General features: G+C 73.7%; 47 protein-coding genes, 1 tRNA gene, 1 pseudogene and 1 riboswitch (1 of these 50 cut by a window edge). Of the genes and pseudogenes, 20 read left to right on the top strand and 29 right to left on the bottom strand.

Features of this window, described 5'->3' with window-relative positions; genetic code table 11:
- The 6 genes from ACPT94_RS36075 to ACPT94_RS36050 all read right to left on the bottom strand — a co-directional run.
- Window positions 1-700 carry the 5' portion of an amino acid ABC transporter ATP-binding protein gene (locus ACPT94_RS36075; RefSeq protein WP_425247786.1) on the bottom strand. It extends 83 nt beyond the left edge of the window, so only the first 700 of its 783 coding nucleotides appear in the window; its start codon is at window positions 698-700; the stop codon falls past the left edge of the window.
- Window positions 697-1,680, bottom strand: coding sequence for an amino acid ABC transporter permease (locus tag ACPT94_RS36070; protein ID WP_425247785.1), 984 nt, complete (start codon window positions 1,678-1,680; stop codon window positions 697-699). The genes ACPT94_RS36075 and ACPT94_RS36070 overlap by 4 nt, the downstream gene beginning before the upstream one ends.
- A 354-nt stretch (window positions 1,681-2,034) precedes the next feature.
- Window positions 2,035-2,143: riboswitch (SAM riboswitch) on the bottom strand.
- 68 nt (window positions 2,144-2,211) lie between these two features.
- Complete coding sequence (locus ACPT94_RS36065; protein WP_425247784.1) at window positions 2,212-3,147, bottom strand: glutathione S-transferase C-terminal domain-containing protein; 936 nt, start codon at window positions 3,145-3,147, stop codon at window positions 2,212-2,214.
- A 140-nt stretch (window positions 3,148-3,287) separates the two neighbouring features.
- A complete protein-coding gene (locus ACPT94_RS36060; protein ID WP_360346532.1) occupies window positions 3,288-3,407 on the bottom strand; it encodes a putative leader peptide in 120 nt (39 codons plus the stop codon).
- A 259-nt stretch (window positions 3,408-3,666) separates the two neighbouring features.
- Window positions 3,667-4,596: a carbohydrate kinase family protein gene (locus tag ACPT94_RS36055; RefSeq protein WP_360346534.1), complete on the bottom strand. Its 930-nt coding sequence runs from the start codon at window positions 4,594-4,596 to the stop codon at window positions 3,667-3,669.
- Complete coding sequence (locus ACPT94_RS36050; RefSeq protein WP_360346536.1) at window positions 4,593-5,279, bottom strand: class II aldolase/adducin family protein; 687 nt, start codon at window positions 5,277-5,279, stop codon at window positions 4,593-4,595. Before ACPT94_RS36050 ends, ACPT94_RS36055 begins: the two co-directional genes overlap by 4 nt.
- Window positions 5,280-5,336: 57 nt before the next feature.
- Between ACPT94_RS36050 and ACPT94_RS36045 the strand changes: the two genes are divergently transcribed.
- The 10 genes from ACPT94_RS36045 (at window position 5,337) to hypA (ending at window position 13,838) form a co-directional block, all read left to right on the top strand.
- Window positions 5,337-5,987 carry a TetR/AcrR family transcriptional regulator gene (locus ACPT94_RS36045; protein WP_360346538.1) on the top strand — a complete coding sequence of 217 codons (651 nt, stop codon included), beginning with the start codon at window positions 5,337-5,339 and terminating at the stop codon, window positions 5,985-5,987.
- Window positions 5,988-6,154: 167 nt separating this feature from the next.
- A complete protein-coding gene (locus ACPT94_RS36040) occupies window positions 6,155-6,664 on the top strand; it encodes a hypothetical protein (protein WP_360346540.1) in 510 nt (169 codons plus the stop codon).
- A 244-nt stretch (window positions 6,665-6,908) separates the two neighbouring features.
- A complete protein-coding gene (locus ACPT94_RS36035; RefSeq protein ID WP_425247783.1) occupies window positions 6,909-8,507 on the top strand; it encodes a hypothetical protein in 1,599 nt (532 codons plus the stop codon).
- 312 nt (window positions 8,508-8,819) lie between these two features.
- Complete coding sequence (locus ACPT94_RS36030) at window positions 8,820-9,908, top strand: NADH-quinone oxidoreductase subunit B family protein (RefSeq protein WP_360346542.1); 1,089 nt, start codon at window positions 8,820-8,822, stop codon at window positions 9,906-9,908.
- Window positions 9,909-10,005: 97 nt separating this feature from the next.
- Window positions 10,006-11,805 (top strand): nickel-dependent hydrogenase large subunit, encoded by a 1,800-nt coding sequence (locus ACPT94_RS36025; RefSeq protein ID WP_425247782.1) that lies wholly within the window; start codon window positions 10,006-10,008, stop codon window positions 11,803-11,805.
- The gene (locus ACPT94_RS36020; RefSeq protein WP_360346546.1) at window positions 11,798-12,409 is read left to right on the top strand and encodes a NifU family protein; all 612 of its coding nucleotides are present in this window, start codon (window positions 11,798-11,800) and stop codon (window positions 12,407-12,409) included. Before ACPT94_RS36025 ends, ACPT94_RS36020 begins: the two co-directional genes overlap by 8 nt.
- Window positions 12,406-13,002, top strand: a complete 597-nt coding sequence (locus tag ACPT94_RS36015) for a DUF5947 family protein (protein ID WP_425247781.1) — start codon at window positions 12,406-12,408, stop codon at window positions 13,000-13,002. The genes ACPT94_RS36020 and ACPT94_RS36015 overlap by 4 nt, the downstream gene beginning before the upstream one ends.
- A 65-nt stretch (window positions 13,003-13,067) precedes the next feature.
- Window positions 13,068-13,274, top strand: a complete 207-nt coding sequence (locus ACPT94_RS36010) for a hypothetical protein (RefSeq protein ID WP_360346553.1) — start codon at window positions 13,068-13,070, stop codon at window positions 13,272-13,274.
- Between the two features lie 50 nt (window positions 13,275-13,324).
- Window positions 13,325-13,489, top strand: coding sequence for a hypothetical protein (locus tag ACPT94_RS36005; RefSeq protein ID WP_360346555.1), 165 nt, complete (start codon window positions 13,325-13,327; stop codon window positions 13,487-13,489).
- Window positions 13,482-13,838: a hydrogenase maturation nickel metallochaperone HypA gene (gene hypA / locus ACPT94_RS36000; protein ID WP_360346557.1), complete on the top strand. Its 357-nt coding sequence runs from the start codon at window positions 13,482-13,484 to the stop codon at window positions 13,836-13,838. The genes ACPT94_RS36005 and hypA overlap by 8 nt, the downstream gene beginning before the upstream one ends.
- Before the next feature lie 78 nt (window positions 13,839-13,916).
- Here the strand turns inward: hypA and hypE are convergent, their stop codons facing one another.
- The 8 genes from hypE to ACPT94_RS35960 form a co-directional block, all read right to left on the bottom strand.
- Window positions 13,917-14,906 (bottom strand): hydrogenase expression/formation protein HypE, encoded by a 990-nt coding sequence (hypE, locus tag ACPT94_RS35995; protein ID WP_425247798.1) that lies wholly within the window; start codon window positions 14,904-14,906, stop codon window positions 13,917-13,919.
- A 79-nt stretch (window positions 14,907-14,985) separates the two neighbouring features.
- On the bottom strand, window positions 14,986-16,128 hold the full coding sequence (hypD, locus tag ACPT94_RS35990) for a hydrogenase formation protein HypD (RefSeq protein WP_360346561.1): 1,143 nt from the start codon (window positions 16,126-16,128) through the stop codon (window positions 14,986-14,988).
- A complete protein-coding gene (locus tag ACPT94_RS35985) occupies window positions 16,125-16,460 on the bottom strand; it encodes a HypC/HybG/HupF family hydrogenase formation chaperone (RefSeq protein ID WP_360346562.1) in 336 nt (111 codons plus the stop codon). Before ACPT94_RS35985 ends, hypD begins: the two co-directional genes overlap by 4 nt.
- 3 nt (window positions 16,461-16,463) lie before the next feature.
- Window positions 16,464-18,845: a carbamoyltransferase HypF gene (gene hypF, locus ACPT94_RS35980; protein WP_360346564.1), complete on the bottom strand. Its 2,382-nt coding sequence runs from the start codon at window positions 18,843-18,845 to the stop codon at window positions 16,464-16,466.
- The gene (gene hypB, locus ACPT94_RS35975) at window positions 18,842-19,597 is read right to left on the bottom strand and encodes a hydrogenase nickel incorporation protein HypB (protein ID WP_425247780.1); all 756 of its coding nucleotides are present in this window, start codon (window positions 19,595-19,597) and stop codon (window positions 18,842-18,844) included. Before hypB ends, hypF begins: the two co-directional genes overlap by 4 nt.
- Before the next feature lie 123 nt (window positions 19,598-19,720).
- Entirely contained in the window at window positions 19,721-20,314 is a 594-nt protein-coding gene (locus ACPT94_RS35970; RefSeq protein WP_425247779.1) for a hydrogenase maturation protease, read from the bottom strand.
- Complete coding sequence (locus ACPT94_RS35965) at window positions 20,311-22,107, bottom strand: enoyl-CoA hydratase-related protein (RefSeq protein ID WP_425247778.1); 1,797 nt, start codon at window positions 22,105-22,107, stop codon at window positions 20,311-20,313. The genes ACPT94_RS35970 and ACPT94_RS35965 overlap by 4 nt, the downstream gene beginning before the upstream one ends.
- Before the next feature lie 173 nt (window positions 22,108-22,280).
- Window positions 22,281-22,354: transfer RNA gene (locus ACPT94_RS35960), tRNA-Pro, on the bottom strand.
- 608 nt (window positions 22,355-22,962) lie between these two features.
- Between ACPT94_RS35960 and ACPT94_RS35955 the strand changes: the two genes are divergently transcribed.
- The 6 genes from ACPT94_RS35955 to ACPT94_RS35930 all read left to right on the top strand — a co-directional run bounded on the left by ACPT94_RS35955 (window position 22,963) and on the right by ACPT94_RS35930 (window position 38,100).
- Window positions 22,963-30,000, top strand: a complete 7,038-nt coding sequence (locus ACPT94_RS35955; protein ID WP_425247777.1) for an SDR family oxidoreductase — start codon at window positions 22,963-22,965, stop codon at window positions 29,998-30,000.
- Between the two features lie 79 nt (window positions 30,001-30,079).
- On the top strand, window positions 30,080-34,753 hold the full coding sequence (locus ACPT94_RS35950; RefSeq protein ID WP_425247797.1) for a beta-ketoacyl synthase N-terminal-like domain-containing protein: 4,674 nt from the start codon (window positions 30,080-30,082) through the stop codon (window positions 34,751-34,753).
- Window positions 34,750-35,067 (top strand): acyl carrier protein, encoded by a 318-nt coding sequence (locus tag ACPT94_RS35945; RefSeq protein ID WP_360346576.1) that lies wholly within the window; start codon window positions 34,750-34,752, stop codon window positions 35,065-35,067. Before ACPT94_RS35950 ends, ACPT94_RS35945 begins: the two co-directional genes overlap by 4 nt.
- Before the next feature lie 2 nt (window positions 35,068-35,069).
- On the top strand, window positions 35,070-35,882 hold the full coding sequence (locus ACPT94_RS35940; protein ID WP_360346578.1) for an alpha/beta fold hydrolase: 813 nt from the start codon (window positions 35,070-35,072) through the stop codon (window positions 35,880-35,882).
- Window positions 35,879-37,033 carry a glycosyltransferase gene (locus ACPT94_RS35935; RefSeq protein ID WP_360346580.1) on the top strand — a complete coding sequence of 385 codons (1,155 nt, stop codon included), beginning with the start codon at window positions 35,879-35,881 and terminating at the stop codon, window positions 37,031-37,033. Before ACPT94_RS35940 ends, ACPT94_RS35935 begins: the two co-directional genes overlap by 4 nt.
- Window positions 37,033-38,100 (top strand): class I SAM-dependent methyltransferase, encoded by a 1,068-nt coding sequence (locus ACPT94_RS35930; RefSeq protein ID WP_360346582.1) that lies wholly within the window; start codon window positions 37,033-37,035, stop codon window positions 38,098-38,100. Before ACPT94_RS35935 ends, ACPT94_RS35930 begins: the two co-directional genes overlap by 1 nt.
- A gap of 441 nt (window positions 38,101-38,541) precedes the next feature.
- Here ACPT94_RS35930 and ACPT94_RS35925 read toward each other — a convergent pair whose 3' ends face one another.
- The 8 genes from ACPT94_RS35925 to ACPT94_RS35890 form a co-directional block, all read right to left on the bottom strand.
- A complete protein-coding gene (locus ACPT94_RS35925) occupies window positions 38,542-39,870 on the bottom strand; it encodes an MFS transporter (RefSeq protein WP_360346584.1) in 1,329 nt (442 codons plus the stop codon).
- A gap of 133 nt (window positions 39,871-40,003) precedes the next feature.
- Entirely contained in the window at window positions 40,004-40,954 is a 951-nt protein-coding gene (locus ACPT94_RS35920) for a catechol 2,3-dioxygenase (RefSeq protein ID WP_360346586.1), read from the bottom strand.
- The gene (locus ACPT94_RS35915) at window positions 40,951-42,027 is read right to left on the bottom strand and encodes a 4-oxalomesaconate tautomerase (RefSeq protein ID WP_360346628.1); all 1,077 of its coding nucleotides are present in this window, start codon (window positions 42,025-42,027) and stop codon (window positions 40,951-40,953) included. Before ACPT94_RS35915 ends, ACPT94_RS35920 begins: the two co-directional genes overlap by 4 nt.
- 32 nt (window positions 42,028-42,059) lie before the next feature.
- A complete protein-coding gene (locus ACPT94_RS35910) occupies window positions 42,060-42,773 on the bottom strand; it encodes a 4-carboxy-4-hydroxy-2-oxoadipate aldolase/oxaloacetate decarboxylase (protein ID WP_425247776.1) in 714 nt (237 codons plus the stop codon).
- A gap of 100 nt (window positions 42,774-42,873) precedes the next feature.
- Window positions 42,874-43,623 (bottom strand): PIG-L deacetylase family protein, encoded by a 750-nt coding sequence (locus ACPT94_RS35905; RefSeq protein ID WP_360346590.1) that lies wholly within the window; start codon window positions 43,621-43,623, stop codon window positions 42,874-42,876.
- A gap of 63 nt (window positions 43,624-43,686) precedes the next feature.
- Window positions 43,687-44,337 carry a GntR family transcriptional regulator gene (locus ACPT94_RS35900; protein WP_360346592.1) on the bottom strand — a complete coding sequence of 217 codons (651 nt, stop codon included), beginning with the start codon at window positions 44,335-44,337 and terminating at the stop codon, window positions 43,687-43,689.
- Window positions 44,338-44,512: 175 nt separating this feature from the next.
- The gene (locus ACPT94_RS35895; RefSeq protein ID WP_360346594.1) at window positions 44,513-45,025 is read right to left on the bottom strand and encodes a hypothetical protein; all 513 of its coding nucleotides are present in this window, start codon (window positions 45,023-45,025) and stop codon (window positions 44,513-44,515) included.
- A 102-nt stretch (window positions 45,026-45,127) separates the two neighbouring features.
- On the bottom strand, window positions 45,128-46,171 hold the full coding sequence (locus ACPT94_RS35890; protein WP_360346596.1) for a LacI family DNA-binding transcriptional regulator: 1,044 nt from the start codon (window positions 46,169-46,171) through the stop codon (window positions 45,128-45,130).
- Window positions 46,172-46,298: 127 nt separating this feature from the next.
- Between ACPT94_RS35890 and ACPT94_RS35885 the strand changes: the two genes are divergently transcribed.
- The gene (locus ACPT94_RS35885) at window positions 46,299-47,462 is read left to right on the top strand and encodes a Gfo/Idh/MocA family protein (protein WP_360346598.1); all 1,164 of its coding nucleotides are present in this window, start codon (window positions 46,299-46,301) and stop codon (window positions 47,460-47,462) included.
- Between the two features lie 62 nt (window positions 47,463-47,524).
- On the opposite strand, the gene ACPT94_RS35880 is transcribed toward ACPT94_RS35885, so the two are convergent.
- Window positions 47,525-47,776 (bottom strand): hypothetical protein, encoded by a 252-nt coding sequence (locus ACPT94_RS35880; RefSeq protein ID WP_360346600.1) that lies wholly within the window; start codon window positions 47,774-47,776, stop codon window positions 47,525-47,527.
- Between the two features lie 118 nt (window positions 47,777-47,894).
- On the bottom strand, window positions 47,895-48,929 hold the full coding sequence (locus ACPT94_RS35875) for a LacI family DNA-binding transcriptional regulator (RefSeq protein WP_360346602.1): 1,035 nt from the start codon (window positions 48,927-48,929) through the stop codon (window positions 47,895-47,897).
- A gap of 119 nt (window positions 48,930-49,048) precedes the next feature.
- On the opposite strand from ACPT94_RS35875, the gene ACPT94_RS35870 reads away from it, so the two are divergent.
- From ACPT94_RS35870 to ACPT94_RS35860, 3 genes are all read left to right on the top strand, one after another.
- Entirely contained in the window at window positions 49,049-50,209 is a 1,161-nt protein-coding gene (locus ACPT94_RS35870; RefSeq protein ID WP_360346604.1) for a phytanoyl-CoA dioxygenase family protein, read from the top strand.
- A 38-nt stretch (window positions 50,210-50,247) separates the two neighbouring features.
- Complete coding sequence (locus ACPT94_RS35865) at window positions 50,248-51,024, top strand: SDR family oxidoreductase (protein ID WP_360346606.1); 777 nt, start codon at window positions 50,248-50,250, stop codon at window positions 51,022-51,024.
- A 135-nt stretch (window positions 51,025-51,159) separates the two neighbouring features.
- The gene (locus ACPT94_RS35860; RefSeq protein ID WP_425247775.1) at window positions 51,160-52,164 is read left to right on the top strand and encodes a Gfo/Idh/MocA family protein; all 1,005 of its coding nucleotides are present in this window, start codon (window positions 51,160-51,162) and stop codon (window positions 52,162-52,164) included.
- Between the two features lie 81 nt (window positions 52,165-52,245).
- Here ACPT94_RS35860 and ACPT94_RS35855 read toward each other — a convergent pair.
- The 5 genes and pseudogenes from ACPT94_RS35855 to ACPT94_RS35835 all read right to left on the bottom strand — a co-directional run.
- Window positions 52,246-53,481, bottom strand: a pseudogene (locus ACPT94_RS35855) (serine hydrolase domain-containing protein); the annotation flags it as partial.
- Window positions 53,482-53,805: 324 nt separating this feature from the next.
- The gene (locus ACPT94_RS35850; protein ID WP_360346612.1) at window positions 53,806-54,363 is read right to left on the bottom strand and encodes a GNAT family N-acetyltransferase; all 558 of its coding nucleotides are present in this window, start codon (window positions 54,361-54,363) and stop codon (window positions 53,806-53,808) included.
- 25 nt (window positions 54,364-54,388) lie between these two features.
- Window positions 54,389-55,291 carry a sugar phosphate isomerase/epimerase family protein gene (locus ACPT94_RS35845; RefSeq protein WP_360346614.1) on the bottom strand — a complete coding sequence of 301 codons (903 nt, stop codon included), beginning with the start codon at window positions 55,289-55,291 and terminating at the stop codon, window positions 54,389-54,391.
- A 1-nt stretch (window position 55,292) separates the two neighbouring features.
- Window positions 55,293-56,207, bottom strand: a complete 915-nt coding sequence (locus ACPT94_RS35840) for an ATP-binding cassette domain-containing protein (RefSeq protein ID WP_425247774.1) — start codon at window positions 56,205-56,207, stop codon at window positions 55,293-55,295.
- A gap of 8 nt (window positions 56,208-56,215) precedes the next feature.
- Window positions 56,216-56,887, bottom strand: a 672-nt coding sequence (locus ACPT94_RS35835; protein WP_425247773.1) for an ABC transporter permease, incomplete at its 5' end; no start/stop codon positions are given.

Below are 56,887 nucleotides of genomic sequence, written 5' to 3'. Positions count from 1 at the left end.
TCCGGCCGCCGTCGATGAAGACGACCCGGTCGGCGATCTCACGGGCGAAGCCGATCTCGTGGGTGACGATCACCAGGGTGGTGCCGCTCCTCGCCAGGTCCTTGATGACGGCGAGGACCTCACCGACGAGTTCGGGGTCGAGGGCGGAGGTCGGCTCGTCGAAGAGGATGACCCCGGGGCGCAGCGCCAGGGCGCGGGCGATGGCCACGCGCTGCTGCTGACCGCCCGACAGCTGCCGTGGGTAGGCGGTCGCCTTGTCGCCCAGACCGACCCGGTCCAGGAGTTCGCGGGCGAGTTCCTGGGCCTGCGCCTTGTCGAGCTTCCCGGTGGCCACCGGGGCGGCGGCGACGTTGTCCAGCACGGTCAGGTGCGGGAAGAGGTTGAAGTTCTGGAACACGAAGCCGATGCGGCTGCGCTGGGTCAGGATGATCCGCTCGCTCAGCTCCTTCAGCCGGTCGCCCTGCCGGCGTACGCCGATGAGCTCGCCGTTGACGCTGACGTGGCCGATCTCCGGCTTCTCCAGGTGGTTGACGACCCGCAGCAGGGTGGACTTGCCGGAGCCGGACGGGCCGAGGATCACGGTGACCTCGCCGGGCCGCACCGTCAGGTCGACCCCGTTCAGCACCCGGTGGGTGCCGTACCACTTGTGCACGTCGTGCACCTCGACGGCGGCGGCGTTCTGAGTCGTCTCGGCGGTCATACGGCGGCCTCCCGGCGGATGCGGGCCCGCAGGTCGGTCAGACCGGTCCGCAGCTTCTGCAACGGCGTCGGCGGCAGGGTGCGTGTGGCGCCCCGGGCGTAGTACCGCTCGACGTAGAACTGGATGATCGACACGACGCTGGTGAGGATCAGGTACCAGACGGTGACGACCAGCAGCAGCGGGACGATGTCACCGGGGTAGGTGGAGCCCATCGTCTGCGCGGCCCCGAACAGGTCGAGCAGCGACACGTAGAAGACCAGCGAGGTGCTCTTGACGAGGCCGATGAGCTGGTTGACGTAGTTCGGGGTGATGGAGCGCAGGGCCTGCGGCCAGACGATCCTCCTGAACTGGTAGCCCTTCGGCAGGCCGAGCGCGGCGGCCGCCTCGTGCTGGCCCTGGTCGACGGAGAGGATGCCGCCGCGGACGACCTCGGCCGCGTACGCCGCCTCGTTGAGGCTGAGGCCGACGACGGCGACGACCATGTCGGTGGCGAGCCGGGACTCGTCGAAGGTGAAGAAGGCCGGCCCGAAGGGGACGCCCACGCTGAGTGTCTGGTACAGGGCGCTGAAGTTGTAGAGGAACAGCAGGACCACGATCAGTGGGATCGAGCGGAGCGCCCAGACGTAGGTCCAGCTGACCGCGCGCAGCACCGGGCTCTTCGAGAGCCGGGCCAGGGCGAGCAGGACGCCGCCGAGGAGCCCCAGCACCGCGCTGTAGGCGGCGACTTCGAGGGTGATGAGGAGCCCGTCGAGGATGGTCGGCCGCAGGAACCAGTAGCCGAAACGGTCCCACTGGTAGAAGGGGTTGGTCACCAGGCCATGGACGAACTGGGCGGCCAGGACCAGGACGATCGCGGTGGCGATCCAGCGGCCGGGTCGCCGCAGGGGCAGAACACGCTGTGCTGCAAGAGGCTTTGACGGTGTGTCGGACGGCGGTGGCGCCTCGGCGAGGGACACGGCGGCGCCTGGGGGTTGGCTCATGAGGGGCTCCGGCGGAGTCGGGACGCCCCGGGACACGGCGGACACGCTGTGGCCACGACGGCCGCTCGGCGGCAGGGCGGGACACAGGGAGACGCACGGGCACCGGGGGCTGGGCGGACAAACACACCGCGAGAGCGGTGTTCGTCAGGAACGCGGGACCGCTGTGGGGGACGTCAGCCCCGACAGCGGGCACAGCCCGGTGCGGTACACAGTGCGCTGTTCACACGGAGCAGATCGACTGCCCGGTCGGCGACGAGCAGGTCCGCGGACGGCCGTACGCAGCCCTGGGGGCGGCGCGCGGCCGTCCTGGGAGCTGCGTACATGTCCGTCACCCGTCTCTTCCGGCCCGGTGGGCCCTCGCGCTTACCGAGTCGTCGTCGGTCCGGTCGTCACCTGGGGCACCCCACCGCGGTGCGAGGGTTGCCGGTCAGCAAGCCAGGGCTTGTCGCTGACGCTCATGACCGTTCTGAGCCGTAAGTTAAGACAGCTGCCCGAACGGATGTCAACGTCGGTCCACGAAGTGGACCAGGTTCAGGGGCGGTTGACCTGCGGTCGCGCGCCCGTGTCGGAGGTCGCGTGGGCCGCCCAGTCCAGGATCTGGACGGCGGCTCCCGCGGCCTCCAGGCCCTGGCAGCGGGCGCGGTGGCGGCGGTCGATGCCGTCGAGGTCGAGGTGGGCGCCGAAGGCAGGGTGGGCGGCCAGACGGCGCGCGTAGGCCCACAGGGCGGGGTGGTCGGCGATGCGCTGCACGGCGGCGGCGTCGAGATGGATGCGGTGCACGGTGTCGAGTTGGACGAGAGCGACCCACAACTCGACGTCCGCTGCGGTGACCTGATCCCTGATCAGGTACGTGTGCGTTCCGAGTCCCTGTTCCAGCGCGCCGAGCGTGGCGAGCAGGGTGTCGAGGGCGGCGGCACGCTCCGCCTCCTCGGCGCCGGCCGCTCCGGCGCGCTGCGCGGCCTCCTCGATGCCTCGCGCGCACATCCGCTCGACGGCCTCGATCTCCGACTCGGCGCCGCACGGGTACAGCGTGGCCCGGCCGCCGGCGAACTTCCCCCAGCCTTCGGCCGGGGGGACCCCCAACTCGCTGCGCTCGGCGAGATCGCGGGCGATGTCGGGGCCGTGGGTGGAGACGATCCGCCCGGACCAGTCGTCGCTGAGCACCGGCCCGAGGGCGGGCCCAGTGTAGCGGTGCGCGCTGGCGTCGTAGAGCGGGCGCAGCACGGCATGGCCGCCGTCCGGACAGTCGGGGACCGCGGGCAGGAACGTCATGGGACAGGCCCGGTCGAGGCCGAGGAGGCCATGGGTGACGGCGATGCGCAGCCCGTCGGGATCGGCCGGTGACAGATGGAGGCGGTAGCGGCGCGGCACGGCGTAGTGGCCGCTGCGCGCGTCACGGCCGATCCGGCCCCGGAAGGCGGGGGCGGGGCGGACGGACGGGTGGGCGGCCGACGGTGTGACGGACATGGGTCTCCCCGGGGGCGGGCGCGCGACGGACGCGCGGCGGATGCGACGTCGGACGGGGGCGCGGCTCCGGTCGGCGCGCGCCGGACGGGACGGCGTCCGGGGGACACCGCCGGTGCGGCTCGGCGCGGGGACGGGCCGGTTCAGCCCCGGGGGATCGCGCTGCAGACGCGCAGCAGATCGATGTGGCGGCGGGAGGTGAGAAGGGGCGACGACCATGCCGTGCGGCCTGCTCGGCTGGTGACCGGCTCAAGGCGCCCCATGTTTCCCTACCTGTTCACTAGGATTCCCGGATCCGAGTGTCGATCCGCCTCCGGTCGGCGTCAAGAGGGTGTCCACCAGGTGAATGGGGCCGCTCCCGGGGCGGTGCGTCCGCGACGGACGACGGCCGCACCCGGGCCACCGTCTCGCGCACCGCGTACGGCGGCGGTCGTCGCTCCACGCCGAGTTGCCGCGGCGGCACGAGCGAGCCCCCGCAGTTGTCTGCGGGGGCCTCGTCACGCCCGGAGGTGCGGCCTCACCTCACGGGCGGGTCTTCTGGTGCGCCGCGAACTCGTCGGCGGCGGCCAGGTCGAAGTCCCCGTGGTCGCTGCCGAGCCCCTGCGCGACGAGTGCCGCCGCGGCGCATCCCAGGACGGCCGCGTCCCGCGGCGCGCGCCCCAGGCTCACGCCCCGCAGATAGCCCGCCGAGAAGGCGTCACCGCAGCCGGTGGTGTCGACGACGTCGACCGCGAAGGCGGGCACCGTCTCGCTGCCCTCGCCGGTCGCCACGAGCGCGCCCTCCCCGCCCCGCGTGACCGCGACGACCCCGGCACCGGCGCCGAGCAGCTTCGCGACGCCCGCCGCCAGATCGTCCTCCCCGGAGAAGCCGAGCACCTGGTCCTCGTTGGGCAGCAGATGATCGACGTGGGGCAGCGCGGCCTCGATCTGCTCGAAGCTGCCGAGCACACCGGGGGCGAGCAGGTCCACCGAGGTGACGGCGCCGTGCTCCTTGGCGTACGACAGGATGCGCGTGGCGACGTCGACGCCGATCAGCTCGGGGCCGCCGAGGTGCAGATGGGTGGCCTCGGCGAGGGCGTCCCAGGGCACGTCGTCGAGGCCGTAGGTGATGTTGGCGCCGAGGAGATGCAGCGAGGGCCGGTCTCCGTTGGGGCGGATCGGCAGGACGCTCGCGGAGGTGGGGGTGTCGGCCCGGCGGACGAGGAGCTCCGTGTCGATCCCGGCGCGGCGGAGCAGCTGGACGAGCATGTCGCCGGTCGGGTCGGCGCCGATGGCGCCCGCGCTGCGGACCGACGCGCCGAGCTTGGCGAGGGTGAGGGCGGTGCCGCCGGCCGTCCCGGCGGCGGTCATCCGGATGTCCTCCACCAGCGTCGCGCCCTGCCCCTCGGGTATGGCCTCCACCGGCCGTACCAGCACGTCCAGGACGTGCACGCCCATCGTGACGACCTTCATCGGTTTCCCTCCTGCGCGGGTGGTACGGGGTGGGTGGTGCCGTAGTCGCGGGCGAGCGCGGCCTCGATCACCGCGAGCTGTTGCTGTTCGTCGAGGATCCGGGGCCGTCCCATGGAGGCGGCCCGCTGGTAGACACCGCAGGCCCATTCGAGCAGCAGCGCGTGCTCGACCGCCTTGTCGAGCGTGGACGCGTGGGTCACCGCGCCGTGGTTCGCCATCAGGGCGGCGGCGCGCCCGTCGAGCGCGTCGAGCACCGCCCCGGCGAGCTCCGGGGTGCCGAAGGTGGCGTACGGCGCGACGCGCACGGTGCCGCCCAGGGCGAGCAACTGGTAGTGGATGCAGGGGAGTTCGTCGAGCACACAGGAGACGGCGGTGGCCATCGGGGCGTGGGTGTGGACGACGGCGCCGGCGCCGTACCGGCGGTAGACGCCGAGGTGCAGGTCCAGTTCGGAGGTCGGCCGAAGGGTCCCGGCCACGACCTTCCCGTCGAGGTCGACGACGGTCACCTGGTCCGCGGTCAGTTCGGCGAGGACCGCTCCGGTCGCCGTGATCGCGACCCGCTCCCCCGCCCGCAGGCTGACGTTCCCGGCCGTGCCGATGAGGAGGCCCTCGGCCCCCAGGCGCCGGCAGGCGTCGGCCACGGCGGCCCGCTCCTGACCCAGCGCGGAGCTTGAGTCGGTCATGGGCGCGACGCTAGCGTAAAGGTGAAACAATGTCACGTTCATGTTCGGAGGCCGTCCTTGGGCCAGGCGACCGCTGATCCGGGCCGCACTCCCCTGCGCCGTACGCCCCGTCAGGCGCGCAGCAAGGCGCGGCTCGCGCTCGTGCTGGCGGCCGCCGAGCGCGTACTGGTCGACGAAGGGGTAGAGGCGCTCACGACGACCAGGGTGGCGGCCGAGGCGCAGGTGTCGGTGGGCTCGCTGTACCAGTACCTGCCCGACCGGGACGCCATCATCGACGCCCTCGCGGCGGGCTGCTTCACGCGTCTCGAGGCCGTCATGGACGACCTGGTCCGGGCCGCGTCGGCCGAGCGCTGGGACGACCCCGTGGGCGTACTGATCGATACGTTCGCCGGGATCTACCGCACCGAACACGGTTTCCGCGCCCTGTGGTTCGGCAGCGGGCTCACCGAGCGGACCCGTGCCGCCGACCGCGAGCACAAGCGCCGCATGGCCGACGGCGTCCGCCGCGTCCTGCTCGCGCTGGGCGCCGTCCGGGACGACGAGGAGCTGGCCCGGTCGTGCCATGCGGCGGTCCTGGCGGCGGACGCGCTGGCGCAGGAGGCGTTCCGGCGGGACGCCGGGGGCGACGCGGAGCTGCTCGACGAGGCGAAGGTGATGCTGCGGGGTTACCTGGCCGCCGTCGTGGGGCGCTGTCCGCCCCACCCGTGAAAGCCGACGCCCGACTGCCCGGCCGCCCCGCGTGACGTCGCCGGCGTCGGCCCTCAGGACGCCGCCTCGACGGGTCCCGTAGGGCAAACGGTGCAACTCGGGGCGCAGTCATCGTCACCGCGCTGTTTCCTGTCTGCGGAACCCCCTACAGGAAGGCGAGGACGACCATGACCAAGGAGGACCGGAGGCCGTCCGCCCTTCTCCGGGCCGGCGCCCGCGGGCTGGTGGCCGCCATGGCGATGACAGGGGTGCGCACGGTCACCTCGACCCTGGCGCCGCAGGAGCAGGCCCCGCCGGAGGCGATCGTGGAGAGGCTCGCCCCGACCGCGGTCCTGCGGGCGCGGGAACACCGCCGGGAGGCGGTCACGGAACTGCTCCACTGGACCTACGGCGCCGCCGGCGGCGCCGTGTTCGGGCTGCTGCCGGCCCGTCTGCGGAGCATGCCGATGACCGGGCCCGCCTACGGGCTGCTGGTCTGGCTCGGCTTCGAGCTGGCCCTCGCCCCGGCGCTCGGCGTACGGCGCGCGGAGCAGCGGCGCGTGCTGTGGCGGCTGGTCGTCGCGCTCGATCACATGCTCTACGGCGTCGTGGTGGCCGGACGCCTGGCTCCTGAACCGGCGGTCGCCCTGCGCACGGCCGAGACGGTCGACGCCGAGGACGACGGCGCGCGCCGGTAGACCCGGCGCCCCGGCCGGACCACGACGGGCCCCGCCTCCTCCCCGGCGCTGCGAGGTCGTTTCCAGCACTTGGGTGCCCCGCTCCCCCTGAAGGCCCAATTCCACCTCGCTCACCGGGTGCTCCCACGCAAGGAATGTCACGGTATGGGTGGAACTGCACACATTTACTGATCGGAGGAGCGGAATGCCGCAGGCCGGAGTCGACGATGACGTCACGTCCGCTGTCGCGACAGCGTACGCGGCCATGGCCTCGCGGAGCCCGGAGCGTGACTTCGGCCGGCTGAGCGCCGTCGCCGACGCGGTCCTGTACGAGGGCTATCTGCTCTACCCCTACCGCCGCTCGTCGCCCAAGAACCGGGTGCGCTGGCAGTTCGGCGTGCTGTTCCCCCGTGACTGGGTGGAGCGGGACGGCTCGGTCACCCCGGGGCTCTCCGGCTCCGCCGACTCCTGGTACCAGCAGACCGAGTGCCTGCTGCGGATCCGCCGGCCGCAGGCCGTGGTGCGCGTGCGGGTGCGGTACCTGCAGACGCAGCACAAGCAGGTGGAGGAGACGGGCCGGGACGGAAGACACCGTCCGGTCGAGTCGCTGCGGGCACCCGACGGCACGCTCCACCTCACCTTCGACGAGGCGGTGCCGCGCGAGACGGACCTCGTCGTCCGCCTGGAGGAACTGCTGCGGCGGGAGTCCGTCCTTCCGGTCGGCGCGCCCGCCGGGGAGGAGACCGAAGAGCTCCCCGGGAGCAGCGGGCGGGCGGTACGGCGGCGTGCCGCCGTCCGGGCGAGCACGACCGTCACCGCGGAACGGCTCGGGGACGACGTCTGCAGGCTTCGGATCCGCACCGAGAACACGGGGCCGGCGCCGGACCCGCGGGCCGTCCGCGACGAGGCGCTGCGGGGCGCGCTCATCGCGACGCACACGCTCGTCGGCGGCGACGGCGTGGAGTTCGTCTCGCTGATCGACCCGCCCACGGACCTGCTCGGACACGCCCGAGCGTGCCGCAACGCGTTCACCTTCCCCGTCCTCGGCGGACCGCCGCCCGAGGAGGCCCCCGCCGAGCACGCCGGAGCAGTCCGGGACGGAGCCTGCGGCCCCACCCTCATCTCCTCGCCGATCATCCTGCCCGACCATCCGCAGATCGCCCCGGAGAGCCCGGGAGACCTGCACGACGCCGCGGAGATCGACGAGATCCTGACACTGCGCACGCTGCTGCTGACCGACCAGGAGAAACGCGAGGCGCGCGCCACCGACCCGCGGGCCGCCCGGATCCTGGACCGGGTGGAGTCCATGCCGCCGGAGGTCTTCGCCCGGCTGCACGGCGCCATCCGCTCACTGACCCCGGCCACGCCGCCGGACCGCGCACCGGCCTCGCCGGCCGCCGCGCCCACGCCCTCCCCCGGCCCCGTGTCCGCCCCGCCGGCCGACCGGCCCGCGTGGTGGCAGGAGGGCGCCGACGACGGCCTGTCCCCCACCACCGACACGGTGCCGGTCGACGGCGTACCGGTGGGCGGCGGCAGCCGGGTGCGGCTGCGTCCGCGGAGCCGGGGCGCCGACGCGCAGGACATGTTCCTGGCCGGGCGGACCGCACGGGTCGCCGCCGTCTTCCACGACGTGGACGGCAGCGTCCACCTCGCGGTGACGCCGGACGACGATCCGGCGGCCGAGCTGAACGGCTGGTACGGCCGCTTCCACTACTTCCGGCCCGACGAACTCGAGCCTCTGGAGCCCTCGGTGTCCCGGCTCGCCGCGGTCGAGCCGACCGAGCCGTCCCGGCCGACGCAAGAGCGGCCGCGGCAGCCGGCCCGCGGGCCGGAGGAGGGACGGTCCGATGGACGGGGCCGGTGAGCCGCGACAGGACCGCCTGGCAGTCGGCGTGCCGTGGTGCGGACCGGCCGGGCACGGCCGCCGGTGCGTCGCCGTCGCCGGCTCCGTCGACGTCGCCGACGGTGGCGCGGCGCCCGGCGAGCGGCCGAACAGGGCCCCCGCCGCCTGGCCGCCGCCCGGCGGCGAGGAGCCCGCCCGTGACCGCCGCGGCGCAGGCCGCACCGCAGCGGCCCGGCCGCACCCTCGCGCCCCGGACCGTCCGCCCGCGCTCGCCGGGCCACCGGCCACGGCGCACGACCGACTCGGGGACCGACTGCAGCGGAGGCCCATGCCATGACCATCGACAGCGGCACGCACGACGTCGCCACCGAACCGAGCCGTGCCGAGGCACGCGAAGGCTTCGACGAGATCACCATCCTCTGGATCTCCGAGGGGATGAGCTGCGACGGCGACTCGGTGTCGTTCACCGCGGCCGGCCAGCCCGCGATCGAGGACCTGGTCCTCGGACTCATCCCCGGCCTGCCGAAGGTGAACCTGCACAACAAGGTGCTCTCGCCGAGCCTCGGCGGCGAGGACTTCCTCGCCCCGTACCGCGCGGCGATCCGCGGTGAGATCGCGCCGTTCATCCTGGTCATCGAGGGCTCGATCCCGAACCAGAACATCATCGAGGGCGACGGGTACTGGACGTCGTTCGGCAACGACCCGGAGACCGGTGAACCGCTGACCCTCAACTGGTGGATCGACCGGCTGGCCCCGAAGGCGTGGGCGGTGGTCGCCGCCGGCACCTGCGCCACGTACGGCGGCATCCACGCGATGGCGGGCAACCCCACCGGCTGCATGGGCCTGGCCGACTACCTCGGCTGGGACTTCACCTCGCAGGGCGGCCTGCCGATCGTGAACGTCCCCGGCTGCCCGATCCAGCCGGAGAACTTCATGGAGACCCTGATCTGGGTCCTCTACCACGCGGCCGGGACCGCCCCGCCGCCCCCGCTGGACCGGATGCTGCGTCCGCAGTGGCTGTTCGGGAAGACCGTGCACGAGGGCTGTGACCGCGCGGCGTACTACGAGCAGGCCGACTTCGCCCGGGACTACAACTCCCCCAAGTGCCAGGTGAAGGTGGGCTGCTGGGGCCCCGTCGTCAACTGCAACGTGCCCAAGCGCGGCTGGATGGGCGGCCTCGGCGGCTGCCCGAACGTCGGCGGCATCTGCATCGGCTGCACCATGCCCGGCTTCCCCGACGCGTTCATGCCGTTCATGGACGAGCCGCCCGGCGGCAGCTTCTCCTCCCTCATGGTCAAGCCCTACGGGGCCTTCGTCCGGCGGATGCGCGGCATCACCAACGCCGTCGTCAACCGCGAGCCGAAGTGGCACCACAACAAGCCGGTGCTCACCTCCGGCTACGACCCCCACTGGCGCCCGTGACCCATGGCCCGGCACCACCGTGCCGGGCCGCGTCACCCGCCCCCACCTCTTCTCCCCCCACCATCCGACGCAGCGCGCAGCGAGAACAGGAACGCACATGACCGCAACCGAGGACCGGACCCGGGCCGCCGAGCGGAAACCTCCACAGATCGTGGACATGTCCTGGGACCCGATCACCCGGATCATCGGCAACCTCGGCATCTACACGAAGATCGACTTCGCCAACCAGGAAGTGGTGGAGTGCCACAGCACCTCGTCGCTCTTCCGCGGCTACTCGGTGTTCATGAAGGGCAAGGACCCGCGGGACGCCGGCTTCATCACCTCCCGCATCTGCGGCATCTGCGGCGACAACCACACCACGTGCTCGAACTACGCGCAGCAGATGGCCTACGGCGTGAAGACACCCCCGCTGGCCGAGCACATCGTCAACCTCGGCGAAGCCGCCGAGTACATGTTCGACCACACGATCTTCCAGGACAATCTGGTCTTCGTCGACTTCTGCGAGGCGATGGTCAAGGCCACCAACCCGAGCGTGCTGGCCCGGGCCGAGCGGACCCCGGCGCACCGCGGGGACATCCACGGATACCGGACCATCGCCGACATCATGCGCGCCTTCAACCCCTTCGAGGGCGAGGTGTACCGGGAGGCCCTGAAGGTCAGCCGCATCACCCGCGAGATGTTCTGTCTGATGGAGGGGCGCCACGTCCACCCGTCGACGATGTATCCCGCCGGCGTCGGCACGATGCCGCAGCCGAACACCTTCACCGACTACCTCTCGCGGCTGACGAGGGTCATCGACTTCGTGAAGCAGGCCGTGGCGCTGAACGACGACGTCTTCGACTTCTTCTACGACGCGCTGCCCGGCTACGAGGAGGTGGGCCGCCGCCGGGTCCTGCTCGGCTGCTGGGGCGCCTGGCAGGACCCGGCCGTCGTCGACTACCGCTACGAGAACATGAACGCCTGGGGCAAGGCGATGTACGTCACCCCGGGGGTGATCGTCGACGGCCAACTGGTCACCAACAACCTCGTCGACATCAACCTCGGCCTGCGCGTCCTGCTGGGCAGCTCCTACTACGAGGACTGGGAGCGCCAGGAGCCCTTCGTCACCCACGACCCGCTCGGCAACCTGGTCGACATGCGCCACCCGTGGAACCAGACCACGGTGCCGGTGCCGCAGAAGCGGGACTTCGACGGCAAGTACAGCTGGGTGATGAGCCCCCGCTGGTACCACGCGCAGAGCGACTCCCACCTCGCCCTCGACACCGGCGGCGGCCCGCTCGCCCGGCTGTGGTCCACGGCCCTGAGCGGCCTGGTCGACACCCCGTACGTCAAGGCCACCGGGCACAGCGTGCGGATCTCGCTGCCGAAGAGCGAGAAACTGCCGGAGACGACCCTGGAATGGCACATCCCGAGGTGGAGCAACACCATCGAACGGGACCGGGCCCGCCCCTACTTCGTCGCCTACGCCGCGGCCATGGCCTTCCAGTTCCTGGAGGAGGCGATGCAGATGATGCGCGCCGGCGAGACCAAGGTGTTCCAGGACTTCGAGGTGCCCGACGAGGCCATCGGCGTCGGCTTCCACGAGGCGGTGCGCGGGGTCCTCTCGCACCACCTGGTGATCAAGGACAGGAAGATCGCCAACTACCACCCGTATCCACCGACCCCCTGGAACGCCAGCCCGCGCGACAGCTTCGGCACCCCCGGCCCGTACGAGGACGCCGTCCAGGGCCAGCCCGTCTTCGAGGAGAACGGGCCGGACGACTTCAAGGGCGTCGACATCATGCGCACGGTACGCAGCTTCGACCCCTGTCTGCCCTGCGGTGTGCACATGTACCTGGGCAAGGGCAAGACACTCACCACGCTGCACTCCCCCACCTACGGGGCGTCCCATGGCTGAGCCGGCGCCGGCGGCGGTCGCGCGGCCCCACGACGCCGACGGGCCGGCCTCCCGGCTGGACGACGACGAGGTGGCGGCGCGCATCGCGCGGATCGACGAGCTGCTGGAGAAGGTGCAGATCGCGCCGGGGCCGATGGCGCAGACGGCCCTCGACACGGTCCGCGCGCTCACCGAGGTCTACGGCGAGGCGCTGGCCCGGGTCCTGGACCGCGCGGACGCCGCCCTGGCCGGGCGCCTGGCCGAGGACGAACTCCTCGGCCACCTGCTGGTGCTGCACGACCTGCACCCCGAGCCACCCGAGCGCCGCGCCGCCCGCGCCGTCGAGCGGCTGCGTCCCGCCGTGCGCGAGCGCGGCGGCGACGTGGCGCTGGACGCGGTCGAGGGGCCGGTCGCCCGTGTGCGGCTGCGCACCGGCGGCGGCTGCGGCTCCGGGTGCGGCTCGGCGTCCTCGGGCGTCGAGGAAGCCGTCCGGGAGGCCGTGCTCGCCGCGGCGCCGGAGCTGACGGCAGTCGTCACGGTGCCGGAGACGCAGTCCCGGCCCCCCGCGTTCGTCCCCGTCGAGTCGCTGCTGCGCCGGCCCGCCCGGCCCCAGGGGGCGACATGACCACCGGGGGCGCCCTGGCCGCGCTCATCCGCTCCTCCGCCGGCCGGCGGGCCGGCGGAGGAGCGGAGCGGTGCGAGCTGTGCGCCGCGCCGCTCGCGGACGACCACCGGCACCTGTACGACACCGGGCGCGAGGAGGCGCTGTGCGCCTGCCCGGCGTGCTCGGTGCTGTTCGCGGAGAACGGGGCGGGCGACGGCCAGTACCGGTTGATCCCGCAGCGGCGGCGGAGGCTTCCGCCGGTCGAGACCGGGCCGCTCGGGGTGCCCGTCGGCCTGGCGTTCTTCGTGCCCAGGGCCGAGGGCACGGTGGTCGCGCACTACCCGAGCCCGGCGGGGGCCGCCCGGTGGGAGGTGGACGCCTCGGCGTGGCGGGAGGCGGTGGCACGGTGTCCGGATCTCGGCGGCGTGGTACCCGAGGTGGAGGCGCTGCTGGTGAACACCGCCCGGGGCCTGCGGCACCACTGGATCGTGCCGGTCGACGAGTGCTTCCGGCTGGTCGCCCTCGTCCGCCGCGAGTGGCGGGGGATGTCCGGCGGCGGCCGGGTCTGGCCCGCCGTCGAGGAGTTCTTCGCCGGGCTGGCCGAACGGCCGTGACCCGGCCCGGCGACAGGATCCGCCACCGCGACCCGGCGGCGGACCAGCAAGGAAAGGAGCACGGCATGGGCACGATCAAGGTCGGCAGGCGACAGGCGAAGCCCACCACGCCCACTCACGTCAGAGGCCTCCACCAGGGCAACTGGGGGCCGCGCCGCCACCAGCCCGGGCACCACGAGGACGGCACGGCCGACGCGCGCCGCTCCACCGGGATCCACTGGAAGCGGCACAACAAGGTCATGGAGAGCATGCCGAGCATCTCCCCGGGCTGAGCCCGGCGGACGGACACGGCACGAGACACACGAGCGAGCAGGGAGCGGCGATGAACGCCAAACGGATTCTGATGGCCGAGGCGGTGGTGCTCGGCGGAGCGGCCCTCGCGCTGCTGGTCGCGGAGTTCCCGGGGATCGTGCGGGAGGTGCGGCTGTGGCGCATGGCCGGCTTCCGTCCCGGCCCCGGCAACCCCCTCCGGGCCCAGCGTGCATGAGCTGTCGATCGCGACCGCGATCGTGGAACAGGCCGGCGAACTGGCGCGGGCGGACGGGACCGACGTCGTCTCGGCGGTGACCGTACGGGTCGGCGAGCTGGCGGGGGTGGTGCCCGACGCCCTCGATTTCGCCTTCGAGGTGGCCCGCGAGGGCACCGCCCTCGCGGGAGCCAGGCTCGTCGTGGAGCGGGTGCCCGCCCGCGCCTGGTGCGAGCCGTGCGCCGAGGAGTTCACGGTGGGCATGCCACCGTTCTTCTGGTGCCCGGACTGCGACCGCCCCGCCACGACGCTGCGCAGCGGCCGGGAACTGCAGATCACCGGTGTCGAGGCGGCACCGGTGCGGTCCTGACCGGCCGACGGGTACGGCCCTGACGGTGCGGGTGATGTCACCCCTTCCGTCAGGGCCGTTCGCTGTGTGCCGGAGGCGTCAGCAGATGCGCGGCAGCTGCTCGCCGAGGGGCATGTCCACCACCCGGGTGCCGCCCAGCCCGGTGGAGACCACCACCATGCCCGGGTGGTCGGCGACGCACTCGCCGACCAGCGCGGCGCCCGTGCCGTGCGGGTGGGCGCGCATCGCCGCCAGGACCTCGTCGGCCGCCGGGCGGGGTACGAAGGCGACCAGGCGGCCCTCGTTGGCGACGTACAGCGGGTCTAGGCCCAGAAAGCCGCAGGCATTGGCGACGGCCTCCGGCACCGGGACGTCCCGCTCGCGCAGCCGTACGCCGGTGCCGGACGCGCGGGCGATCTCGTTGAGCGACGCGGCGAGCCCGCCCCGGGTGGGATCGCGCAGGACATGGACGTCGGGGGTGACCGCCAGCATGGCCGCCACCAGGCCGGCGAGGGGCGCGGTGTCGCTGGCGACCTCGACGCCGAAGTCCATGCCCTCCCGCACGCTCATGATCGCCACACCGTGCAGGCCGATCGGGCCGCTGACGATGACGGCGTCGCCGGGCCGGGCGCGCTGCGGGCGGATGTCCACGCCGTCGGGGACGAGCCCGATCCCGGCGGTGGTGACGTACACGCCGTCGCCGTGCCCGGCCTCGACCACCTTGGTGTCTCCCGTGACCACCGTGACGCCCGCCGCCTCGGCCGCCCGCCCGAGGGCCTGCGCGATCCGCTCGACCACGGCCACCTCGACGCCCTCCTCCAGGACGAACGCGGCGGACAGGTGCGCGGGCCGGGCGCCGCTCATCGCCAGGTCGTTGACGGTGCCGTTGACCGCGAGGTCGCCGAGGCTGCCGCCGGGGAAGAACAGCGGCCTGACCACGTAGGAGTCGGTGGAGAACGCCAGCCGGGCGCCGCCGAGGTCGACAACCGCGGAGTCGCCGAGCGCGGCGAGCGTGGCGTTGCCGTACGCGGGGGTGAAGACCTGCTCGACGAGTTCGGCGGACAGGGTGCCGCCCCCGCCGTGCCCCATCACCACGATCGGCTGGTCGCGCAGGGGGGCCGGGCACGTCCAGTTCGCGGGGTCGACGACGACCGAGGGGTCAGCGAGTTCAGCCAACGGGGTTCATCTCCTCCTGCGGGGCCCGGGAGCCCCGCGGGGCCGGGCCGTCCATCCGGCGGTACAGGTAGTAGGCGGCGCAGGCGCCCTCGCTGGAGACCATGGTGGCGCCGAGCGGGGTGCGCGGGGTGCAGTCGGTGCCGAACGCGGGGCACTCGGTGGGCTTGATCAGTCCCTGGAGCACCTCGCCGCTGCGGCAGACCGCGGGTTCCTCGGTGCGGATGCCGGTGACGTCGAAGCGGTGCTCGGCGTCGAAGGCTCGGTAGGCGTCGGTCAGTCGCCAGCCGCTGGCGGGGATGCGGCCGATGCCGCGCCAGGACCGGTCGGTGACCTCGAAGACCTCCTCGATCATGCGCAGCGCCGCCGGGTTGCCCTCGGCGCGTACGGCGCGGGCGTAGGCGTTCTCCACGCGGTGCTCGCCGCGCTCCAGCTGGTGGACCGCGAGGCGGATCCCTTCGAGGATGTCCAGCGGTTCGAAGCCGGTCACCACGATCGGTACGCGGTGGCGTGCGGCGAGGTCCGGGTACTCGGCCGTGCCCATCACGCTGCACACGTGCCCGGCGGCCAGGAAGGCCTGCACCCGGCAGGTGGGGGCCGTCATGACGGCCTCGATGGCGGGCGGCACCCGCACATGGGACACCAGCAGGCTGAAGTTGTCGACGCCGAGGCGGCGGGCCTGGTGGACGGCCATCGCGTTGGCGGGCGCGGTGGTCTCGAAGCCGATGGCGAAGAACACCACCTCGCGGTCCGGGTGCCGGCGGGCGAGCCGGAGCGCGTCGAGCGGGGAGTACACCACGCGCACGTCGCCGCCCTCGCCCTTGACCCGGAACAGGTCCCGGCCGGTGCCCGGCACCCGCAGCATGTCGCCGAACGAGCAGAAGACGACCCCGGGACGGGAGGCGATCTCCAGCGCCTTGTCGATCACCTCCAGCGGCGTGACGCACACGGGGCAGCCGGGCCCGTGGATCAGCTCCACCTCGTCCGGCAGCAGCTGGTCGATGCCGTGCCGGATGATCGAGTGCGTCTGGCCGCCGCACACCTCCATCAGCGCCCACGGCCGGGTGACCGTCGCGCGGATCTCGTCCAGCAGCCGCCGCGCCAGATCCGGGTCGTTGAACTCGTCGATGTACTTCATCGGGCCGCGCTCCCGCTCTCCCCGCGCTCGACGGTGGCGGGGGCGTGCGGGGCGTCGCTCCCGGCCTGCTGCGCCGCCTGCTGCCAGGCGTCGCCGAACTCCTCCTCCAGCAGCCCGAGTTGCTCGAAGAGCTCCAGGGACGCACGGGCCGACTCCTCGTCGAGCTTCTGGAGGGCGAACCCGACGTGGACGATGACGTACTCCCCGACCCGGACGTCGGGCACGTACTCCAGGCACGCCTGCTTCTGCACGCCCCCGAAGTCGATCGTCCCGGTGAGCGGGTCGGCACGGTCGTCGATGGCCACGACTCTGCCGGGCACTGCCAGACACATGGGTCACTCCGTCTCGTCGCTGTGTGCGGTTGCCGTTTCCTCGTGCCGCGCCCGGGCCGCGACCATGAGCTGCCCGAGGGCCAGTCCCCCGTCGCCGGGCGGTACCTCGCCGTGGCGCAGCACCGTGAAGCCGTCCGCGGCCAGCAGTGCCGTGCACTCCTGCTCCAGCAGGCCGTTGGCGAACACGCCGCCGGTCAGGGCCACCGTGGCCAGTCCGGTGGCGCGGCGCGCCCGATGGCAGATCTCGGCGACGGCCCCGGCGACCCCCCGGTGGAACCGGGCCGCGAGGACGGGCGCCGGAGTGCCGCGCCGCTGATCGTCGACGAGGGCCCGCAGCACCGGCGCGGGATCGCATCGGGTGCGGGCCTGTCCGGACGCGAATCCGAAGGCGTACGCCGCCGCGTCCGTGTCCCACGCCGCGGCGGCCGCGGCCTCCAGCTCCAGCGCGGCCTGCGCCTCGTACTCGGCGCGGTGGCACACGCCCGCGAGGGAGGACACGGCGTCGAAGAGCCGCCCCATGCTCGACGTGGGCACGCAGGCGACCTCGCTCGCCAACTGCCGTCCCAGCAGGGTCAGTTCGTCGGGCGAGCAGGCGGCGACGCTGGGCAGCCCGGGGTCCCAGGGCAGGCCGGCGGCCCACAGCCGGGCCAGTGCCGTGCGGCAGGGGTTGGCGACGGCCGCGTCGCCGCCGGGCAGCGGGGCCGGGGTCAGATGGGCGAACCGCCGGTAGCCGGCGTAGTCGGCGAGCAGCACCTCGCCGCCCCAGACCGTGCCGTCGTCGCCGTAGCCGGTGCCGTCGAACGCGACCCCGATCACGGGGGTGGTGCCGTCGAGGCCGCTCTCGGCCATCGCCGAGGCGATGTGCGCGTGGTGGTGCTGCACGAGGACCGGTCGCGCCCGCGGCAGCCCTTCGGCGCGGCGGCGGGCCCATCGGGCGGAGTGGTAGCCCGGGTGCCGGTCGGCGGCGACCAGTGCGGGGGTGACGCCGGTCAGGCGCCGCATGTGCCGCTCCGCCCGCCCGGCGGCCTCCAGGGCGGCCAGGTCGCCCAGGTCGCCGATGTGCGGGCCGAACCAGGCGTGGTCGCCGCCGCCGAGGCAGAGCGCGTTCTTCAGGTCGCCGCCCACGGCGAGCGCCGGGCGCACCGCCAGCGGGAGCCGCAGCGGGCGGGGCACATAGCCGCGGGAGCGGCGCAGCACCTGCTCGGTTCCGTCGGGGCGCACCCGCAGCAGCGAGTCGTCGCAGGGCGAGACGATGCCACGGTCGTGGACGAGCCAGGCGTCGGCCACCCCCGCCAGCCGGGTCAGGGCCTCGTCGTCGTCGGTGACGATCGGCTCGCCGGACCGGTTACCGCTGGTCATGACGAGGGCGCGGGGTCCGGGGGGATCGCCCGGCAGCCCGAACAGCAGGGTGTGCACCGGGGTGTAGGGCAGCAGCACGCCGACGTGCGGGCTGCCCGGGCACACCCCGGGCGCCAGCCGGAGGCCGCCCGGGTCCGCGTGGGGGCGCAGCAGCACGATGGGGCGCCGGGGGCTGGTGAGCGCCGCCCGTTCGCCGTCGGAGAGCCGGGCGAATCGCCGCACCGTCGGCAGGTCGGCGCACATCACCGCGAACGGCTTGCCGCCCCGCGCCTTGCGGGCGCGCAGGGCGGCTACGGCCCGCTCGTCGGTGGCGTCGCACGCCAGGTGGTACCCGCCGACGCCCTTGACGGCGACGATCCGCCCGGCGGTCAGCAGCCCGCGCACCGCGGCGAGGGCGTCCGCGTCCCGCGCCGGGCGGACCCCGGCGCCGGCCGCGGGCACCAGGCGCAGCCGGGGCCCGCAGTCCCGGCAGGCCACGGGCTGGGCGTGGAAACGGCGGTCCCCGGGGTCGCCGTACTCCTTCGCGCAGGCGGCGCACATCGGGAAGTCCGCCATGGTGGTGGTGGCCCGGTCGTACGGCAGGGCCGTGGCGATGGTGAAGCGGGGACCGCAGTGAGTGCAGGTGACGAACGGGTGGCGGTGGCGGCGGTCGCCGGGGGCGGCCAGCTCACGCAGGCAGTCGGGGCAGGTCGCGGTGTCGGGCGGGAGCTGGGTGCGTCCGGGTGACTGCTCGGAGGGCCGGATGGTGAAGCCCTCGGCGGCGCCCGCGGCGGGGACGTCCCGCACGGCGATGCCGGTCACGGCGGCCAGCGGCGGCGGTTCCTGGGCCAGCCGGGAGCAGAACCGCTCGACGTCCGCGGGCGGCCCCTCCACCTCGATCAGCACACCCTGTGCGGTGTTGCCGACGAACCCGGCCAGGGCGAGGTCGGCGGCCAGGCGGTGCACGTACGGGCGGAATCCCACACCCTGCACGGTGCCCCGCACGGTGATGCGGCGGCGCACCGCCGCGGTGGCGGGCGCGGTCACGGGGCGGGGGCGGACGTGGCGTGCGGGTGCGGGGTCGCCGCACCGTCGGACCCGTGGACGTGCGGCCGGGGCGCGAGGGGAGGCCGGTGCACGGGCGCGCCGCCTCGTACGGCGAGGACATGTTCCAGGAGGGTGTCGACGCCGTCGCCGGTGCGCGCGCAGGACCGTACGATCTCCACGCCCGGGTTGACCCGGTGCACATGAGTACGGAAGGCGTCCTCGTCGAAACCGGCGGGCTCGGCGAGGTCGGTCTTGGTGAGCACCACCAGATGGGCGGAGCCGAAGGCGGTCGGGTACTTCAGCGGTTTGTCCTCGCCCTCGGTCACCGCCATCAGCGCGATCCGCAGGGTCTCACCGAGGTCGTAGGACGCCGGGCAGACCAGGTTGCCGACGTTCTCCACGAAGAGCAGCTCGGTGTCCTCGGGCAGCCATCCCTCGAGGTGGCCGCTGACCTGACGGGCCTCCAGATGACACAGCCCGTCGGTCAGGAGCTGTTTCACCAGTGCCCCCGAACGGGCCAGCCGGCGGGCGTCGTTCTCCGTGGCGAGGTCGGCGGTGAGCGCGGCGACCGGGATGCCCCGCCGCACCGCCCGGGCCAGTGCCCGCCCGAGCAGCTCCGTCTTGCCGCTGCCGGGGCTGGAGAGCAGGTTGACGACGGTGACGCCCCGCCGCGTGAGGTCGTCGCGCAGGGCGGTGGCCAGGCCGTCGTTCTTCGCGAGGACGGCCTGTCTGACGTCGGCGGACTGACACATGGGGCCGCTCCTCGAGGTCGGGACGGGGGTGGAGGGGGACGGGCCCGGCCGCGGGGTGGGCCGCTCGCCGTGGGGGGTGGGGCGCGGACGGCCGGGCGGTCGGGGCGGCCGGGCCGCGGACCGTTATCGATCCTGTGGGCCGCCGGCCGCCCCCGGTGGGAGACCGGCCGGGCAGGGCTCGGCGGATTCCTCCGGGCGGCCCAACGGAGGCGTGGCCGTGGGGTCGGCGAGCAGGGCGGGGACCATCGTGTGCAGCGCCGTGACGGCCCGGTCGACCGCCTCCCGCACGGGCGCGCTGAGCCCGGCGACGACGTCCTCGTCTCCGGTAGGCCGCACCTGGGGTTCGCAGGCCAGCAGCAGGACGCGCGGGAGCGGCCCGTCGCCGAGGTGCGCGGCCAGCGCCAGCACCCGGGCGGGGTCCATGCCGTGGGCCTCGGGCGGGGCCGCGGCGGTGGCTTCGGGGAGGTCCGGTTCGATCAGGGAGAGGGTTCCGGGCCGGTGTCCGCGCGGAGCCGCGTCGACCAGGATCGCGGTGCGGTACCCGTCCAGCAGCTCGTAGGCGAGGTCCAGGCCGCGGATGCCGAAGTCCTTGACCCGTGCGCCGGGGGGCAGCGGGCGGCTGTCCAGGGCACGGATCACCTCGGGGCCGAAGGCGTCGTCCGCGAGGAAGATGTTGCCGACGCCCGCCACCAGGAGGCGGGCGGTGGGGGCGCTCACCGCCCGCCTCCGGTGACGGGTTCGCCGACCGGGGCCAGCGGGCGGGCGGAGCCGCCGGGCGTCTTGCGGACGAAGGCGGAGCGCAAGGCGTGGTAGGGGGCGTCCGGATCGAAGAAGACGCCGCGCATCCTGGCCAGTTCCTCCTGCCGGTACTCCGCGAGCGGCCGTGCCGTCTCGTCGCGCCGGCGTGCCGCCGCCTTGGCCGCGATCCGCCGTCCGAGGTCCGGGGCGGCGGCGAGCGCGGTCGCCAGCCGGTCCACCTCGGCGGTGAACTCCTGCGCGGGGACCGGCACCAGACGGTCCACCAGTCCGATCTCGGCGGCCGTCGTGGCGCTCACCGGCAGCGCTCCGGCCGTCAGCCGCTCGGCCGTGTCGGGACCCACCCGGCGCGGCAGCGTGTACGTCCAGAACTCCGATCCGTACAGGCCCATCCGCCGGTAGTGGGGGTTGAGGACGGCGCCGGTGCGGCACCACACCTCGTCGGCGGCGAGGGCCAGCATGACCCCGCCCGCGGCCGCGTTGCCGCCGAGCGCCGCGACCACCAGCCGGTCGGTGGTGCGCAGCACCGCCTCGACCAGGTCGTTCATTGCGTTGAGGTTGGTCCAGGACTCCGCGGCCGGGTCGGGAGAGGCCTCGATGACGTTCAGATGGATGCCGTTGGAGAAGAAGTCGCGGGCGCCGCCGAGCACCAGCACCGAGGTGGGGCGGGCGAGTGCGTACCGGTACGCGGCGAGCAGCCTGCGGCACTGGTCGGTGCTCATGGCCCCGCCGGGGAACGAGAAGGCGAGGAACCCGACGTCGCCGCTCTGCCGGTAGCGGATGTCGGTCCAGGTCCGCCGCCCGGGGGCGGGCTGCAGCGCGGCCGCCACCTCGGCGAGCCACGGCGGCCGGTCGCCGGCCCGCGGCGGGAAGCCGCCCTCCGGCGACCTGACGCCGGGGATGCCGCCCTGGGGGTGGGACCGGGCGGGGATCGAGGCGAGCACGGAGGCCGCCGGGCGCCGGAAGGAGGCGCGGTCACCGGTGGACCTGCGCGGTCTGAGCTCCGGGATCCAGACGGCGCCGTCACGGGTGGCGCGGCACACCGCGCCCGCGCGCGTGGCGAGCAGTTCTCCGGGGCGTCCGCGCAGGTGGTCCTCGGGGTGTCCGCCGTGCAGGAACATTTCCACGCCGAGGACTTCGTCGAGCACTCCCGGCTGCGAGTCGGCCCCGCGCAGCTTGCGCAGCACGGTCCCGGTGCTGTCGCGCTCCCAGTCGATCCGCCGCAGCTCCTGGCGGAAGGGGTCGCGCCGGACCACGTGGACCGACGGGTCGCTCTGCGGCTGCGGTTTGAACGAGCCGTCCCCGTACCGCCGCACGGCCAGCAGGACCGCGGCGACGGCGGCGTCGGAGACCTCGTTGCGGTACAGGTCGCTCTTGCCCACCGGCGGCACGTCGAACGGCACCGTCGCCCAGACGGGGCCGGCGTCCATCGCCGCCTCGGCCTGCAGGACCGTCACCGCCCATCGCGGCGCGTCCTGGGCGATGGCCCAGTCCAGGGAGGACGGACCGCGGTCCCCGGGCGGGCCGGGGTGCACGATGAGGCAGGTGTGCTCGCCCCAGATGTCCTCGGGCAGTGCCGTCCTGAGCATCGGCGCGATGATCAGCTCCGGGCGCACCTCGTGGACGGCGGTGCGGATCGCGGCCGGACCGTGGGTGGCGAGTACGGCGTCCACCCGGTGCCCCAGGTCGGACAGTTCGGCGTACACGCGCTGGGACAGGCTGTTGAACGCGCTCACCACGAGCAGGATGTCCATGATCCGGGAGTGTCGCCGGTGCGCGGGGTGCCCGGAAGGACCCTCGCGGCGTTTCTCCGCCTCCGCCCGGGCCGTTCCTCCGTCCGGTCGCCCCGGCGGCACGCCGACCGACCCCGAACGTGCGAGAGGCCGGGCCGGATCGCTCCGGCCCGGCCTTCGGGCTGTCCTTCTCGTCGGGACGACAGGATTTGAACCTGCGACCCCTTGACCCCCAGTCAAGTGCGCTACCAAGCTGCGCCACGTCCCGTCGCGCTCCGCGACGGTGAACCGCCGGAACGCGCAGGTAAACCCTACCGTACGCGTGCAGGTGCCTGGGCCGGGGCCCGGTGGCCGCCGGTCCGCGGGGGGAGACGGTGCGCCGGACGGGACCAGCGGGGCCTCGCGCGTGACATTCCGTCACAGCGGTGGCCAGGCCGGTGAGGAGACGGACCGGGCGATCCGTCAACAAGGCAATCCCGGTCACTCCGGCGCCGACACACAGAATTTCCCCGCCGTCCACGCGATGCCGGAAATATAGAGTTCCGTTTCGGACATGAAGTCCATAAGAACCCAATTCCTTCGGCCGTACATGTTTCAACAACGTGAGACGAGGGTGAATCAGACTGTCCCGCAAAGCATTTGATCCGCTTTTCTCCGTCCTGGCCATGTCCCGACGCCTGACCGAATCAATGCGACCGGATACAGGCGGGTCGATGAAACGTTGACCAGTCAGTAATAACGGCACTACCTTTCACGCGTTTCGAACAAGCGCTTTAATCGGCGTTCCGCGGTGATCCGTGCCCGCTGGAATCCGGTGTGCCTCCTTTGCTGTCCCGAACCACCCACCGTGCAGGCTCACCCTTGATTCGGAGAATCATGACGTCCGCTGTGCGTTCCGAGGACATGATCATCGGCATCACTCCTTTCGGGGAACCCGACGCAGCACTCGCTCTGGCGGTCGGCCGGGCCGGCGGGCTGGGCGTGCTCGACCTGGGCGACGGAGACCGAAGCGCACGCGCGGCGCTGGCCCGGCTGCGCCGCGCCGCCCCGGGCGTGTACGGAGTCAGGGTCGGCCCGCGCTGCCGGCTGTCCCCCGCCGACCTCGAACCCGGCGGCCCCCATACGGTCGTCCTCGCCGAAGGCGCGCCCTGGTCGGTCCCGGACGCGGCCGGGCGGTACCGCGTGCTGGTGGAGGTCACCGACCTGGCGGGCGCGCGGGAGGCCGCCCGCGCCGGGGCGCACGGGCTGATCGCACGGGGCAGCGAGTGCGGCGGCCGGATCGGAGAACTCAGCACGTTCGTCCTGCTCCAGCGACTGCTCACCGCCCCCGACCTGTCGCTGCCGGTGTGGGCGTGCGGCGGCATCGGTCCTCGGACGGCCGCCGCCGCGGTCGCCGGCGGGGCGGCCGGCGTCGTCGTGGACGGACAGCTCGCGCTGCTCGCCGAGTCGGCGCTGCCCGAGCCGGCGGCCGCCACGCTGCGCACCCTGGACGGTTCGGAGACGGTCGTCCTGGCCGGTCACCGAGTCCTGCTGCGCCGCGGCCCGGACGCCCCGCGCGTCCCCGACGACGCGGGCCCCGAGGCGGTCGCGACGATGCTGGGCGCGCAGGATCCGCGCACCCAGCTGCTGCCCGTGGGCCAGGACGGCTTCCTCGCCGCCCGCTTCGCCGACCGCTGGGGCGACGTACGGCGCACGGTGCGAGCGCTCAGGGACGCGGTGCGGGACAGCGTGCGCGAGGACGGGCCCGGGCGGGCGCTGGGGGCGCGGTCCGCGATGAGCCGGGCGCTCGGCACCCGGCTGCCCGTGGCGCAGGGACCGATGACGCGGGTCAGCGACAGGGCCGCGTTCGCCGCTGCGGTCGCCTCGGACGGGGCGCTGCCGTTCCTCGCGCTGGCGCTGGCCGACGGCGAACGGACCCGGGCGATGCTGGCGCGGACCCGGGAGGCGGTGGCCGGCCGGCCCTGGGGCGTCGGCGTGCTCGGCTTCGCGCCGGAGGACGTACGGGCCGCCCAGCTGGAGGCCGTACGGGAGCTGCGGCCGACGCACGCGATCATCGCGGGCGGACGGCCGTCGCAGGCGCAGGCGTTGGAGCGGGACGGCATCCGCACCTTCCTGCACGTGCCCTCGCCGGGGCTGCTGCGGCAGTTCCTCCAGGCCGGGGCGCGCCGGTTCGTGTTCGAGGGCGCCGAGTGCGGCGGGCACGTCGGACCGCGTGGCAGCTTTCCGCTGTGGGAGGCCCAACTCGCCGTCCTGGAAGACTTCTTGGGCGAGGGGGACGCCACCGACGTCGAGGTGTTCTTCGCGGGCGGGGTGCACGACGAGCGGTCGGCGGCGATGGTGGCCGCGCTCGCCGCACCGCTCACCGCGCGCGGGGCGGCCGTCGGCGTGCTGATGGGCACCGCGTACCTGTTCACCGAGGAGGCGGTGGCGCACGGCGCGATCCAGCCCCTCTTCCAGCGCCAGGTGGTGGCCGCGGAGCGCACCACGCTGCTGGAGTCGGCGCCCGGTCACGCCACGCGCTGCGTGCCCAGCCCCTTCACCGCCGGATACCGCGAGGAGGAGGCCCGGCTGCGCGCGCAGGGCGTGCCCGACCGGCGGATCTGGGAGGAGCTGGAACGGCTCAACGTCGGCCGGCTGCGCATCGCCGGCAAGGGCGTGACCCGCGCCGCGGACGGCTCGCTCGTACCCGTCGACGAGCGACGCCAGCTCGCCGAGGGGATGTTCATGGCCGGGGAGGTGGCCGTGCTGCGCTCGACGACCACGACGGTCGCCGCCCTGCACGCGTCGGTGACGGCCGGCGCGGCCGAGTTCCTGTCCCGGCGGGCGGCCGAACTGGGCCTGACGACGCCCGCCGAGCAGCCGGAGCCACCGGCGCCGCTCGACATCGCCGTCGTCGGCATGGCCTGCATGTTCCCGCAGGCACCCGACCTGGCCGCCTTCTGGGCGAACATCGTCGGCGGCCACGACGCCGTCACCGAGGTGCCGCCGCAGCGCTGGGACCCGGCCGTCCACCACGGCGTGTCCACCCCGTCGAAATGGGGCGGCTTCCTGCCCCCCATCCCCTTCGACCCGCTGCGCTACGGCATCCCGCCCGCCTCCCTCGGGTCCGTCGAGCCGGTCCAGCTGCTGTCCCTGGAGGCCGCCCGGCGCGCCCTGGAGGACGCCGGATACGGCGACGGGGGGCGGGAGTTCGACCGCTCCCGCGCCTCGGTGGTGTTCGGCGCGGAGGCGGGCAGCGACCTGTCCAACGCGGCGACGCTGCGGGCGGTCCTGCCCTCGTACCACGGGACGGTCCCGGCGGGCCTGGACGAACAGCTCCCGCGGCTCACCGAGGACTCCTTCCCCGGCATGCTCGCCAACGTCATCTCCGGCCGGATCGCCAACCGGCTCGACCTCGGCGGCGCCAACTACACCGTGGACGCCGCCTGCGCCTCCTCGCTGGCCGCGGTCGACGTCGCCTGCAAGGAACTCGTCGGCGGCACCAGCGACGTGGTGCTGTGCGGCGGCGCCGACCTGCACAACGGCATCAACGACTACGTCCTCTTCTCCTCCGTGCACGCCCTCTCCCCCACCGGCCGCTCCCGCGCCTTCGACGGCTCCGCCGACGGCATCGCCCTCGGCGAGGGCGTGGCCTGCGTCGTCCTCAAGCGGCTCGCGGACGCCGAACGCGACGGCGACCGGATCTACGGCGTCATCAAGGGCCTCGGCTCCTCCAGCGACGGCCGCTCCCTCGGCCTGACCGCACCCCGCCCCGAAGGGCAGCGGTCGGCACTGGAACGGGCCTACCGCAACGCGCGCGTCTCCCCGGCCGACGTCGGGCTCGTCGAGGCCCACGGCACCGGCACGGTGGTCGGCGACCGCACCGAACTGCACGTCCTCGGCGAGGTGTTCACCGCCGCCGGCGCGGAGGCGGGCGGCTGTGTCATCGGTTCGGTGAAGTCGCAGATCGGGCACACCAAGTGCGCCGCGGGTCTGGCCGGGCTGATCAAGACCCTGCTGGCCCTCCACACGGGTGTGCGCCCACCGACGCTGCACGTCGAGGCGCCCAACGCGGCCTGGGACGCGGACAGCAGCCCGTTCGCCTTCCACACCGAGGCCCGGCCCTGGGCCGCGCCCCCGGAGGAACGCCTCGCCGGAGTCAGCGCGTTCGGCTTCGGCGGCACCAACTTCCATGTGGTGCTGGGCGCTCACGCCGACGGCGTGCCACCGGTGAGCGGGCTGGACACCTGGCCGGCCGAGTTGTTCGTCTTCCGCGGACGCGACGAGAAGGCGGCCCACCGCGCGATGCAGGAGCTGCTGAGTGCCGCCGAGGCGGAGGGGCGGCCGTGGCGGCTGCGGGACCTCGCGCTGAGCGCGGCACGACGGGCGGACGCGAGCGGGGACCCGGCTCAGGTCGCGATGGTGGCGACCGATGTGGACGACCTGGTGGAGAAGCTGCGGGGCGTACTTGCGGGGACGGACGAGCACGCCCCGGCGCGAGGGGTCCGTACGGCGGCCCGGCACACCCCGGTCACCGGCGGGCCCGCCGCCCCTGACCCCGCCGCGCCGCTGGACGGCGCCACCGCAACGCCCGTGCCCGGCAAAGTCGCCTTCCTCTTCCCCGGCCAGGGCAGTCAGCGCGTCGGCATGCTCGCCGAGTTGTTCGTCGCCCTTCCCGAGCTGCGGCCCTGTCTGGAGCTCGGGCGCGCTCACGCGGGCGTGATGTATCCGCCCGCCGCCTTCGACGACACGGTGCGCGATCGGCAGCGGGCCGCGCTGACCGACACACGCGTCGCACAGCCGGCTCTCGGCATCGCCGGGCTCGCCGCGTACGCCGCGCTCACGGCGGCCGGGGTGCGGCCCGACATGGCCGCCGGGCACAGCTACGGCGAGCTGGTCGCCCTCTGCGCGGCCGGCGCCCTCGCCCCCGAGACGTTGCTGGAGCTGAGCTCGGAGCGGGCGGCGGCCATCCTCGAAGCGGCCGGCTCCGCGGGGGAGGAACCCGGGACCATGGCGGCGGTCGCGGCCGGCGCGGAGGACGTCACCCGGGCCCTGAAGGCGGCGGGCGCGCCCGGCTCCGTCGTCGTCGCCAACCGCAACTCGCCGCGGCAGACGGTGATCTCCGGGCCGTCGGACGCGGTCACCGAGGCTGTACGACGGTTGCGCGAGGCGGGTCTCGCCGCCCCGCCCCCCCCCGCCGCCGCCGCCCCCCCCCGCCGGGGGGGCGCCGCCCCCGCCCCCCGCTTCGCCCGGGCCCTCGCGGCTCACCCGGTGCACGCGCCCGAGTTCCCGGTGTGGTCCAACCGCACGGCCGCTCCCTACGCCCCCGACGCGGACGCGGTGCGGGCCGAACTCGCCGCCCAGATCGGCGCCCCGGTCGCCTTCGCCGAGCAGATCGAGGCGATGTACGAGGCCGGGGCGCGCGTCTTCGTGGAGGCGGGCCCCGGGTCGGTGCTGACCCGGCTGGTCGGGCAGATCCTCGGCGACCGCCCGCACACCACCGTGGCCTGCGAGCCCCGCCCCGGCGACGGTCTGCGCGGCTGGCTCGACGCCCTGGCCGGACTCGCCGTCGCGGGAGTGCCAGTGCGCACCGGCCGGCTGCTGCGCGGACGGGACGCCGTCGACGCGGTGCGTACACCCGTGCCGAAGCGTCCCGGCTGGACGGTGGACGGGCAGCTCGTCCGTACCGCCGCCGGCGACCTCCTTCCCGGTGCGCTCGCACCGGCCCGACGAGTCGTGGACCCCGTCGAAAGGACTGTGCCGACTGTGACGACCAACCCCCCGCACGGCGTTCCGTCCGACCGGGACGCGCTCATCTCCGAATTCCTGCGCACCAGCCGGGAGATGATCGCCGCCCAACGGGACGTGCTGCTGACCTACTTCGGGGCGGCACCCGGAGCGACGGTCGCCTCGCCCGTGCTCGTGGACGCGCCCGCACCCGTGTTGCAGGCCGTACCCGCCGTACCGGCCGTACCCGCTGTACCGGCCGCGCGTCAGAGCCCGGCCGTCGCCTCGGAGTCGGAACCCGCGCCGCCGCAGGCGCCCACCGGCCCCGCCGACGTCCAGCAGGTGGTCCTGGAGATCATCAGCGAGCGCACCGGCTACCCGATCGACATGATCGAGCCCGATCTCGACCTGGAGGCGGACCTCAGCATCGACTCCATCAAGCGGGCCGAGATCGCCGGAGAGCTCGCCAGACGCCTCGGCGCCGGGGACGGCGCCGACCTCACCTCCCTGGACGACGCGGAGCTGGAGGAGCTGGCGAAGGCCCGCACCGCGGCGGCGGTGACCGACTGGCTGACGGCGCGGCTGGGCGAGCCGGCGTCATCCGGGGGCCACCCCGGACCGGGCAGCGCCGTCGGGTCGGAGGGTCCTGTCGGGTCGGAGGGTCCCGTCGGGTCGGCCCGGCCGGCTCCGGTGACGCCCGCCCCGGTCGAACCCTCCGCTCCCGCCTCCGAGGACGTCGCCGGCGAGCCGCCCCGCCGCCACATCCTCCGCCCGGTCCTGCTCGACGGCCCGGACGCCCCCTCCGACCCCGCTTCCCTGCTCTCCGGCACCCGCTGGACCGTCCTCGGCGACGGCCCCGACGTCGCCGCACGCCTCGAGGCGTCGGGCGCCGACGTCGTCGTACGCGGCCGGGACCATGTGCTGAGCGACGCGGACGGGTCGGTGGACGGTGTGGTGTACCTGGGTGCGCTCGCGGGCGGCGACGACGCGGTGCTGCCGGACGCGTTCCCCGTCCTGAAGGCGGCCCTGGGGCGGGGCCCGCGCTGGCTGCTGGCCCCGCGGCCCGCCGACGGGGAGGCGCCGGACCCGCGCTCGGCGGGGCTGCGCGGGCTGTTCCGCACCGTGGCGCGTGAGTATCCGGAGACGGTGGCGCGGGTCGTCGACCTGGCCGACGTCTCACCGGGCGCCGTCGCGGACGCGGTGGTCGCGGAGGCCGTCGCGCCGGACCGTACGCCGGTCGTGCTGCGGACGGCGGCCGGGCGGCACGGGTTCGAGCTGGTGGAGGCGCCGCTCGGCGCGCTCGGCAGCACGGGGGCCGGGCCGGCCGGGGACGGCGCCGCCGAGGCCGCCGCGCTGGGCCTGGACCGGGACTCGGTGGTGGTGCTGGCGGGCGGGGCGCGGGGCATCACCGCGCAGTTCGCCGCCGCGCTCGCCGGGGCCGCCCGCTGCCGGCTGGAGCTGCTCGGCCGTACGCCCGCGCCGGACGGCCCCGAGGACGCGGACACCGCCGCCGCACGCACCCCGGCCGAGCTGCGCGCGGCGCTCGCCGCGCGGGGCGGCGGGAAACCGGCCGAGATCAACCGCGCCGCCGAACTCCTGCTGGCCCAGCGGGAGATCAGGGCGACGCTCGACGAGCTCACCGCGCTGGGCAGCCGCGTCCGCTATCGCTCGGTCGACTTCCGCGAGCCCGAGGCGGTGCTCCAGGCGGTGAAGGAGATCCACGCCGAGCACGGCCGCCTCGACGGAGTGGTCCACGCGGCCGGAGTGATCGAGGACCGGCTGATCGCGGAGAAGACCCCCGAGTCCTTCCAGCGGGTCTACGGCACGAAGGCGACCGGCGCCCACGCCCTGCTCACGGCGTTGGAGGAGCTGTCCGCCCACCCCGCGTTCACGGTGCTGTTCGGCAGCATCTCGGCCGTCCTGGGCAACCGGGGCCAGGTGGACTACGCGGCCGCCAACGACGCCCTGGAGACCCTCGGCGCGGCCTTCGCCGCCCGCACCGGGCGCCGGGCGCTGACCGTGCACTGGGGGCCGTGGGCGCCCGCGGCCGGTCACACCGGCATGGTCGGCGCGGAGCTGGCCCGCGAGTACGCCCGGCGCGGCATCCGGCTGATCGACCCCGAGGAGGGCATCGCGGCGCTGCTGCGGGAGCTGGCCTGGGGCGAGGAGTCCGCGACCGCCGTCGTCCACACCGCCTCGGGCTGGTGACGACCACGTGACATACCGTCAGTTTGCCACCGACCGTCAGGGGGCCACCGACCGTCAGGTGCCGGTCGCCGTCGTCGGCATGGCCGTGCTGCTGCCGGGCGCCGCCGACCTCGACGCGTACTGGCGGAACCTGCGGGACGGCGTGGACGCGATCGGCGACGTGCCGGAGGGGCGCTGGGACGCCGACTACTACCGTCCCGGCACCGCCTCCGAACCGGCCGCCGCCGACCGGGTGTACGCCCGGCGGGGCGGGTTCGTGGACGGGCTGGCGCGCATCGAGGTCACCCGGTTCGGGATCATGCCGAACTCGGTCGCCGGCACCGAGCCCGACCAGCTCATCGCGCTCCACGTGGCAGCCGCCGCCCTCGACGACGCGGGCGGCGTGGACCGCCTTGCCGACCGGGGGCGCGTCGGTGTCGTCCTCGGTCGCGGCGGCTACCTCACGCCCGGCCTGGTCCGACTGGACCAGCGGGTGCGTACGGCGGGACAACTCGTCCGCACGCTGGGCGAGTTGCTGCCCGATCTGACCGACGACCAACTGGCCCGGGTCCGGGCGGCGTTCACCGACCGCCTCGGCCCCGACAGTCCGGAGTCGGCGATCGGGCTGGTGCCCAACCTCGCCGCCTCCCGGGTCGCCAACCGGCTCGATCTGCGCGGCCCCGCGTACACCGTGGACGCCGCCTGCGCCTCCTCCCTGGTCGCCGTCGACCAGGCGGTGGGCGAACTGGCCACGGGCCGCTGCGACGTGATGCTCGCCGGAGGCGTCCACCACTGCCACGACATCACCCTGTGGAGCGTCTTCTCCCAGCTGCGCGCCCTCTCCCCCAGCCAGCGCATCCGCCCCTTCCACCGGGCCGCCGACGGCATCCTGATCGGCGAGGGCACGGGCGTGGTCGTCCTCAAGCGGCTCGCCGACGCCGAGCGCGACGGCGACCGGATCTACGCCGTCGTCCGGGGCACCGGAGTGGCCAGCGACGGCCGGGCGGCCGGTCTGGTCAACCCCGATCCGGGCGGTCAGGCGCAGGCGGTACGGCAGGCCTGGCGGGCCGCCGGACTCGATCCGGCCGCGCCGGGCTCGGTCGGTCTGCTGGAGGCGCACGGCACCGCGACCCCGGCCGGTGACAGCGCCGAACTGACGACGCTGGCCGAGGTGTTCGGACCCGGCGACGGGGAACCGGCGGTGCTGGGCTCGGTCAAGTCGATGATCGGGCACACGATGCCCGCCGCCGGGGTGGCCGGCCTGGTGAAGGCCGCGCTCGCCGTCCATCACGGCACGCTGCTGCCGACGCTGCACTGCGACGACCCGCATCCCGCGCTGGCCCGCACCCGCTTCCGGACCCTGGAGGAGGCGGCGCCCTGGGAGACCACCCCCGAGCAGCCGGTGCGCCGGGCGGCGGTCAACGCGTTCGGGTTCGGCGGGATCAACGCGCACGTCGTGCTGGAGGAGGCGCCGGGGGCACGCACGCCCACACGGCCCCGCGCGAGCGCGGGACGGACGGCGGGCACAGGCACGGCAGGCACGTCGGGTGCGTCGGACACGTCGGTCCCCGTGGCCACCTCGGTCACAGGGGTCACCTCCGTCGCCGAACCCGAGCCCGTCCTTCTCCTCGCCGCCGACTCCCCCGGCCGTCTCGCCGCCCTTCTGGACGCCGACGACGCCACCGTGCGCGCCGCGGGCCTCGACCCCGCCCGCCCGCACCCGCAGGCCGGTCCGGTCCGGCTGGGCATCGTCGACCCCACCGCCAAACGGCTCGCCCTCGCCCGGCGCGCGGTCGCCAAGCAGCGGGCCTGGCACGGCCGCGGCGACGTCTGGTTCCGGCCGGGTCCCCTGCTGGGCGTCGGCCACGGAAAGCTGGCGTTCCTCTTCCCCGGCCTGGAAGGCGACTTCACCCCCCGCGTGGACGACGTCGCCGCCCGCTTCGGCCTGCCGGCGCCGGCGATCGACGACGACCGGGTCGGCGACGTCGGCCGGCACGGTCTCGGAGTCGTGGCCGTCGGCCGTCTCCTCGACACCGCGCTGCGCCGGACGGGGATCGTGCCGGACGCGGTCGCCGGGCACAGCGTGGGCGAGTGGACGGCGATGGCGGCGGGCGGGCTGTACTCGGGGAACGAGGTCGACGCCTTCATGGCGGCCTTCGATCCGGACGCCGTGACCGTGCCGGGCCTCGCCTTCGGGGCGATCGGCGCGCCCGCCGAACGGGTGCTGGCCGCCCTGCGCGACGAGGGCTGGGCCGAGAAGGGGCTGGTGCTCTCCCACGACAACGCGCCCGGCCAGTCGATGGTGTGCGGCCCGGAATCGGCCGTGGACGACTTCGTGCGGGCGTTCCGCTCCCGGGGTGTGCTCTGTCAGGTGCTGCCGTTCCGGTCCGGCTTCCACACGCCGATGCTGGAACCCCACCTCGGCCCGATCAAGGAGGCCGCCGACCGCTTCCGGCTGCACCCGCCGCACACGCCCGTGTGGTCGGGCACGACCGCCGCGCCGTTCCCCGAGGACGAGGCGCGGGCCCGGGACCTGTTCGTCCGGCACCTGCTGGAACCCGTCCGGTTCCGGCAGCTGACCGAGGCCCTGTACGCGGCGGGCCACCGGGTGTACGTCCAGGTCGGCCCCGGACGGCTCGGCTCCCTCGTCGGCGACACCCTCGGCGGCCACGACCACCTGGTCGTCCCCGCCAACTCCCCGCACCGCACGGGCCTCGCCCAGCTCCGCCGGGTGGCGACCGCGCTGTGGACGGCCGGAGCATCGGTGGCCCCGGCGCTGACCCGGACCGCCTCCCCGTCCGCCGCCCTGCGGCCCGGACGGCCACCGGTCCGACTGGACCTGGACGGCGCCCTGGTGTCCCTCGCGCCCGAGAAGCTGGGCGAACTGCGCACGGAACTGCGGCCCGCCCGCACGGCGAGCCCCGTGGCCGGCTCGCCCCTGGACGCCCTCGCCTCCCGTTCCCCGATCGCCGCCGAACTCAGCGCGCTGCTCCACGACACGGCGGACACGGCGGCCGCCCTCATGACCGCGCCGACGCGCACCCGGGTGCGGGCCCCGTCCGCGTCGCCCCCGGCAACACCCCCCACACCGGTCCCGGCGCCGGCGCTCACCCCCCACCACACCACCGTCCGTGTCTCCCCCGAGACCATGCCGTACCTCCTGGACCACTGCTTCTTCCCGCAGCGGCCCGGGTGGCCCGACGTGGCGGACCGGTGGCCGGTGGTCCCGGCGACGACGATCGTGCAGCACATCGTGGACACGGCACGGGCGGCCGCCCCCGGCCGGGTGCCGGTGGCCGTGCACGGGGCGCGGTTCGAGGAGTGGCTCACCGCCACGCCCGCCGTCGACGTCCCGGTGACCGCGACCCCCGAGGGCCCGGACCGGCTGGCGGTGTCCTTCGGACCCCGGGCCCGCGCCACCGTCGAACTCGCCGCCCACCCGTCCCCACCGCCCGCTCCCTGGTCCACCGATCCCGCCGCCGAACGCACCCCGGACCACACCGCCGCCCAGCTCTACGACGACCGCTGGATGTTCCACGGCCCGGCGTTCCGCGGCGTCACCGAACTCACCGCGATCGGCGACCGGCACGTGCGAGGCGTGATCACGACGCCGCCGGCGCCCGGCGCGTTGCTGGACAACGTCGGCCAGATCCTCGGCTACTGGATCATGGCGACCCGCGCCGAGCGGACCGTCGTGTTCCCGGTCGGGATGCGGGAGATGCGTTTCCACGGCCCCCATCCCGAGCCCGGCACCGAGGTCGCGTGCCTGGTCCGGATCACCTCGCTCAGCGACGCCTTCCTGGAGGCCGACGTCCAGCTGACGGTCGACGGCACCGTGTGGGCCGAGCTGTACGGCTGGCAGGACCGGCGCTTCGACAACGATCCGAAGACCCGTCCCGTCGAGCGCTTCCCGGAGCGCAACACCCTCTCCGAGGCCCGGCCGGGCGGCTGGACCCTGCTCCACGAACGCTGGCCGGACCTGGCCTCCCGCGAGCTGATCATGCGCAACTCCCTCGGCGGCGCGGAGCGTTCGCAGTACGCCGAGCACGCCCCGCGCGGGCGCCGGCAGTGGCTGCTGGGCCGGATCGCGGTCAAGGACGCCGTACGGCAGTGGCTGTGGGAGCACGGCGAGGGGCCGGTCTTCCCGGCGGAGCTGCGGGTGCACAACGACGAGGTGGGGCGCCCGTACGTCACCGGCGTGCACGGCCGCGTCCTGCCCTCGCTGGACGTGTCGCTGGCCCACTGCGCCGAGGCGGGCGTCGCGATCGTACGGCCCCACACTCCCGGTCCGGGCCCCGGCATCGACGTCGAGGAGGTCACCGACCGCAGGCCGGAAGCCCTGGCCACCGCCCTCGGCGCGGACGAACTCGGCCTGCTGCACGACCTGTCGACGTCCACCGGCGACTCCGAGGCCCTGTGGTTCACCCGTTTCTGGGCGGCGAAGGAGGCGGTCGCCAAGGCGGAGGGCACGGGATTCGGCGGCCGGCCCAGGGACTTCGTCGTCCTCGACGCGACGCCTGACGGCGAACGGCTGACCGTCGCGGGCCGCCTGGAACGCGCCTACACCGTGCACTGCGCACCGGCCGCCAACCCGCCCGGACTGCCCGACCGGGAGTACGTCGTGGCCTGGACGACGGGCCCCGCTCAGACGGTCCCCGCACAGACGGTCTCCGCCCGGACGGTCCGAACGCAGACGGTGCGCACGCCGACGGCGCGCCCGCAGACGGTCCCCGCTCAGACGGCCCCCGCTCAAGCGAAGGAGTACGACCGATGACCCCCCACACCCCCGTCACCGCCGACGAGGAGACCGTCCTCGCCGACCTCACGGCCATGCTCGCGCGGCTCCTGGAGGACGAGTACGGCCTCGACGACGTCGAGATCGGCATGCACACCACGTTCAACCGCGACCTGGAGCTGGAGAGCATCGACCTGGTGACCCTGGCCGGGCTGCTGGAGGAGCGGTACGGCGACCGGGTCAACTTCGCCGAGTTCCTCGCCGGCATGGAGTTCGACGAGATCATCGAGCTGACCGTCGGACGGCTCGTCGAATACGTCGTGACGAGTCCGAAGGCCGCGGAGGCGAGCTGACCATGGCGATGGTCGACACCGGCGCCGTCCGGTTGCACGCGCAGAGGATGGGCCCGCGGAACCGCCCGGCCACCGCCACCGTGGTGCTGGTGCACGGCCTGCTCACCGACAGCCTGGCCAGCTACTACTTCACCGTGGCCCCCGCGTTCGCGGCCGCCGGCCTCGACGTCGTGATGTACGACCTGCGCGGCCACGGCCGCAGCGAACGCCCCGCCGACGGCTACACCCTGGACCACAACATCGACGACCTGGAGGCGCTCCTGGACCGGCTGGAGGTGACCGGTCCGGTGCATCTGGTCGGCAACTCCTACGGCGGCACGATCGCGTTCGGCTACGCGGTGCGGCACCCGGAGCGGGCGGCCGGCGTCACACTGATCGAGTCGGAACCGGCCACCGCCGCCTGGGCGGTGAAGCTGGGCGGCATCCTGCACCGGGTGGTGCACCAGCTGGCGTACAACGAGCCCGACGCGATCACCTGGATCACCGCCCACCGCGGCCACAACACGGCCCGCCTGGCCAGGGGCGCGGCCCGGCTCGCCCGCGAGACCACCCTGGGCCGCGACATCCCGGCCAGCCGGGTGCTGACGGAGGAGCAGATCAGGTCGGTGCGCTGCCCGGTGCTCGGCGTGTACGGCGGCGACTCCGACCTCGCCGAACTCGGGCCCTGGCTGGAGTCGTTGCTGCCGGACTGCCGGACCGTGGTGCTTCCGGGGCACGAGCACTCCGTGCTGGTGGAGGCGGCCCAGGCCGTGGGCGGTCACATCCTGGAGCTCGTGCGGGGCGCCGAGCCGGCGGGCGTGGCGGAGGCACGGTGAGCCGGTTCCTGTTCGTCGTGCCGCCGTTGACCGGGCACATCAATCCCACCGTGGGCGTCGCCGCGGAACTGGCCGCGCTCGGGCATCGGGTGGCGTGGGTGTGCGCCGATCCCGGGCTGGTCCGGCGGCTCGTGGGCGACGGGGCCGAGGTGTTCGCGTGCGCCGGGGTCCCGGAGGGGAGCCGGCCGCCCGAGCTGCGCGGGCCGGAGGCCCTGAAGTTCCTGTGGGAGTGGTACCTGCTGCCGCTGGCCGAGGCGATGGCGCCGGGGGTGCGGGCGGCCGTCGCGGAGTTCCGGCCCGACGTGGTGGTCGCCGACCAGCAGGCCTTCGCGGGCGCGCTGGTCGCGGAGCGGCTGGGGGTGCCGTGGGCGACCTCGGCGAGCACCTCGGCCGAGTTCACCGATCCGCTGGCCGGGCTGCCCAAGGTCCGGCAGTGGCTGGACGATCGGCTGGCCGGCCTGCGGGCCGCGGTCGGGGATCCGGCGGGCACCGCCGACCCCAGGTTCTCGCCGCACCTCGTGCTCGCCTTCAGCACACCGGAGCTGGCGGGTCCGGCCGAGGCGGTGCGGTGGGTCGGTCCCTCGATCGCGGCCCGCCCCACCGCGTCCGGCTTTCCCTGGGAGTGGCTCGACGCCGGCCGCGCCACCGTGCTGGTCACGCTCGGCACCGCGAACACCGACGTCGGCGGCCGTTTCCTCGGCGAGTGTGTGAGCGCGCTGCGGGAGCGGGCGGACCGGGTGCAGGGGGTGGTCGTCGACCCGGGCGGAACCCTGGGCGGGGGCGCCGACGACAAGGACGTCCTGGTGGTGCCCTTCGTCCCCCAGCTCGCCCTCTTGGAGAGGGCGGCCGCGGTGGTCTGCCATGCCGGGCACAACACCGTGTGCGAGGCCCTGTGGCACGGGGTTCCGCTCGTGGTGGCGCCCATCCGTGACGACCAGCCGGTCGTGGCCGGGCAGGTCGCGGACGCGGGCGCCGGGGTGCGGGTGCGCTTCGGCCGGGTCACCGCGCACAGGCTGGGCGCCGCCCTCGACGCCGTCCTGGACGAACCCGGGTACCGCGCGGCGGCCGACCGGATCCGTACGGCCTTCCGTGCCGCCGGCGGCGCATCCGCCGCGGCGGCCCGTCTCGACGAACTGGCCAGGGAGTTGTGATGAGCGACGAGACCAAGCCCACCGAGCGGATCGCCGCGCTGCGCCCCGGCTACCAGGCCGACCTCGCGGCCGGGCCGGACCGCTTCTTCGAGCCCCGGCGCACCACCTGCCCCTGGTGCGGCTCGGACCGCCTGACCACACGGCTGCGCACCACCGACCTGCTCCAGCACAAGCCGGGCCGCTTCGTCCTGGACCGCTGCGAGGGGTGCGGCCACACCTTCCAGAATCCTCGGCTGAGCCCGGCGGGGCTGGAGTTCTACTACCGGGACTTCTACGACGGGCTCGGCGAGAAGAAGCTCGGCGACACCTTCGGCGGGCGTACGAAGATGTACCGGGGCCGGGCCGAGTCGATGCTGCCGCACGACCCCGAGCCGAAGACCTGGCTGGACGTCGGCACCGGGCACGGTCACTTCTGCGCTGCCGCCCGGGAGGTGCTGCCGGGGACGACGTTCGACGGGCTCGACTTCACCGACGGCGTCGAACTCGCCGAGCGGGAGGGCCGGGTGGAGCGCGGCTACCGGGGCGGTTTCCCCGAGCTGGCACCGGAACTCGCGGGCCGCTACGACGTGGTGAGCATGTTCCACTACCTGGAGCACAGCACCGACCCCGACCGCGAGCTGCGCGCCGCGAAGGAGGTGGTCCGGCCCGGCGGGCACCTCCTCATCGAGGTCCCGGACCCGCAGAGCCGCTACGCCCGCCTCCTCGGCCGCTGGTGGCTGCCCTGGCTCCAGCCGCAGCACCTGCACTTCGTGCCGGTGGCCAACCTGCGGGCGCGGCTGACGGACCTGGGCTTCACGGTGGTGGCGGAGCAGCACGCCGAGCCGCACGACCCGGTGGACCTGCTGGCCGCCGTGTGGCTGGCGCTGGACCACGTGGCGCCGCGCGACGACGCGCCGTGGCTGCCCGAACCGCCGAACGCGCTGCGCCGCACGCTGCGTGGGGCGCTGCTGGTCGCCGGGATCCCCGCGCTGGTCGCGGGCACGCTCCTCGACCGCTTCGCGGTCCGGCCGCTGTCGCACCGGCTGGGCGTGTCCAACGCCTACCGGCTGGTGGCGCGCCGGGACTGAGCCGAGCCTGAAGCGCGCAGGAAGTCGTACGCCCCTGCGCGTGGCGGCGACCTGTGGTGTACGGCTCGTCGCACCACGCGGCGGAGCCGCATGTCGACACAGTCCCGTGAGCTCTGGGGTGGGCAGGGGCGCCCTGGCTTTTCGGCTCGCTCGGTGAGGTCGCGCCACACCTTCGGTGCCATCGGGACGCCCTGGTCTCCGCGCTCGGCGGCCACCGCCGCGCCGCGCTCGCCGGGGTGGAAGACCCCTCGGTGGCCGGCAGGCCCTTGAGGGTGCCGGGGCGTGAGCGACGGTCCGGGCGTGCCGAGCCCCTCCACCCGGCCCGCCCTTTTGCCCACCGCGCCCCGCACCGAACGCCGGCTCCGCACCTCGGTCGTGCGGTGGCCGGCGTTCTGGCTCGTCCCCCGGGGCCGGGCAGCCCCTGACCGGCTGCCCGGCGGCTCAGTGCGCGGCCAGCAGGTCCTGCTGCCGGCCGGCCCGGTCGGTCGGCTCAGTGCCGCGCAGGGCGGCGATGCCGATGAAGACCGTGGAGGAGACGCCGGCCAGGGCGAAGGCGGTGAAGCCCCAGTCGCCGTGGTCCGCGGCGAGGAGCCGGCCGCCGAGCCACGGGCCGAAGACCGCGCCGAAGCGGCCCATGCCGGAGGTCCAGCCGACGGCGGTGGCACGGTTGTCGGGGTGGGAGCGGATGGAGACGGTCGCGTAGATCATCGTCTGGGCGCTGTTGAGGAAGACGCCCGTGAGGAAGACGACGATCATCGTCACGGTCATCGGCATGTGGACGCTGAGCAGGAAGACGCCGGCGGCGGTCAGCGCGAACCAGATCGCCGAGATGCGCGGGGCGCCGAAGCCGTCGGCGGCGCGGCCCGCGACCAGCATGCCCACGATGCCGCCGAGGTTGAAGACGACGACGAAGGACAGCGCGGAGCCCAGCTCGTAGCCCTCGGCGCGCATCAGGGTGGGCAGCCAGGTGGCGACGCCGTAGACGAGGAGGAGGCCGCCGAAGGAGGCCGGCCAGTACAGCAGGGTCTGGATCCACTCGCCGCCGCGGAAGAGGTGGACCAGGTTGGCCCAGCGGTCCGCCGCGCCCTCCTTGCCGGCCTTGGCGGCGGGCAGCTCGACGTCGTGGCGGGCGGCCAGTTCGCGGGCCTCCTCGGTGCGGCCCTTGGCGACGAGGAAGCTCAGCGACTCGGGCAGGAACCTGGCGAGGACCGGGGCGAAGAGCAGCGGCAGCACGCAGACCCAGAACGCGGCACGCCAGCCGACCGGCTCCACGAGCCACTTGGCGACGTACGCGGAGAGGATGCCGCCCGCGTGGTGGGCGGTCATCAGCAGGCCGATGACGAGGGCGCCGCGGCCGCGCGGGGCGTAGTCGGAGACCATGCTGATCGCGGTTGGCAGCAGGCCGCCGAGGCCGATGCCCGCCAGGGTCCGGCCGAGGCCGAAGACGGCGACGCCGTCCGCCACCGCGCACACCGCGGAGGCCAGCGAGAAGAGGGTCACGCAGGCGACCATCAGCTTCTTGCGCCCGATCCGGTCGGCGACGGTGCCCGCGGCGAGGGCGCCGACCAGCATGCCGAAGGTGGCGTAGCTGCCGAGGTCGCCGGCCTGGTCCGGGGTGAGGCCGAAGGTCTTCGTGGCGAGCAGGTGCGGCAGCACCGAGCCGTAGATGAACATGTCGAGGCCGTCGAAGAGGACGGCCAGCCAGCACAGGCCGACGGCCAGGAAGGCCAGTCTGCTGCCGCGGGCGGAAAGGGAGGGGGAGGAGGACATCCTTGTTTTCCTCTCGTGCGGGCGGGGTGCCCCGACGCTAGAGACCCGCGCGGACGTCCGTCAACGTTTTTGTCAACAATCTCATCGACAATCGGGCCCGGGGTGTCATCACGTCGGGGCGGCAGACGGAGCCTTACGCGACCGGCGGCGTGCCGTGCGTGTGGAAGGACTCGATGGTCTTCAGCCCCCAGGCCTGGCCCTTCCTGCGTTCCTCCTCGGTCCAGGTGATCAGCGGCCAGTCGGGCGCCAGCACCAGCCGCGTGAGCGGGTTGCACAGCTCGATCCGGTTGCCGCCGGGCTCGTAGACGTAGAGGAAGAAGGTCTGCTGGATGGCGTGCTTGTGCGGGCCCGTCTCGATGAACACGCCGGTGTCGATGGCGAGGTCGGCGGCGCGCAGGATGTCCTCGCGGGTGTCGGTCGCGAAGGCGATGTGGTGCAGCCGTCCGGTCGAGCCGGTCCAGTCCGAGGTGTAGACGACGTCGTACGACTTGTTCGTGTACGTCAGCCAGCGCGCCGCGATCCTCCCGCTGTCGAGCCGGATCTGCTCGGTGGGCCGGGCGCCCAGCACCCGTTCCTGGAACCCGGCGTTGGCGAGGACGTCGGCGGCGAGGAAGTTGACGTGGTCCAGGCGCCGTACACCCACACCCCGGTTGGGCTTGGCCTGCGGCTGGTTCTTCAGGGCCGGCCTCAGCTCGTCGGGCGCCCGGTAGTGCTCGCTCTCCCAGTAGAGGGCGTGCTCGTGACCGTCCGGGTCGGTGGTGACGTAGAGCTTGCCGAGACCGGGTTCGTCCTCGGCCCACCTGCCGGTGCCGCCCGACTCCTCGATCGCCTTCACCCGGCGCTGGAGTGCCTCCTCGCTGGAGGTGCGCAGGGCGAGCCGGCCGAGGCCGGGCTGCTCGCGGGCGGTGAGCACCAGGCTGTGGTGCTCGTAGTCGTCGAAGGTCCGCAGGTAGACGGTGTCGCCGTCCCGTCCGTTGACGGTGAGCCCCAGGTAGTCGGTGAAGAAGCCGACGCTGGCGTCCAGGTCCGGGGTGAAGAGCTGGGCGTGGCCGATGTGGGCGATGTCGCCGAGCGGCGGAGTCATCGTTGACCTCCTCGGGGGTGCGGGAAAATCGGTGCCGTCTCGGCGGACCGGGGGAACACGGTGCCGTCGAAGATCTTGCGGGCCGTGCGGACCACGGCGGTACGGCGGGCGGTGGGCAGACCCTCGGGGGTGCTGCCGAGGCTGCTCTCGATGTCCAGGAAGCCGGTGGGATGTTCTATGCGGACGCGGTCGCTTCCGGGCGCGAGCCGTGCGAGGTCCGCACCCACGCTTCCTTCGATCCGCAGTCCGGCGGCCACACCGGCCGCGCCGAGCACACCGATCGAGGGGTGGCAGCGTACGGGGATGAAGGTGCGGGTGGTGATCGCGCCGCCCTCGCGGGGTGGGGCGAGCAGGGTCAGCTTGGGCACGGTGGCGTCCGAGACGTCCCCGAGGCCCATCAGCCGGCCCGCGCGCAGGCGGATGCCGCGCAGCCGTTCGGCCAGTTCCTCGTCCGCCTCCAGCTCGGCGGGCGACTCGTGGCCGGTGACCTTGAGGGACGTGGCCGCGACGAGGACGGTCGGCATGCCGTTGTCGACGCAGGTCACCTGCACGCCGTCGATCTCGTCCCGGACGTTGCCGGTGGGCAGGAGCGGGTTCGCGCCGGGCGGGAACTCGATCACCACGGGTGCGGCCGTGCCGGGTACGCCCGAGATCTCGGCGTCGCCCGTGTAGTCCACGCGCCCGCCGGGCGTGGGAAAGGTCGCCGTCGCGCGGTCACCGCTGTTGACCATGCGGATGCGGACGGACGTCTCCTCCTCCCCCGCCGCCACGAGCCCGCGTTCGACGGCGAACGGGCCGATGCCGGCGAGGATGTTCCCGCAGTTCTGACGATCGGTCACCTCCGGTTCGCCGACGGCTACTTGGAGGAAGAGGTAGTCGACGTCGGCGTCCGGGCCGGCCGAGGGCGAGACCACCGCGACCTTGCTGGTGAGCGGGTGGGCGCCGCCCAGGCCGTCGATCTGGCGGTCGTCGGGGCTGCCCATGATCCGCAGCAACAGCGCGTCGCGCACGGCCGGTTGGGCGGGGAGGTCGGCGGCGAGGAAGTAGGCGCCCTTGGAGGTGCCGCCCCGCATCAGCAGGCAGGGCACCCCCTCGGCCCCGCCGCTCACGACCGCTCCCGCGCGTACGAGGAGTACTCCTCATAGGTGCGGTACTCGACGCCGAGCTTCTTCAGCGTGTCCCGCAACCCGTAACGGTCCAGGCCGAGTTCGCCGTCGAGGAAGGCGGCACGGGACTTCGCCTCCTTGGCCTCGCGGGCCTCGGACGCCGCCACGGTCGCACGGGCGCGCTCGCGGGGAACGACCACGACCCCGTCGTCGTCGGCGAGGATCACGTCGCCGGGGCGGATCAGCTGACCGTCGATGGCGACGGGTACGTTGACGGAGCCGCCGGTGGCCTTGACCGTGCCTTGCGCGCAGACGGCCCGGGACCAGGCCGGGAAGTCCATCTCCCGCAGCTCCTGGGTGTCGCGGACACCGGCGTTGATGACCAGACCGCGCACGCCCCGCCGATGGAGGGCGGTGGCGAACAGTTCGCCGAACATGCCGTCCGAGGACGGCGAGGTGGTGGTGACGACCAGGATGTCGCCCTCGCCGCACTGCTCGACGGCGGCGTGGATCATCAGGTTGTCGCCGGGCCAGCTCAGCACGGTGACGGCGGTACCCGCGACGCGTACACCCTGCTGGACGGGCCGGATCTCCGGGCCGAGCAGGCCGGTACGGCCCATCGCCTCGCTGACGGTGGCCACCCCGAACCCGGCCAGCGCGTCGACGTCCGCCAGGTCCGCCTTCGGCGGATCGGTGACGATCACGCCACTCATGCTTCCTCCTTCCGCGGAGCTCCGGTTCGGCTCCGCTGCGGCCGGGCGCCCACTCCGCTTCGCTCCGCGGACCCCTGGCCCGCGCTGCGCCTCGGCTCGCTCATGCCAGCTCCTTCGCGATCTGCGGGTAGGGGCGCATGTACGCCTCGGCCAGGGTCCTGTGGGCGAGGCCCAGGTTGGGGCCGGCGTTGCGCTTGAGCTGGACGCCGCGGCGGACGGCGAGGTCGGTGTAGTAGTCCCACAGGTGCTGCTGGGCGGCGAGGCACTCCATCGCCTTGCGCTTGGTCTCCCACACCTCGGTGATGTCGAGGAGGACCTCGGGCCGGAAGCCGCTCATCTCGGGCTGGTGCGGCTCGAAGTAGAAGACGGGCGGGGCGCCGATGATCTCGCCGGGGCCCGGGTAGCCGATGGCCTGGGCGAGGACGCGGGCCTCCAGGGCCATGCGGTGGGCGGCGGGGTGGTCGCCGTTGTACGGGTCCTCGGCGGGATGGGTGAGGACGACGTCCGGCTGGGTCTCGCGGTAGAGCTCGACCAGTGCGTCGGTCAGTTCGGCGGTGGGGACCAGCGGGTAGTCGCCGGCGTCGAAGAAGCGGACTTCGGCGCCGAGGGTGGCGGCGGCGCGCTCGGCCTCGTCCCGGCGTAGCGCCTTGATCTCGTCGAGCTTCTTCCCCTCGCGCCACGCCTTGGCGGACTCGCCGCGCTCACCGAAGGTCAGGCACGCGATGGTGACCTGCTCCCCCCGGGCGGCGGCCAGGGCGATGGCGCCGCCCGCCCGCCACACGAAGTCCCCGGCGTGCGCGGTGACGACGAGTGTGGATCGTGGGGTGGCGGGCGCGTTGGCCTGGGTCATTGCTCACATCTCCTCGGTGACAGGTGTGCGCCCGCCCCGCCACGGCTCTCGGCCTCGCGGCTCTCAGTCGCGCAGCGCCTCGATCACGCTGGTCAGGTGGGCGCGGACGGCCGCCTCGGCCGCCTGCGGGTCCCTGGCCCTGATCGCCTCGATCATCGCCAGATGCTCGTTCAGGGAGTGCTGCGGACGCCCCGGCCGCAGCGCCAGCTGGAAGCGGTGGCGCACCAGTTGGGCGTTGAGCCGCTCCAGCAGCTCCACGGCCGTCCGCTGCCCCGAGAAGTCCCGGATCCTGCCGTGCAGTTCCTGGTTCAGCTCGGAGTACGTCATCGGCTCGCCGTCGGCGACGGCCTTGGTCATCGCCGCACCCAGGTCCGCCAGTTCGTTCAGCTGCTCGTCGTCGGCCGCGACGGCCGCCTTCGCCGCGCACAGCCCTTCGAGGACCATGCGGCACTCGGTGATGGCGACCGCTTCGTCCACGGTCACCACCCGCACCCGCGAGCCGCGGTTGCGGATCCGCTCGACCAGCCCCTGGGACTCCAGATCGATGAGTGCCGCGCGGATGCTGGCCCGCGTCACACCGAACTGCTCGGCGAGCTCGTTCTCCACCAGCCGCTGCGCCGGTGCCATCTCGCCGTGCAGGATCGCCTGCCTCAGCTGCGCGAGCGCATGCTGCTTGGCCTGCTCTCCGGTGCTCGGACGGGCTTCCTTCGGCATCGTGCCCTCCCTGAGTGAGTGCCTGTCGAACGTAAATCTAGCCACACAAGATTGTCAACAATTTTGTCCGCTGTATTGCGTTCATGGCTCTCGGGCCGGATCGGTGACGGCAGCGGAAAGGCCCGGCGACGCCTCGGCGCCACCGGGCCGCGTCCCTCCCGGCCGTCTCCGTCCGTTACTTGATGATCGCGTTGGCCACGACCACGACCAGGCCGAGCAGCGCGTCCCCCGCGCCGATCAGCACCGCGACCGGCCAGGGGCGCTGTGCCCCGCGGGCGGTGACCAGGCCCAGCGTGAACAGCAGGACGATGTTCAGGGTGAACGCCGGGTACTCCACCCGGTCCGCCGGCCACCAGCCCCAGCCCGCGCCCGCGAGGATGACGACGCTGGGCAGGACGGCGACGACGAGGGGCCACTCGTCGGTGAGGACGCGCAGCACGTCCGCCCGCCGGCGGGGTCCCCGCTCGGCGACGAAGTGGGCGTAGCCGTGTGCGAGGGCGGAGGCCAGAGCGGTCACCAGCAGCCAGGCGGCGTCGTAGCGCCGGCTGTCCTGTGAGGTGTGCCCGTACTCGGTGAGGGCGGCGACCATCGAGCTCGCCAGGACGGCGCCGTAGACACCGCCGAAGAGGACGGACTCACGGGTGCCGCGCCGGTGCGGCGCCGCGGCGGGCGCAGTGGGGATCGCCATGCTCTCCACGATCACCCGGGCCCGGCCGGGCCGCCAGTCGCGCCGAGGCTCCCTCCCGGCGGGGCCACCCGTCGCGATGTGGCCCCCTCCCGGCCGGGCCGGTCAGCCGTCCCCGCGTGGCGGCCCGGTCGTCCCCCGCACCTCCAGCGTGGGCGCCGCCAGTTGCACCCGCCCCTCTCCCCCGGGCCGTTCCAGGCGGTCGAGGAGGCATCGGGCGGCGCGGCGGCCGACCTCGTGGCCCGCGTGGTCGACGGTGGTGAGCCACACGTGGCGCAGCCGGGAGATGCTCGTGTTGTCGTAGCCGACCACGGACAGGTCGCGGGGGACCCCGAGGCCCAGTTCCTCGGCGGCCGACAGGGCACCGACGCAGGCGATGTCGTTGACGGCGAAGACGGCGGTGGGCCGGTCGGGGCGGGCCAGCAGCCGGACGGTGGCGCGGTAGCCGCCCTCCTCGGTCATGTCGCACTGCTCGACCACCGCCCGGTCCGCCAGGCCGTGCGCCCGCATCGTCGCCTCGAAGCTGCTGCGGCGCAGCTCGCCCACGGCGCCGTACCCCGCGAGGTGGGCGATCCGCCGGTGGCCGAGCCCGAGGAGGTGCTCGGTGACCAGGCGGGCGCCCCGCTCGTCGTCGTTGGCGACGACGTCCACGCCCGCCGGCACCGGCTCACGGGCCGCCGCGACGACCACCGGGATGCGGGCGGCGACCGCGTCGAGGGCGGTCGGGTCGGGCAGCGTGCCGACGACGACCAGGCCGTCGGCCCCCAGGTCCAGGAAGGGCCCGGCGAGGTCGTGGCCGACCCGGCGGTTGAGGCGGGCGTCGGCGAGCAGCATGTGCAGGCCGCTCGCGTGCAGCAGCGAGTTGAGGCCGTCGAGGAGGTCGACGTACCAGGGATTGCGCAGGTCGTTGAGGAGGACGCCGATCATGGGGGTCCCCCCGCTCGTGCGCAGCCGGGAGTGCGGGAGGGTGCGCTGCTCGCTGAGGCTGCGGGCGGCGGCGTTGGGCCGGTAGCCCAGCTCGCGCACCGCCTTCAGGACGGCCTCCCGCTTCTCGGCGCGCACCTGGTCGGAGCCGCGCAGGACGAGGGAGACCAGCGACTTGGACACCCCGGCCCGGTCGGCGACGTCACGGATGGTCGGCGGTCTCATGGATTGGACCGTTCCATGACTCGGTCCGGTTGTCAAAGGGTCCGATCGGGGTTGACACCCGCGGAAAGCCGCCCTCAGGGTGGCCTGGACAAGAATGGATCGGTCCAGAAGGGCTGTGGTGGCTGTCATGGTGGAAGCGCTGGGTGTCGCCGTCGTCGGGTTCGGCTGGATGGGCCGGGTGCACACACAGGCGTATGCGCGCGTGCTCCACCATTTCCCGCAGCTCACGGTGCGGCCGGAGCTGGTCGTGGTCGCCGAGGAGGTCCCCGGCCGGGCCGAGGAGGCCGCCGCGCGGTACGGGTTCGCCTCGACGACCCGCGACTGGCGGGAGGTCGCCGCCGATCCGCGGGTGCGGGCGGTCAGCGTCACCGCGCCGAACTTCCTGCACCGCGAGATCGGCGTGGCGATGGCCGAGGCCGGCAAGCACCTCTGGATCGAGAAGCCGGTGGGCCTCACGGCCGACGACGCCCGCGCGGTCGCGGACGCGGTCGCGAAGGCGGGCGTCCGAAGCGCGGTCGGCTTCAACTACCGCAACGCGCCCGCCGTGGAGGCCGCCCGCAAGCTCATCGCCTCCGGCGGGATCGGCGCGGTCACACACGTCCGCATCCGCCTGTTCAGCGACTACGCGGCGCACCCCGACGGCGCCCTGACCTGGCGCTACGAACGTGAACGCGGCGGCAGCGGGGTGCTCGGCGACCTGGCCTCGCACGGCGCCGACCTGGCCCGCTTCCTGCTCGGCGACATCACCTCGCTGACCGCCGACACCGCTGTGTTCCTGCCGCAGCGCGCCCGCCCCACCGGCGCCACCGCCGGCCACACCCTGGCCACCGGCGGCGATCTCGGCCCGGTGGAGAACGAGGACTACGTGAGCTGCCTGCTCCGCTTCGCCTCCGGCGCCCGAGGCGTCCTGGAGGCCTGCCGTGTCTCGGTCGGCGAGCAGAACAACTACGGCTTCGAGGTGCACGGCACCGAGGGCGCCGTCTTCTGGGACTTCCGCCGTATGAACGAACTGGCCGTCAGCCGCGGCACCACCTACCAGGACCAGCCGGTCAGCACGGTGTACGTCGGCCCGGGCGCCGGCGAGTTCGCCGCGTTCCAGCCCGGCGCGGCGAACGCGATGGGCTACGACGACCTGAAGGTGATCGAGGCGTACCGCTTCCTGCGCTCGATCGCGGAGGGCACGCCGCACGGAGCGACACTCGCGGACGCGGTGCACAGCGCGGCCGTGCTGGACGCGATGGCGCGGTCGGCGGAGACCGGGTCGTGGGTCGACGTGCGACCGGAAGGGTGACGGCGCATGCCCGGCCCCGGCCCTCGGAGCCGATGCCGGGTCACCTCGACTCATCCGTCGGATCACCCCGACGGCGGTCCCAGCGGCACCTGAGCGGAGTGCACGGGTTCGGTGTCCGCACTGGGGGCCGGTCCGGCATAGCACTCGATCAGCAGGTCACCGCGTAGGTCGTCCAGTTCGCTCCGGGCCTCCCGCAGGAAGGCGGTGGCCCAGGCTTCCAGGGACATGTCCCTCAACGCCTCGTTCGGGACCCGGCTGAACTCCGGTCCGCCCAGCCCCTTCCACCCGGCCCACGGCTCAGCGGCGGTACGCATGCGCAGGCGATACCAGTAAGGCTGCCGACAGGGCTTCGTCATCAGCGCTCCGCTCCGCACATCGTTCGACGGCCCTCGTGGCCACGTCCTGCCCTCCCGCCCCGTCCGCGGACCGGCGTCAGCCCGCCGCGGCCTGGGGCGGCATGTTGTACGGGGTCACCACCTGGATCGCCGACGGCAGCACGGGGCCGGCGGGCGGCAGTGCCCCGTGGGCCCGCATCACGACGTGGCAGGCCTCGCGCATGTCCTGACGCAGGTCGTGGTGGAGGACGGCGGAGAGGCGGTGCTCGCGCAGCAGGCGGGTGTTGTCGTGGTCGAGGTCGTGCGCGACGAACACCGCGCACTCCCGGCCCAGGTCGGCGAAGGCGCGCAGGGTGGCGATGTTGCCGCCGCCGATGGAGTAGACGGCGCGGATGTCCGGGTCGCGGGCGAGGGCGGCGCGGACGAGGTCGTACTGGGTGGCGTCCAGGCCCTGGCCCTCGGCGATCTCGACGAGGGCGCGCTCGGGGTGGCGGGCGCGCATGGCGCCGCGGAAGCCCATCTCGCGCTCCTCCTCGTTGCGGAAGAAGCCGCTGCTGAGGCTGGTGAGCACATTGCCGGGCCGCTCGCCCAGCCACTGTCCCATGAGATAGGCGGCGGTGGCGCCGGCGGCCCGGTTGTCGATGCCGACATAGGCGAGGCGGGCGCTGGCCGGGAGGTCGGTGACGAGGGTGACGACGGGGATGCCGGCCGCGGCCAGCCGGCCGACCGTCGCCGTGACCTCGGGGACGTCCGGCGCCTTGAGGACGACGCCCTGGGAGCCGCGTCGGGCTATCCGCTCCAGGGTCGCGACCAGTTCCTCGACGGGGCCGGTCTCGCGGAAGTGGAAGCGGGAGCGCAGCACGGCCGGGTGCAGGGAGGGCAGCTCGGCCTCCAGGGCGGCGCGCACGGCCGTGCTGAACCGCTCCGGCGCCTGGACCACGACGTCGACCATGAAGGTGCGGCCGACGAGCCGGACCTGGGTGCGCTGCCGGTCGAGGTCGGCGATGGCCCGCCGCACCTCCTGCGCGGTCGACGCGCGCACCCCTCCCCGCCCGTTGAGGACCCGGTCCACGGTGGCCTCGCTCAGACCTGCCTGTCGGGCGATCTCGCGGATGGGGAAGGGGTGGCCCACAGCAGTCTCCGGGGAGGTCGTCTTGAGGGGTTTTTGAGGGCTCGCTGCCGGTTGTTCGACGGGTTTGTACTGACAAGAATGACAGAGCCGCATGGCTTCCCGTGACCGAAGGGACGACGATGTCCTTCCCCTCCACCGCGCCCTCCGCCCGGTTCACCGAGCAGGACTGCGACCTCGACGCCTTCCGCGCGCTCGTCGAGCACCGGACGGACCTCGCCGACCACCCGTACGCCACGTCGGTGGAGGGCGGCGCCCTCGTCTACGACGGCGACCGGCTGCGGGCCGCCGACGGGCCCGCCGTCCGCGCGGAGCTGGTCCGCGCCCTCACCGACGGGCCCGGCATCGTGGTCTTCCGGGCCGCCTTCGACCCTGCGGTCGTCGACCGGCTGACCGCCGTGTTCGAGGCCCTGATCGCCGAGCAGCGCGCCTCGGGCACCACCGCCGGCGACCACTTCGCCAAGCCGGGAGCCAACGACCGCGTCTGGAACGCGCTGGAGAAAGCGGCCCTGAGCGACCCCGAGGCCTTCGCCGACTACTACGCCAACGACCTCCTGGCCCTGGTCTGCACGGCCTGGCTCGGCCCCGGCTACCAGGTCACCTCCCAGGTCAACGTGGTCAACCCGGGCGGCGCGGCACAGACCGCGCACCGCGACTACCACCTGGGGTTCCTCCCGAACGCGACCGCGGCCGCCTACCCGGCGCACGTCCACCGCCTCTCCCCCGTCCTCACGCTGCAGGGCGCGGTGGCGCACTGCGACATGCCCGTCGAGTCCGGCCCGACGATGTACCTGCCGCACTCGCAGAAGTACGAGCCCGGCTATCTGGCGTGGCGGCTGCCGGAGTTCCAGCGGTACTTCGAGGCCCACCACGTCCAGCTCCCGCTGGCCAAGGGCGACGCCGTCTTCTTCAACCCCGCCCTCTTCCACGCCGCCGGCGCCAACCGCTCCACCGGCATCCGCCGCACGGCCAACCTCCTCCAGGTGTCCTCCGCGTTCGGGCGGGCCATGGAGACCGTGGACCGCGAGGCGGTCGCGAACGCGGTCTACCCGGTGCTGCTGAAGCGCGCCGCCGACGGCGCGGACGAGGCGTGGCTGGAGCGCGTGATCGCCGCGAGCGCCGAGGGCTACCCCTTCCCCACCAACCTCGACAGCGACCCGCCGGTCGACGGCCTGGCCCCGCCGTCCCAGGCGGACACCGTACGGCGGGCGCTGCGCGAGGCATGGACACCGCGGGCTCTGCGGGACGAGCTGCGGGCCGGCGCCGAGCGGCGCGAGAGCTGACGCCGTACGGCGCGAGATACGGAAAGGAACCCCGTTTCATGGGACTTCTCGACGACAAGGTCGTCCTCGTCAACGGCGGCAGCCAGGGTGTGGGCGCGGCCATCGCACGGGCCGCCGTCCGCGAGGGCGCGGTCGTGGCCGTCACCGGCCGGCGCCCCGAGCCGGGTGAGGCGCTGGTGGCGGAGCTGGCGGCCGCCGGCGGCAAGGCGATGTTCGTCCGCGCCGACCTGGCGGACGCCGAGCAGGCGAAGACCTCCGTCACCCGGGTGGTGGAGTCGTACGGCCGGATCGACTGCCTGGTGAACTCGGCGGGGCTGACCTCGCGGGGCACGCTGCTGGACACCTCGCCCGAGCTGTTCGACCAGCACATCGCGATCAACCTCAAGGCGCCGTTCTTCGCCATGCAGGCCGCGGTCGCGGACATGGTGGGCCGCGAGGCGCCCGGCACGATCGTCAACATCATCACGTCCTCCGCGCACGGCGGGCAGCCGTTCCTCGCCCCGTACGTGGCCGCCAAGGCGGGGCTGATCGGCCTCACCCGCAACGCGGCGCACGCCCATCGCTTCGACCGGGTCCGCATCAACGGCCTGAACATCGGCTGGACGGCGACCGAGGGCGAGGACGCCACCCAGCGGGCGTTCCACGGCGCCGGGGACGACTGGCGCGAGCAGGCGGCCGCCCGGCTGCCGATGGGCAAGCTCGGCCAGCCGGACGAGATCGCCGACTTCGTGGTGTTCCTGCTGTCCGAGCGGTCCGGCGTGGTCACCGGATCGGTGATCGACTGGGACCAGAACGTGCTCGGCGGACTCGACTGAGAAGTCGCCACGATGTGCCGTCCGCCGTCTGCGGCACATCGTGGCGGGTCGCGCCCACGCGGCGGCGCCGCATGTCAGTACAGCCCCGCACCCCTACGGGGCACAGCACCACCCCACCCCAAGGAGCAGCACCCCATGCGTATCGGAATCCTCGGCCTCGGCCGTATCGGCGCCTTCCACGCCGAGACCCTCTCCGGACTCGACGCCGTCGAGTCGCTCGTCGTCACCGACCCGTTCGCCGAGGCCGCCAAGTCCGCCGCCGAGCGGTTCGGCGCCGAGGTCGTGGACTCGCCCGAGGCCCTGCTGGCGGCCGGCGTCGACGGCATCGTCGTGGCCGCCGCGACGGACGCCCACCCCGCGCTGATCCTGGCCGGGGTCGAGGCCGGCATCCCCGTCTTCTGCGAGAAGCCCGTCGCCAGGACCATGAGCGAGGGCGTCGAGGTGCTCAAGGCCGTCCGGGGGAAGGACGTGCCGATCCAGATCGGCTACAACCGCCGCTTCGACGCCGGCTTCGTCGCCGCCCGCGCCGCCGTGCAGGGTGGCGAGCTGGGCAAGCTGCACACCGTCCGGTCGACCACGCTGGACCCGGCGCCGCCGCCCGCCGCGTACGTCGCCGCGTCCGGCGGCATCTTCCGCGACTGTTCCGTGCACGACTTCGACATCATCCGCTGGGTGACGGGCCGGGAGGTGACCGAGGTGTACGCGGTCGGCGGCAACCGGGGCGCCGACTACATCAAGGAGGCGGGCGACGCCGACACCACGGGCGCGATCCTCACCCTCGACGACGGCACCATCGCCGTGATCTCCAACTCCCGCCACAACGCCCGGGGTTACGACGTCCGAATGGAGATCCACGGCTTCCAGGACTCGATCGCGGTCGGCTTGGAGGACAGGCTGCCGCTGCGCTCGGTGGAGCCCGGCGTGACCTTCCCGTCCGGGACCCCGTACGACTTCTTCATGGACCGCTTCAGCGCCGCCTACCGCGCCGAACTCACCGCGTTCACCGAGGTGGTGGCCGGCACCCGGCCCTCCCCCTGCACGATCGAGGACGCCCTGGAGGCGGGCTGGATCGCGGAGGCGTGCACGCTGTCGCTGCACGAGCACCGGCCGGTGACGATCGCGGAGGTGCGCAGCGCCTGACATCCGTGGCGCGGGGCGTGCCCGGCCGGTCCGCCGGGCCCGCCCGCGGCTCCCCTCACCCGGCCGGGGGCCCGGTCGCCCGGCCGCCCGCGGGGGCGGCAGGTCGAAGACGTGGTCCGGGGAGATGATCGTCGTGATCGCGTCGCCGAACAGGGTGCTGGGCTCCTCGTTCTTGTAGCTGATGTCGGTGTTCAGCACGACCACGAGGGTCGTCTGCGCCGACGGCAGATAGACGGTCAGGGACTCGTAGCCCGGCAGGGAGCCGTTGTGGCCGATCCAGCCCTGCACGTTGAAGATGCCGAGACCGTATCCGGCGCCGGGAATCGTGGTCGGCGGTGTGGTCAGCCGCTGCTTCTGCACGGCGGGGCTGATCAGTGTGTCACCGTCGGGCAGTTTGCCCGTGGCCACCGTGCGTGCCCATACGCGCAGGTCGTCCAGCGTGGAGATCATGGCACCGGCGGCCCAGGCCCAGGAGGGGTTCCAGTCGGCCGTGTCCTCGATCCCGCCGTTGGCGGTCTGGTCGGTGTAGCCCTGCGCGTGCGGCTCGGGGAACTCGTTGCCCGTGGGGAAGAGCGTGTCCTTCAGGCCGGTCGGATCGAGGACGTGCTCCTGGATGTAGTTCCCGACCGACTGTCCGCTGACCTTCTGGACGACCAGGCCGAGCAATATCAGGTTGGTGTTGCTGTAGTCGAACTCGGCGCCGGGCTGGAACATGACGGGGTGGTCGAAGGCGTAGTCGAGCAGCTGCTGCGGGCTGAAGGACCGCTGCGGGTCGGACGTCATCGCCTTGAAGAAGCCGTCGTCCTCCGTGTAGTTGAACAGCCCGCTGCGCATACCGGCCAGCTGACGCAGAGTGATCTTGTTGCCGTTGGGGACGCCCGCGACGTACTTGTCGATGGTGTCGTCGAGGCCGATCCTGCCCTCGTCGACCAGTTCGAGGACCGCGGTGACGGTGAACGTCTTGGTCTCGCTGCCGATCCGCATGAACAGGTCCGGCCTCATCTTCTCGCCGGTGCTCCTGTCGGCGACGCCGAAGGACTTGACGTACCGGCCCCTGTCGGGCGTCCAGATGCCGACGCTCACCCCGGGGACGCTCGCCTGTTTCATGACCCGCTGCACGGCCTGGTCGATCTGGCGCTGCACGGCGGGGGTGAGCTCGCGGACGGCGTCGCCGGTCGGGGACGGCGAGGGCTGGGCCTCGACGGCCGTCGAGTACGGCAGCGCCACGGCGGCTCCGCCCGCGGCCGGTGCCACCAGCGCTCCCACCACGGTGGCGACGACGGCCCCCCTGCGCAGTCGGTTGCACGGATGCGTCATGGGCTCACTCCTCCCAGCCGAGGAGACGAACACCGCAGGCCACAGCCGCACCAGAGGGCACGGGCCGCCGCGTGCGGCCCATCGGCACCAGCATAGGAGCGCCCGCGCGCACCCGCCTGTCGGCGCGTCTCTGCCATGATCGGCGCCATGTCCGTGCCCCTCCCCCGCCCCCGCGGCACCGACATCCAGCCGACCCTCGCCGACCACGACCGCTTCCCTCGACTTCGCCGTGCGGGTCGAGGAGGAGTACCACGGGCCCGGTCAGCCGCGGGTGGTGTTCACCCGGGAGCTGACGGCCGGACGTGCCGTCAGGCCGTCAGGCCGTCAGCTCCCGCGTACCCGTGCATGCAGATGACCGTCGAGCGGGAACTCCGGCGGGGCGGCGAGCAGCAGGCCGTCGAAGCCGTACCCGGCCTTCTCCGCGACCCGGCAGGAAGCCAGGTTGTCGACCTGGTGCAGGAGGGTGAGGCGGGTCAGCCCGGCGAAGGCGGTGAAGGCCCAGTCCGTCAGGGCGCCCAGCGCCCGGGAGGCCACGCCCCGGCCGCGTGCGTGGGCGGCGGTCCAGTAGCCGACCTCCGGGGACGGGCCGTGGGGTGCCTTGAGGACGACATGACCGGCCAACCGCCCTTCCTCGTCCCCGAGTCGGGTCTCCAGGACGGCGAAGGCGAGGCGCCTGCCCGTCTCCCAGCCCTCCCGCTGCTCCCGTACCCAGCGCACCGCGTCCGCCTCGTCCGCCATGGTCACGCTCGACCAGCGGCGCATGGCGGGGTCCCCGTACACCTCGGCCAGGCCGACCGCGTCGGCCGGGCGCCAGGGGCGCAGCGACAGCGCGGAGGCCGACGCGGTGGCGCCGGCCTCCAGGCGTATCTCGTTGTCGTCCATGCCCCGAGGGTGGGCCGGCACCGGCTCAGGCCCCGCAGGAGCGGAGGAACGTGCGGGTGCGCACCGCGATGGGCAGGGGCTTGTCCGGCTCGCACGGGTACATGTCCTGCTCGACGATCGCGAACAGCTCGACCCCGAGCCGCTGCGCCGCGACCAGCACCGGCTCCAGGTCCGGTACACCGGACGGCGGTTCGCACATCACCCCGCGCTGGACCGCGGGCCCGAACGGCACCTCGTTCTCGACGACGTCGGCGAGGATCTCCGGGTCGACCTGCTTGAGGTGCAGGTAGCCGATGCGCTCGCCGTAGGTCTCGATCAGCTTGACGCTGTCGCCGCCGCAGTAGGCGTAGTGACCGGTGTCGAGGCAGAGGTTGACCAGGTCGGTGTCGGTGGAGTCCAGGAACCGTTCGACGTGGTCCTCGGTGTCGATGTGGGTGTCGGCGTGCGGGTGGACGACGATGTCCAGGCCGTACGTCTCCTTCACCTCATGGCCCAGCCGCTCCATGCCCTTGGTGAGGTGGGCCCACTGCTCGGCCGTCAGCTCGGGGGGCTCCAGGATCTCCGCCGTCTTGTCGTCCCGCCAGAAGGACGGGATGACGACGAGATGCCGGGCCCCCGTCGCCTGGGTGAGCGCGGCCACCTGGCTCACGTGCGCCCAGGTGTCCTCCCAGACGGAGGGGCCGCGGTGCAGGCCGGTGAAGACCGTACCCGCCGAAACCTTCAGGTTCCGCTTGGCCACCTCGTCGGTGAGACGGGCCGGGTCGGTCGGCAGATAGCCGTACGGGCCCAGTTCGATCCAGGAGTAGCCGGCCTCGGCGACCTCGTCCAGGAAGCGTTCCCAGGGCACCTGCCGGGGGTCGTCGGGGAACCAGACGCCCCAGGAGTCGGGGGCGGAACCGATGCGGATGCGGTCCAGTGCGGGTGCCATGTCAGGACTTCCCCTCGCCCGCGCTCGCCACGGGCGCGGTGAGGTCCTCCTCCTCGGGGAGCTCCTCGACGTCCACGCCGCGCACCTGGGCCAACTCATGCTTGAGGGCTGCGAGTTCGGCGCCGCCGGCCATGTGGTTGGTGAGTTCTTCGAGGCTGACCTGGCTGCGGTCGGCGGAGAGTTCCATGGTGCCCAGGCGCAGGACGCTGAAGTGGTCGCCGACCATGTAGGCGTGGTGGGGGTTGTGGGTGATGAAGATGACGCCGAGGCCGCGGTCGCGGGCGGCGGCGATGTACTTCAGGACCACGCCGGACTGTTTGACGCCGAGGGCGGCGGTGGGCTCGTCGAGGATGAGGACGCGGGCGCCGAAGTGGACGGCGCGGGCGATGGCGACGCACTGGCGCTGGCCGCCGGAGAGGGTGCCGATGGGCTGCTCGAGGTCGTCGAGGACGATGCCCATGTTGCGCAGTTCCTCGTCGGCGGTCTTCTTCATCGTGTCGATGTCGAGACGGCGGACGGGCCAGGGTCCCTTGGTGATCTCGGAGCCGAGGAAGAAGTTGCGCCACACCGGCATCAGGGGGACGGTCGCCAGGTCCTGGTAGACGGTGGCGATACCGCGGTCCAGGGCTTCACGCGGGGTGGAGAAGCGCACCGGTTCGCCGTCGACGCGGAACTCGCCCTCGGTGTGCTGGTGCAGGCCCGAGATGATTTTGATGAGGGTGGACTTGCCGGCGCCGTTGTCGCCGAGGACGCAGGTGACCTTGCCGGGGTGGACTTCGAGGCTCACGCCGTGCAGAGCGCGGATGTTGCCGTAGGACTTGCCCGCGTTGCGCAGTTCGACGAGCGGGCGGTCGCCGTCCGCGGGGGGCGTGTCCGCGAGGATGGCGCCGTGGGTGCCGGTGTTGTCGGTCGTCATGGGGGTGGTCACCTCCGGGTCGCCGTGCGCTGGACCCACAGATTGATGAGGACGGCGCCGAGGAGCATCACGCCGAGGAAGGCCTTGAACCAGTCGGGGTTCCAGCCGGCGTAGACGATGCCCTGCTGGACCATGCCGAACATGAAGGCGCCGAAGACCGGGCCGATGGCGGAGCCGTAGCCGCCGGTGAGCAGGCAGCCGCCGATGACGGCCGCGGCGATGTAGATCAGCTCCTGCCCGACGCCCTCGCCGGACTGCACGGTGTTGAAGGAGAACAGCTGGTGCATGCCGACGAACCAGGCGCCGAAGCCGACCAGCATGAACAGGGAGATCTTGGTGAAGGTGACCGGGACGCCGACGGCCCGCGCGGACTCCTTGTTGCCGCCGACGGCGAAGATCCAGTTGCCGTACTTGGTGCGCAGCAGCACCCAGGTGGCCAGCGCCGCGAAGACCAGCCACCACACGACGGTGATCTTCACGTTGACGCCGCCGATCTCGAACGTCGAGGCGAAGACGGCCTTGGCCTGGTCGAAGCCGTCCATGTCGCTGATGTCGTCGGTGGCGACGTTGCCGGTGACCAGCTTGGTCACCGCCAGGTTCACACCCTGCAGGATCAGGAACGTGCCGAGGGTGACGAGGAAGCTGGGCAGGCCGGTCCTGACCAGCATCCAGCCGTTGAA

The organism is Streptomyces aurantiaciflavus (genome assembly GCF_049808595.1).
Taxonomy (GTDB): Bacteria; Actinomycetota; Actinomycetes; order Streptomycetales; family Streptomycetaceae; genus Streptomyces.
The sequence above is the reverse complement of the archived record's forward strand: the minus strand, read 5'-3'. Positions and strand labels throughout refer to the sequence as shown.

Coding starts and splice junctions, on each gene's coding strand:
- ACPT94_RS36070 (WP_425247785.1), bottom strand. CDS start 1,680: ATGAGCCAACCCCCAGGCGCCGCCGTGTCCCTCGCCGAGGCGCCACCG.
- ACPT94_RS36065 (WP_425247784.1), bottom strand. CDS start 3,147: ATGTCCGTCACACCGTCGGCCGCCCACCCGTCCGTCCGCCCCGCCCCC.
- ACPT94_RS36060 (WP_360346532.1), bottom strand. CDS start 3,407: ATGGGGCGCCTTGAGCCGGTCACCAGCCGAGCAGGCCGCACGGCATGG.
- ACPT94_RS36055 (WP_360346534.1), bottom strand. CDS start 4,596: ATGAAGGTCGTCACGATGGGCGTGCACGTCCTGGACGTGCTGGTACGG.
- ACPT94_RS36050 (WP_360346536.1), bottom strand. CDS start 5,279: ATGACCGACTCAAGCTCCGCGCTGGGTCAGGAGCGGGCCGCCGTGGCC.
- ACPT94_RS36040 (WP_360346540.1), top strand. CDS start 6,155: ATGACCAAGGAGGACCGGAGGCCGTCCGCCCTTCTCCGGGCCGGCGCC.
- ACPT94_RS36035 (WP_425247783.1), top strand. CDS start 6,909: ATGGCCTCGCGGAGCCCGGAGCGTGACTTCGGCCGGCTGAGCGCCGTC.
- ACPT94_RS36030 (WP_360346542.1), top strand. CDS start 8,820: ATGACCATCGACAGCGGCACGCACGACGTCGCCACCGAACCGAGCCGT.
- ACPT94_RS36025 (WP_425247782.1), top strand. CDS start 10,006: ATGACCGCAACCGAGGACCGGACCCGGGCCGCCGAGCGGAAACCTCCA.
- ACPT94_RS36020 (WP_360346546.1), top strand. CDS start 11,798: ATGGCTGAGCCGGCGCCGGCGGCGGTCGCGCGGCCCCACGACGCCGAC.
- ACPT94_RS36015 (WP_425247781.1), top strand. CDS start 12,406: ATGACCACCGGGGGCGCCCTGGCCGCGCTCATCCGCTCCTCCGCCGGC.
- ACPT94_RS36010 (WP_360346553.1), top strand. CDS start 13,068: ATGGGCACGATCAAGGTCGGCAGGCGACAGGCGAAGCCCACCACGCCC.
- ACPT94_RS36005 (WP_360346555.1), top strand. CDS start 13,325: ATGAACGCCAAACGGATTCTGATGGCCGAGGCGGTGGTGCTCGGCGGA.
- hypE (WP_425247798.1), bottom strand. CDS start 14,906: ATGGGGCACGGCGGGGGCGGCACCCTGTCCGCCGAACTCGTCGAGCAG.
- hypD (WP_360346561.1), bottom strand. CDS start 16,128: ATGAAGTACATCGACGAGTTCAACGACCCGGATCTGGCGCGGCGGCTG.
- ACPT94_RS35985 (WP_360346562.1), bottom strand. CDS start 16,460: ATGTGTCTGGCAGTGCCCGGCAGAGTCGTGGCCATCGACGACCGTGCC.
- hypB (WP_425247780.1), bottom strand. CDS start 19,597: ATGTGTCAGTCCGCCGACGTCAGACAGGCCGTCCTCGCGAAGAACGAC.
- ACPT94_RS35965 (WP_425247778.1), bottom strand. CDS start 22,107: ATGGACATCCTGCTCGTGGTGAGCGCGTTCAACAGCCTGTCCCAGCGC.
- ACPT94_RS35955 (WP_425247777.1), top strand. CDS start 22,963: ATGACGTCCGCTGTGCGTTCCGAGGACATGATCATCGGCATCACTCCT.
- ACPT94_RS35950 (WP_425247797.1), top strand. CDS start 30,080: ATGGCCGTGCTGCTGCCGGGCGCCGCCGACCTCGACGCGTACTGGCGG.
- ACPT94_RS35945 (WP_360346576.1), top strand. CDS start 34,750: ATGACCCCCCACACCCCCGTCACCGCCGACGAGGAGACCGTCCTCGCC.
- ACPT94_RS35940 (WP_360346578.1), top strand. CDS start 35,070: ATGGCGATGGTCGACACCGGCGCCGTCCGGTTGCACGCGCAGAGGATG.
- ACPT94_RS35930 (WP_360346582.1), top strand. CDS start 37,033: ATGAGCGACGAGACCAAGCCCACCGAGCGGATCGCCGCGCTGCGCCCC.
- ACPT94_RS35925 (WP_360346584.1), bottom strand. CDS start 39,870: ATGTCCTCCTCCCCCTCCCTTTCCGCCCGCGGCAGCAGACTGGCCTTC.
- ACPT94_RS35920 (WP_360346586.1), bottom strand. CDS start 40,954: ATGACTCCGCCGCTCGGCGACATCGCCCACATCGGCCACGCCCAGCTC.
- ACPT94_RS35915 (WP_360346628.1), bottom strand. CDS start 42,027: ATGCGGGGCGGCACCTCCAAGGGCGCCTACTTCCTCGCCGCCGACCTC.
- ACPT94_RS35910 (WP_425247776.1), bottom strand. CDS start 42,773: ATGAGTGGCGTGATCGTCACCGATCCGCCGAAGGCGGACCTGGCGGAC.
- ACPT94_RS35905 (WP_360346590.1), bottom strand. CDS start 43,623: ATGACCCAGGCCAACGCGCCCGCCACCCCACGATCCACACTCGTCGTC.
- ACPT94_RS35900 (WP_360346592.1), bottom strand. CDS start 44,337: ATGCCGAAGGAAGCCCGTCCGAGCACCGGAGAGCAGGCCAAGCAGCAT.
- ACPT94_RS35895 (WP_360346594.1), bottom strand. CDS start 45,025: ATGGCGATCCCCACTGCGCCCGCCGCGGCGCCGCACCGGCGCGGCACC.
- ACPT94_RS35890 (WP_360346596.1), bottom strand. CDS start 46,171: ATGAGACCGCCGACCATCCGTGACGTCGCCGACCGGGCCGGGGTGTCC.
- ACPT94_RS35885 (WP_360346598.1), top strand. CDS start 46,299: ATGGTGGAAGCGCTGGGTGTCGCCGTCGTCGGGTTCGGCTGGATGGGC.
- ACPT94_RS35880 (WP_360346600.1), bottom strand. CDS start 47,776: ATGCGTACCGCCGCTGAGCCGTGGGCCGGGTGGAAGGGGCTGGGCGGA.
- ACPT94_RS35870 (WP_360346604.1), top strand. CDS start 49,049: ATGTCCTTCCCCTCCACCGCGCCCTCCGCCCGGTTCACCGAGCAGGAC.
- ACPT94_RS35865 (WP_360346606.1), top strand. CDS start 50,248: ATGGGACTTCTCGACGACAAGGTCGTCCTCGTCAACGGCGGCAGCCAG.
- ACPT94_RS35860 (WP_425247775.1), top strand. CDS start 51,160: ATGCGTATCGGAATCCTCGGCCTCGGCCGTATCGGCGCCTTCCACGCC.
- ACPT94_RS35850 (WP_360346612.1), bottom strand. CDS start 54,363: ATGGACGACAACGAGATACGCCTGGAGGCCGGCGCCACCGCGTCGGCC.
- ACPT94_RS35845 (WP_360346614.1), bottom strand. CDS start 55,291: ATGGCACCCGCACTGGACCGCATCCGCATCGGTTCCGCCCCCGACTCC.
- ACPT94_RS35840 (WP_425247774.1), bottom strand. CDS start 56,207: ATGACGACCGACAACACCGGCACCCACGGCGCCATCCTCGCGGACACG.